The sequence below is a fragment of the Actinoplanes sp. NPDC049599 genome (assembly GCF_044465625.1).
Taxonomy (GTDB): domain Bacteria; phylum Actinomycetota; class Actinomycetes; order Mycobacteriales; family Micromonosporaceae; genus Actinoplanes.
In genome coordinates this window covers 1-57,671 of record NZ_JBITLX010000021.1, presented here as the reverse complement: position 1 = coordinate 57,671, position 57,671 = coordinate 1, and the positions used below count along the sequence as shown (strand labels likewise).

Genomic DNA, 57,671 nt, shown 5'->3' with positions numbered 1-57,671 from the left:
CGCGGCCGGAGTAGCCGCGGGGACGGGCGCCGCCCAACTCGGCCTCGGCTACGGCCTGGGCGTGGTGGAATGGCCGGCCGTGCCGGCCGACGACAGCGTCTGGCTGGGCAGCCTGGGCTGGGCGACCTGGATCGCGGCGAGCTCCACGGTGTTCGGCGCGGTCATCGCGGGCCGGCTCGGCCGCGCGGTGGGCGGACCCTGGCGCTTCGCGCTCGCGGTGTCCGCGGCGGTCGGCGCCCTGCTGACGGTCGCGCTGATCGCGCTCCCGGCCCGAGCAGCGGTACGCACGGAGACGTTCGCGCCCCAGACGATCGCCGGCGGGTATGCGGTGATCGGCGTGCTGGTGGGCCTGCTGATCGCCTACTGGGCGGTGGTCTCCAGACCGGCGGCGGCAAACCTGATCGCGACCGCGGCCTGGCTCTGGTCACTGGCCGTGGCGGCGGTGGTGACCACGATCTTCTGGCACCGCCCCTCCGCGACGTACCTGTCCAGCTGGCAGTTCTTCTCCCCGGACACCGCCGAGGCGCAGTACGGCATCATCGTCTGGCCGAGCGCGCTGCTGACCCTGCTGGCGGCGTTCGCGGTGGGCGTCATCGGCGTCCTGCCCGCAAGCCGCCGCGGCGACCTGGGCGTGGGCGCGGCAGCCTCGGGTGCGGTGGGGCCGCTGCTGGTGGCGGCGGCGTTCTTCGTGCTGGCGCCGCAGCTGACCGGCAACCCGGGACCCTTGCAGTCGGCCTATCTGATCGCGCCGTACGCGGTGCTGGCCGGGCTGGCGGGCTCGGCGTTGGTGGTCGCCCTCGGGCAGCGCCGGTCGGCCCGCCGGTCGGCCGGTGGGCGCTCGGAGGCCGGCGCGGTGAGTGCGGAAGCCGAGAACGGACGGACGGCACGACGCCCCGCCAGGGAACTCGCCGGACCGGACGACGGCGAGCGAGCCGGCACTCCCGGCGACGAGCCCGACGCGACAGGCACCGGCCGCGCAGGAGCGACAAACACCGCAGCGGTGAGCGGCCAGGCCGACCGGCGATCCGCCGGAGCGGTGAGCGGCAAGCGCGCCGGATCGGCGAGCGATGAACGCGACGGCGATCGGCAAACCGGGGCGGCAAGCGGCCGGGCCGCGCGTGGGGCCGGCGGGCGATCTGCCGGAGCGACCGCCGATGAGCGGGCCAAGACGGCGAGCGGCCGGGCCACCGGGTCCGTGAGCAGGGGAAATGCCGGGAAGGCAACCGCGGTGGTCCCGTCGCCGCGGTTGGCACCGGCCGACGAACCGAAGGCCGACACCCGCGCCGACTCGGACTCTCCCGCCGCCGAGCCCCGCCCCCGGAAGTCCTTCATGGACCGTTTCCGCCGCAAGGGCGGGGATCAGGACGACGCTCCGGCGACCGCCAAGGGAAGCGCCAAGGCACAGTCCGCTGCGATCTCGCCGGCACCCACCGGCTCCGACACCGTGCCCGGAAGGTCGCCCTCCGCGCGGCCCCAGTCGACAGGCCCAGACGCGCCCTCGGCCAGTTCCGGCGCACAGACCGCCGGAGCTGGCGCAGCCTCGACCGGGTCCGGCGCAGCAGCCCGCCCCGGCGCACAGGCGGCCGGGCCCAAGTCCGGTGCAGCAACCGGCCGGACCGGCGCGTCCCCGGCCCGGACCGCCGCGTCCCCGGCCCGGACCGCCGCGTCACCGGGCTCGGAGTCCGGTGTGTCCTCGGTTGACGGCGGTGCGCGACCGGCTTCTTCTTCCGCGCCCGGCCGGTCCGACACTCGCTCGACCGTCGCGCCGCCGCCCGACTCTCCCCCGATCGCGAAGATCAACGACGCTCGATCGGGTGAAAAGCCGCCGGCGCCACGGAAGTCCCCCGCCCGGCCGGCCGGCAATTCGACGCCCGGCCCGACAGATGCCGTGGGTTCCGATAAAACGCCCGCCGCGCGGAAGACCCCCGCGAAGGCGACAAAGCCCCCGGCCCGGTCGACCAGCTCCGCCGAGGACGACACCGCCGAGCTCCCGGTGCAGGACCCGAAGCGGCGCGGCGAGACCCGCTAGTCCACCGGCCAGGTGTGCACCGGCTCGTTCGTCTGTTGCAGCGAGTTGTATCGAAGCACCATGTCGCGCAGCGCCTCCTGCCTGTTCAGCCCGCGACGGTGCTCGGCGGCCCACACCGCTTGGGTCTGCCAGGTCGCTCCGTTGCGGCCGGTCCGGCAGCGCTCCTCGATGACGCCCAGCAGCCGGTCCCGGTATGCCGGTTCCACGCCGAACGAGTCCAGCCCCGCGTGGGCCTTGGCCAGCAACGTGTCCCGGACCAGCTCGGTCACCGCGATCTCGCCGTGGCCGGGCCAGTGCATCGTGGCTTCGATGCCGCGCCGGGCGGCCTCGTGGAAGTTGTCCTCGGCTGCGCCGAAGCTGAGCCGGGACCAGATCGGCCGGCCCTCCTCAGCCAGTTGCCGGGTCAGGCCGAAGTAGAACGCGGCGTTCGCCAGCATGTCGACCACCGTCGGGCCGGACGGCAGCACCCTGTTCTCCACCCGCAGGTGGGGGCGGCCGTCCATCACGTCGTAGACCGGGCGGTTCCAGCGGTAGACCGTGCCGTTGTGCAGGCGCAGCTCGCCGAGGTGGGGAATCCCGCCGGCTGCCACGACCGCGATCGGGTCCTCCTCGTCCAAGACCGGCAGCAGCGGCGGGAAGTACCGCACGTTCTCCTCGAACAGGTCGAACACCGAGGCGATCCAGCGCTCGCCGAACCACACCCTGGGGCGTACCCCCTGGGCTTTGAGCTCGTCCGGCCGGGTGTCGGTGGCCTGCTCGAACAGCGCGATCCGGGTCTCCGCCCAGAGCTGCCGGCCATGCAGGTACGGCGAGTTCGCCCCCAACGCCACCTGGACCCCGGCCACCGCCTGCGCCGCGTTCCAGTAGGCGGGGAACTGTTCCGGTGTCACCTGGAGGTGGAACTGCACGCTGGTGCACGCGGCCTCGGGCGCGATCGAGTCGTTCGCCGTCTGGAGCCGTTCGACGCCGCGGATGTCCAGACTGAACTGTTCGCCGCGGGCGCCGGCGAGCTGGTCGTTGAGGGCGCGGTACCGGTCGTTGGCGGACAGGTTCGCCAGCACCAGGTGGCTCGGCCGCAGGGTGGGCAGGCTGCCGATCAGCACGATGGTGCTGTCCGACTTCTTCGCCCGGTCCTCGGCGCGGCCCAGGCTCTCGATGATGTCCTGCTCGTATTCGGCGAAGCCGGCCCCGCTGATCAGTCGGGGTCGCGCGTTCAGCTCGAGGTTGAACTGGCCCAGCTCGGTCTGGAAACAGGGGTCGGCGAGGTTGGCCAGGATCTCGGCGTTGCGCATGGCCGGCTCGCCGTCGCCGTCCATCAGGTTGAGCTCGATCTCGAGCCCGGTCATCGGGCGTTCGGTGTCGAACGCGAAGTCGTCCAGCATCAGCGCCAGGACGTCGAGGCAGCGCCGGACCTTCTGCCGATAGCGGGCCCGGTCCTCTTGCGTGAAGACGACCCCGTAGAGGTCCTTACCCATCGTTCCTCCCGGCGCTTCCGCGTGAAGCTCTCACGTTATGCGGACCCGATAACCAAGGCCAGGGACGAAACGGACCCAGATCAGCTCTGCGTAAGCAGGCGGCAGCGCACCGTCTACCCTCGCACTCGCCGGGCCCGGCCGCTACTCGGGGCGGAAAAGCCGCAGAGCGCCGCCCGTTCGGGACGACGCTCTGCTGCGGTAGCCGGAGGGATCAGGCCTGGCGGATGGCCTCGCCCTCGATCTCGATCTTGACCTTCTTGCCGATCATGACGCCGCCGGACTCGAGCGCCATGTTGTAGGTCAGGCCCCAGTCCTCGCGGTCGATCTCGGTGGTCGCACTGAAACCGAAGACGGCCTGCCCGTACGGGCTGGTGGTCGCGCCCTCGAACTCGACGACCAGCTCAACCGGCTTGGTGACGTCCTTGATGGTGAGCTCACCGTCGAGGACGAACTCGGCGCCGGAGTGCGACTTGATGCCGGTGCTGCGGAAGGTCATCTGCGGGTACTTCTCCGCCTCGAAGAAGTCGCCGGTGCGCAGGTGGTTGTCGCGGTCCGCGGTGCCGGTCTGCACGCTGGCCGTGGTGATCGAGGCGACGACGGACGACTGCAGCGGGTCCTCGGCGATGGTGATGGTCGCGTCGGCCTCGGCGAAGTCGCCGCGGACCTTGCTGACCATCAGGTGGCGCACCACGAAGCCGACCCGCTTGTGAGCGGCGTCCAGCTTGTAGGTGCCGGCGGCCGGGATCTGGAGACCCTCGAACTCGCGGGTGCTGGCAACGGAGTCGGTCATGACAGGTTCCTCTCGATGGCAGAGCCAGGTTGTTGTCTGACGGAGCAACTATATGCCAAGCAATATTCCCCTTGTCAAGAGAACGCGCTAACATGGCTCCCGTGGCTACCGACTTCGATGACCCCCGCTTCACCGCCATCGGCCTGCTCTCCGAGGCGTACACGGGGCTGCACAGCCGATTCGCCGCACAGCTGGAGCAGCACCGGGTCTCGCCGGTCGAGTTCGAGGTGCTGATGCGGCTCGCCCGCTCACCGCAGAACCGGCTGCGGATGACCGACCTCGCCGGCCAGACCTCGCTGTCCACCAGCGGGGTGACCCGGGTCGTCGACCGGATGGACCGGGGCGGCCTGATCCGCCGGGAGGCCTGCCCGAGCGACCGCCGCAGCTCCTACGCGGTGATCACCGAGGCGGGCCTGGCCCGGCTCGACGAGATCCTGCCCGGGCATCTGGAGTTGGTGCAACGGTGGTTCATCGACCAGCTCCGCCCCGACCAGCTCGCGCAGATGCTGGAGGCGCTGCGGACCGTCCGCGACGCGGTCAACCCGTGCGCAACCGCCGGCAGCACGGCGGACGACCTCCCGGCCGCGCAGGCGAGCTGAGCCGAACGGAACGGTAACCGGCAGAAGTACCGGCAGAAGCTCCACGCACCATGGTCGAAACCCGCCTATCTCCACAAATCGCCCGAGAGCCCCGGCTAAAGTGATCTCCGCAGGGGGACGCGGCGTGGCCGAGGCCGAGGCGGGGCTACGGGGGCGTGCCTTCGTCTCGCCGCGTTACCGGGGCGTTGTGACGGCCGGCGTGTGGGGGGCACATCAAGCGCCGGTCGTCCACGCCCCGAGCAGCTCCCGCTCCCGTCGCAGCAAGGTGATCCCACCCGTACGGCATAGCTCGGCGAGCTGGTCCAGCGCCGCCTGCCGGCGCTCCGCGTCGGGAGTGCTCCGCACCACGCCGACCAGGGCCTCCACGGTGTCCCGCGGATCGTGGCCACCCGCGTACGCCTCCACCGCGGCCGTGAACAGCTCCGCCGCCCGCTTCTCCTCGCCCTGGCACAGCGCGATCGTCGCCTCGACGACCGCCGCCGGCCCGTCGGGGGGCACCTGCGGATCCGGCGCGCGCAGCTCGGCCAGCACCGCCGCCGCCTCGGTCACCCGCCCGCTCTCGGCCAGCGCCAGCCCGACCGTGGCGAGCACCCGGCGCCGATGGCCGGGGTCACCGACATCCTCCAGCTCGGCGATCGCGTCCCGGCCCAGCCGGGCGGCCTCGTCGAACCGGCCGTCGAGCCGCTCCACCTCGGCAAGGTTCGCCACCGCCACCGCGCGCAGCCGGTGCTCACCGCAGCGGCTGGCCAGCCGGTCCACCTCGGCCAGCCGGTTCCGTGCCGCGTTCAGGTCGCCCTCGCGGATCTCGTGCCAGGTGAGGTTGTTCTCGGCGACCGCCATGTCGCGGATGCGGGCGCTGCCGCGGGCCAGCTCCAGCGCCGCGGCACCGTGCCCGCGGGCCCGCTCGTAGCCGCCGGCCGTCATCCACAGCGCGGCCAGCTGGGTGTGCGCGGTGAGCTGGCCCGGCACGTCGCCCAGCGCGGCGAACTCGGCCAGCGCCGCCTCGGCCGAGCCGATCTCCTCGCCGCCCGAGCCGTGCTCCAGGGCGAGCTGGGCCAGCCCGACCTTGGCCCAGGCCCGGACCAGCGGGTCGGCGTCGGCGGTACGCGGGTCGGCCAGCAGCCGGCGCAGCCACTGCCGACCGGTGACGTCGCGACCCCGGAACCGCCACCACCTCGGCAGGGCCGCGGCGAGGCGCAGGGCGACGTGCGGATCCTCGCGGGCGGCGAAGGTCAGCGCGGCGCCCAGGTCGCCCGCGACGTCGTCGAGCCGGGCGGCGGCCTCGGCCAGGCGGCCGCCCTTGAGGTCCGGGGCGATGCCCTGGGCCAGGTCGGCCAGCACCTGCGCGTGCCGGTGCCGGGCGGCGGGCAGGTCACCGTCGGCGGCGGCCCGTTCGAGCGCGAAGTCGCCGACCACGTCCAGCAGGCGGAACCGGAAGGCGCGGGCGCCGCGGGCGCTGAGCAGGCCCAGCTCCAGCAGCCGGTCGAGCAGGTGCACCGCGTCGGTGGCGGACCCGTCCTCGAGCACCGCCTCGGCCAGGTCGAGCGACCAGCGGTTGCGGAAGGTGGCGAGCCGGTGCAGGGCGCGTTGCTCGTCGGGCGCCAGCAGGCGGTAGCTGGCGGCGACCGCCTCGCGCACCGAGACGACAGCGCCGGGGGCGGGACGCCCGGACAGGTCGAGCACCCGGTCGCCGTACCGGTCGAGGATCTCCGCGACGGTGAGCACCCGGCCGCGGGCGGCCGCCAGCTCCAGCGCGATCGGCAGCCCGCCGAGCCGCCGGACCAGTGCGGACAGCGGGGCCACCTCGTCGGGCTCGACCGGGCCGCCGCGGACCCGGGCCAGCCGGTCGAGGAAGAGCGCGACCGCCGGATAGCCGGCCACGTCGGCCAGCCCGGGGCCGGCGTGCTCCGGCGGGGCGACCAGCGGTGCGACCGGCCAGACCCGTTCGGTGGGCAGGCCGACCGGGTGCCGGCCGGTGGCCAGGAAGCGCAGGGTCGGGTGCTGGCGCAGCAACCGGCTCAGCGCCTCGGCGACGGCCTCCGACGCGCGCTCGACCGCGTCGACGAGCAGCAGCGCGGAGCGGCCGGCGAACCGGGGCGCGAGGTCGTCGGGCCGGCCCACCCCGAAGACGGCCGCGACGCCACCGAGCACCTCGCCGGCGGTGGACCCGTCGGTGACGACGATCCCGGCGACGCCGCCGGCATAGGCGGGCGCGACCCGGTGGGCCACGGTGAGCGCGAGGCTGGTCTTGCCGACCCCGGCCAGGCCGACCAGCGTGATCCCGCGCGGGCCTTCCTCCCGGGCCGGGGAGAGCCGGGCGACCAGCTCGGCGACGTCACCGTCGCGGCCGATCAGATCACCGGCCGGTGGCAGGCGGACGTAGCGCGGCGGCGCCGCGGCGCCGGCCTGCTGACCCCGGGCGGCGGCGAGAAACGCCAGCCGGTCCGCGCCCGCCAGGCCCAGCGCGGCGGCGAGCAGCTCCACCGTGGTGCGTTGCGGCCGGGACGCGCGACCCCGCTCGAGGTCGCGCACCGTGCGCACCCCGATGCCGGCCCGGGCCGCCAGCTCGTCCTGGGTCAGCTTGGCCCGCAGCCGGTAGGTGCGCAGCACGGCGTCGAATCCCGGACCACCCTGGTCCGCCCCGTGATCGGACGTCATTCCTCGAACCTAGGCACCCATGTCGATGAATGCCGAGTTCAGCAGGCTTTTTGTCGAGTAACCGACGCTGGCGCCGTCGGATTTGCCGCAGAAACCGCCCGCGCGTCCAAGATCTACAAACCGAGGCCGCGCGCGATGATCATTCGCTGCACTTCGGACGTACCCTCGCCGATCTCCAGGATCTTCGCGTCCCGGTAGAAGCGGCCCACCGCGGACTCGTTCATGAAGCCGTAGCCGCCGTGCACCTGGGTCGCGTACCGGGCGTTGTCCATCGCGGCCTCGCTCGCGTAGAGCTTGGCCAGCGCCGCCTGGTGCTTGAAGTCCTCGCCAGCGAGCATCCGGGAGGCCGCCTCGTAGTAGGCGAGCCGCGCCGTGTGCGCGCGCATCTCCATGTCCGCGATCATGAACTGGACGGCCTGGTAGTTGCCGATCGGCCGGCCGAACGCCTGGCGTTCCTTGGCGTACTTGACCGACTCGTCCACGCAGCCCTGGGCCAGGCCGACCGCGAGCGCGGCGATGGCGATCCGGCCCTCGTCGAGGATGCGCAGGAACTGCGCGAAGCCGCGGCCCCGCTCGCCGAGCAGGTTCGCCGCCGGCACCCGGACGTCGTCGAAGGCCAGCTCGTGGGTATCGGAGGCGCACCAGCCGACCTTCGAGTAGCCGGGCGCGACGGTGAAGCCCGGGGTGCCCGACGGCACGATGATCGTCGAGAGCTCCTTGGGGCCGGTCACCGCCATCACGGTGACCAGACAGGTGATGTCGGTGCCCGAGTTGGTGATGAACGCCTTGGAGCCGTTGATCACCCACTCGTTGGTCTGCTCGTCGAGCACCGCGCGGGTGGTGGTGGCGGCGGCGTCGGAACCCGTACCCGGCTCGGTGAGACCGAACGCCGCGAGCGCCTCGCCGCTGGTCAGCCGGGGCAGCCACGCGGCCTTCTGGGCGTCCGTACCGAAGCGGTAGATCGGCATGGCACCCAGCGAGACACCCGCCTCCAGGGTGATGGCCACGCTGCTGTCCACCCGGGCCAGTTCCTCCAGGGCCAGGCAGAGCGCGAAGTAGTCACCGCCCATGCCGCCGTGCTCCTCGGCGAAGGGCAGGCCGAACAGGCCCATCTTGCCCATCTGCCGCACCACGTCGTACGGGAAGGTCTTCTTCTCGTAGTGCTCGGCGATCACCGGCGCGACCTGCTCGCGGGCGAACTCCCGCACGCTGGCGACGAGCGCCTCCTGCTCCTCACTGAGCCGGAAGTCGACCATGACGGTTCCTTTCTAGACCGGAGTGACGCCGTGCCGGCGCCGGGAGAACGCACGGTCCTTGCCGCGTGCGGCGGCGAACCGGCGGATGAGCTCGCCGCGCAGGTCGGCGGGCTCCACGATGGTGTCGATGACCAGCTCGCCGGCCAGCCGGAGGATGTCGATGTCGCGCTCGTACTCGGCCCGGCGCTCGGCCACGAAGGCCGGGCGCTCGTCCGCCGGCAGCGCGGCGATCTTGTTGGCGTAGACGGCGTTCACGGCTGCCTCCGCGCCCATCACCGCGATCTTGGCGGTGGGCAGGGCGATGGTCGCCTCGGGGTCGAAGCCGGGGCCGGCCATCGCGTACAGCCCGGCGCCGTACGCCTTGCGGACGACCACGCAGATCTTGGGCACCGTGGCCTCGGAGATCGCGCTGATCATCTTGGCGCCGTGCCGGATGATGCCCTGCTTCTCCACCACGCTGCCGACCATGAACCCGGGCACGTCGGAGAGGAAGATCAGCGGCACGTTGAAGGCGTCGCAGAGCTGCACGAAGCGGCTCGCCTTGTCGGCCGAGTCGACGAACAGCACGCCGCCCTTGAACATCGAGTTGTTGCCGACCACCCCGACGGCCTGGCCGTCGAGCCGGGCGAAGCCGACCGTGAGCTCCCGGGCCCAGAGCGCGTGGATCTCGAAGAACGAACCCTTGTCGACGATGCCCTTGACGTACCGCCGCATGTCGAAGGCCTGGCGCTCGCTGACCGGGACCAGCGCGGCGAGGTCAACCGCGGCGGGCTCCTGCGGCTCGGCCACCGGCGGCTGCTGGGTCCAGTTGGCCGGCAGATAGGACAGGTACGAGCGGACCACGTCGAGCGCGTCCTGCTCGGTCTTGCAGAGGAAGTGCCCGACGCCGGACTCGGCGCAGTGCACCCGCGCGCCGCCCATCGCCTCGAGCGTCGTCTTCTCCCCGGTGACCATCTCGACCATCCGGTCGGAGCCCAGGTACATGCTGGCGTTGCCCTCGACCATCGCGACCACGTCGCAGAAGGCGGGAATGTAGGCGCCGCCCGCGGCGGACGGCCCGAACAGCGCGCAGACCTGCGGGATCGAGCCGGAGGCGCGGACCTGGGTGTGGAAGATCTTGCCGGCCCCGCGCGGGCCGGGGAACAGGTCGACCTGGTCGGTGATCCGCGCACCCGCGGAATCCACCAGGTAGACCATCGGTACGCCGGTCGCGTACGCCCGCTCGATGATCCTGATGATCTTCTCGACCGTACGCGCGCCCCAGGAGCCGGCCTTGACGGTCGAGTCGTTCGCCATCACGCACACCTCGCGCCCGTCGATCCGGGCGTTTCCGGTGATCACGCCGTCCGCGGGCAGTCCTTCGGCCAGGCTGTTGGCATAGAGCCCGTCCTCGACGAACGAGCCGTCGTCGACCAGCAGCGCGATCCGCTCGCGGGCGAAGAGCTTGCCCTTCGCGGCGTTGGCAGCGTGATAGCGCTCCGCACCGCCGGCCAGTGCCCGCTTGCGCGCCTGCGCGAGCGCCTCTGCGTCGAATGCCACCTGGTCCCCTTCGCTCGTCCCTGAACGATCGTTAGGGTAGCCCATTCGTCAGGCGGAGACCAGAGACGCCGAACGGGAGCCCTCGCTGGCAGCGAGGACTCCCGTCCGGGTGGTGCGACCGGCGCTGTGGAGGAGCGCCGGCTTACTGCTCGACGCCCAGGGGCGTCGCTCGGGTCACACCCGGGACCGGTGTGACCCGGGCATCAGCGGACTAGCTCACTTGCCGAGCTTGTCCAGGACGTTCAGGCCGCCGACGTTCAGGCCACCCGCGTTGCTCAGGTTCTGGGTGAGGCCGTCGACGCCGCCCGCCTCGGTGGCGGACTTGGCGTGACCCTTGCGAGCCGGCTTGCCGTAGGGGGCGTCGTCGTCGCCGGCCACATCGCCGTCGCCGGCCACGTCGTCGTCGTTGCCGTAGCCCTGGTCGCCGTGGTCGCCGCCGACGTAGTCGTCATCGTCGTCGTTGGTGCCGTTGTCGCCACCGTTGCCGTCGTGGCCGTGACCGTTGTCGCCACCGTTGCCGTTGCCGCCGTGGCCGTGGCCCCGGTCACCGTCGACGTCGTTGGCGCACGCCGCCGCCGAGTTCGCCAGGCCGAGCACCGCGAGCGAGTTGCCGCACACGTTGATCGGGATGCTGATCGGCGCCGCGAGCTGGGTGCCGTTCAGGATGCCGACGTTGCCCGAGGAGTCCTGCGAGACCTTGTGGCCACGGGCCGACTCGTTCTTGGCGGCGGCGGCCGAGTTGGCCTCGCCGGCGACACCGATCGAGTTGCCGGCGATGTTCAGCGGCGCCGAGATCGGAGCGTAGACCTGGGTGCCGTTGGCGATCCCGTAGTTGCCCGAGGTGTCCTGCGTGGCGGACTCGCGCCGGCCGCTGCCGCCGTTGACGCAGGCGGCCTGCGACTGGGCCAGGCCCAGGATGCTGAGCGCGTTGCCGCACAGGTTGATCGGCACGTCGATCGGCGCGTAGACCTGGGTGCCGTTCAGGACCCCGAAGTTGCCGGAGGTGTCCTGGTCGCCACCGCGGCGACGCTCGTTCTTGGCGCTCTCGACGTGGTTGACGCCGGCACCGGACGCGTTCGCCAGGCCGAGCACGGCGGCGGAGTTGCCGACCACGTTCACCGGCACGGAGATCGGCAGGTACGCCTGGGTCCCGTTGGCGATGCCGAAGTTGCCCGAGGAGTTCTGCGACACGTTGCGGCCACGGCCCCGCTTCCAGTCGCGGTCGCCCTTCTTGCCGCTCTCGACGAAGTTGATGCCGGAGCCGGCCGAGTTGGCCTCGCCCGCCACGCCGATCGAGTTGCCGACCACGTTCAGCGGCACGGCGATCGGCGCGAACACCTGTGTGCCGTTCAGGATCCCGACGTTGCCGGAGCTGTCCTGGGAGACGTCGGCCTGGGCAGCGCCCGGGGCGAACAGCAGGGCGCCGGCGGCCAGAACGCCGACGCTGAGAGTCTTACGAACCCAAGTCCTCATGAAAAGAAGATGCCTTTCGGAATTGTCTGCAAATGGTGAGACGCGTATTCGATTGCTCGGTGCTTTCGGGCGCAGCGGTGCCCTGGCGCTGTTTCGAATGCCCTGACCCCGCCTGTCGACGTGCGCCCATTGCAGGTGACGCGCAGTGCGGTGACGTACCGACCGTGGGCTTGCGGTGATTCGCCGCCTGTTCGCAAGCGGGTGGGGAATCAGGCCCGTGGTGCGGGCACAGCCGATCCCTTCAGGACAGCGGATCGTGCGTGCCGGCCGGTGCCGGTACTAGTCAGGTGAGACGGTCGGCGCCTCGGCGTCATGGCGCCGGACTCCGACATCGGTCGCGATCGGCAGCCGGTGGCAGGCCACCGTGCTGTCCGTGACCTTGGCGGGCAGGAAGGCGGCAGCGCCACCCTCCGTCGCGGTTCCCGGCCCAGAAGCCGGAACGCCGCTCGCTGGCCCGAGGTGTACCCGCTCAGGCGCGGGTCCGTCACCGCCGGGTGTGTCGCTGACCGTTTCCGGCTTGGCTGCCGTAGCGGCGGCCGGGTGCCGGTCGGCAGCGATCGAGTGCTGCCGTGCGACGGTCTTTCCCACCGGGTGCCACCGGTCGCGCTCAGGCGCGGCTGCCGACACCCTCTCGTCCTCGTCCTCGTCCACGACGACGGCATCGGCCTGGTCCACATCGGACTTCGGGTCGGCCGGTTCGTGGGCGATCGGCCGCTCCGGCGCCGCCGGAGCTGTCGCCGGAACTTTCGCCGCCTGCGGCGGCTCGGGTTCCCGCACGTCGGTGACCGGGACGAGCTTCCGGGTGTCCACCGCGTCACCGGAAAGGTGAAGTGGGGCGGTCAACCCCCGGACGACGCCGACAACCCCGCCCAGGGCGGAATCCGCGTCGCTGCTGCTGTGTGCGGCCTTGTCCGGTGCCGCTACCGCGGACCCGGAACCTCGGTGGCGCTCGGGTGCCAGCGGCTTGACGGCCGCCTTGAGGACCCGGCCCACCACCGGGGCGCTGTGGTCGTCACCGTGCACCACGGCACCGATCAGCGACGAGCCGAGGGAGAGTCCCCCACCCGCCGGGTCACGGTCCGCGGCTTGCGCGGCAGCGCCGGTGAGCAGCCAGGCCGCGCCGGCCAGACCGCCGATGACCAGTACCCGCAGGCTCCACCGCGATCCGGTGCGGCCTGCGCGGTGCTCCTGGCGCCGCTCCGCCCCCTGGCTGTGGGGCGGCATGAGCGGGGAGACACCGATGGGCAGGACCGGCGCGGAGCGGTACGCCGTAGGCGCAGTGCGCTCGACCATCCGTCCCGTCATTGTCCTGCCCCTGTTCGTCGGCTCGTGTCCGGCGACCGACTGCCCGCCGAAGGAACCAGGCGATATCGGCCACTCGGTATTGGTAACGAAGCGACACAGCCGGGGTCACGCGGGCATTCCGGAAAAATGATCGCGTCGCACTTTGCGGTAAACGACCACAGGAGAATGCGATTCAGACCAATCTGGTGCGCGGTCCGGCCCGAAGAACACCCGACGGGAGTGTGCGCCCGAGCAGAGTCTCGGCGAGTTGCGCGGCTGCGATGAGCCGTTCCAGGTTGATGCCCGTCCGCAGTCCCATGTCCTCGAGCATGTGCACGAGTTCCTCGGTGGCGATGTTGCCCGAGGCGCCCGGCGCGTACGGGCACCCGCCGACCCCGCCCACGCTCGCGTCGAACTCGGTGATGCCCAGTTCCAGCGCGGTCAGCACGTTCGCCAGCCCCGTACCCCTGGTGTTGTGGAAGTGCAGCAGGTCCGGGCGTACCGCGGAGAGCAGGTCACGGACCCGGCGCGGGGTCGCCATGCCGGTGGTGTCGCCGAAGGCGATGCGGTCCGCGCCGTCCGCGCGGACCCGCTCCACGATGGACGCCACCCGCTCGGGGGCGATGTCACCCTCGAACGGGCAGCCGAAGCTCGTCGCGACGATGACCTCGACCTTCGCGCCGGCCTCGTGGATCAGCGGGATCAGGCCGGCGATGTCGTCGAGCGACTCGTCGGTGGACCGGTTGAGGTTGCGCCGGTTGTGGGTGTCGCTGGCCGACAGCACCACCTCGATCTCCCGGAAGCCGGCGGCCAGCGCCCGCTGCGCGCCGCGGGTGTTCGGGATCAGCGCCGAATACCGGACCTCGGGGTTGTGCCAGGCCCGGGCCCACACCTCGTCGGCGTCGGCCATCTGCGGGATCGCCTTCGGGTGCACGAACGACACCGCCTCGATCCGGCGGACCCCGGTGCCGGAGAGCGCGTCGATCAACCGGACCTTGTCGTCGGTCGGCAGCGGCTCCTCGTTCTGCAGGCCGTCGCGCGGTGCGACCTCGCGGATCGAGACGGTGTCCATGGCGCTAGCCCTTCTTGACCTTGGCCGGGCGCATCCGGGCGACGATGCCGGTGTCGTAGTCGCCGGAGAGGAACTCGTCGTTCTCCAGCAGCTCGGCGAAGAACGGCAGGTTGTGCTTGGGCCCGGCGATCTCGAAGCCGGCCACCGCGGCGCGGGCCTTGGCCAGCGCGTCCGCGCGGTCCGCGCCGAGCAGGATCAGCTTGGCCATCAGCGAGTCGTAGAACGGCGTGACGGTCGTGTCCGGACCGTAGCCGGAGTCGACGCGCACCCCGTCGCCGGTCGGCTCCACCCAGGTCTCGACCTTGCCGGGGCCGGGCAGGAAGCGCTTCGGGTCCTCGGCGTTGATCCGCAGCTCGATCGCGTGCCCGGCGGTGGCGTGGACGGTCGCCGGGTCGAAGGTCGGCGCCAGCCCCGACGCGATCCGCAGCTGCTCCTCGACCAGGTCGATGCCGTGGATCAGCTCGGTGATCGGGTGCTCGACCTGCAGCCGGGTGTTCATCTCCAGGAAGAAGAACTCGCCGGTGGCCGGGTCGAGCAGGCACTCGACCGTGCCGGCGTTGCGATAGCCGACCGCCTCGCCCGCCTGCACCGCGGCCGCCAGCAGGCGTTCCCGCAGCTGCGGCGTCACGGCCGGGGAGGGCGCCTCCTCGGCCAGCTTCTGGTTGCGGCGCTGCACCGAGCACTCGCGCTCGCTCAGGGCCACCACCCGGCCGTCGGCGAGGCCGAGGATCTGCACCTCGACGTGGCGTACCCGGGGGAAGTAGCGCTCGATCAGCACCGAGCCGTCGCCGAACATCCGCTCGGCGAACGCGCGGACCTTGTCGTACTCGGTCCGCAGGGCGTCCTCGTCTGCGGCGACCGCCATGCCCATGCCGCCGCCGCCCGCGGCGGCCTTGACCATCACCGGGTAACCGATGCCCTCGGCGGCCTCGATCGCGGCCGCCACGGTCGCGGCCGGATCGGCCGTGCCGGGCGCGACCGGCACGCCGGCCGCCGCCATCAGGTTCCGAGCATTGATCTTGTCGCCCATCGCGGTGATCGCGTCGGCCGGCGGGCCGACCCACACCAGGCCGTTGGCTTCGACGGTACGGGCGAACTCGGCGTTCTCGCTCAGGAAGCCGTAGCCGGGGTGGACGGCCTGCGCACCCGTCGCCTTGGCCGCCTTCAGGATCGCCTCGGTGTTGCGGTAGCTCTGGGCCGGGTTGGCCGGTCCCACGCACACCGCCTCGTCCGCCTCGGTGACGAACGGCATGCCCACGTCCGCCTCGGAGTGGATCGCGATCGACCGGATCCCCAGCCGCCTGGCGGTTCGGATGATCCGGCGGGCGATCTCGCCCCGGTTGGCGATGAGCAGCGACTCGATCATTTCGCTCTTTCCCCTCGTGCTTCCCGGCGCGGGGTGTCCGCCGCGGGTGGGCTCAGTGACCGATGAGGGCGTGCAGCGTCGCCGTGCGCAGCAGCGCGGCGCGGCGCCGGCGGTCCACCTCGCCGCCGAGGAACGGCGTCGAGTTCATCAGGCCGAACGCGGAGTGGGCGAGCACCCGGGCCTCGCCCGGTTCCAGCTCGGGGCGCAGCGTGGCCAGCACGCCGACCCACTCCTCGACGTAGAGCCGCTGCAGCCGGCGGATCTGCCGGCGCGGCTCGTCGGGCAGCCGGTCCAGCTCGTGCAGGTGCAGCGCGATCACGGCCGGGTTCGCCAGCGCGAACTCCACGTGGAAATCGATCAGGTCGATGAGCGCCGCCTGGGCGTCCTCCGGGTGCCGGGCGACACGTTCCTTGCCGCCGTGCAGCAGGCCGTCGCTGACCGGGATGAGGGCGGCCACCAGCATGGCTTCCTTGCCGGCGAAGTGGTGATAGAGCGCCGGGCCGGTCACGCCCGCGGCCGAGCCGATGTCATCCATCGAGACACCGTGATATCCACGCGCGGCGAAGAGGCCGACCGCGATCTCGAGGATCTCGTCCCGGCGCGAGCGGCGGCGGGGGGCCGGCGGTCCGGGACGCTGCTGCTGATCTACCGTCACCCGGCAACTCTAACCTGCTGTCAAGCCGATGCCTTAACGGCCGTTCAGCCGATTAGTCCTCCTCCACACCTTCGGTCCGGCGCAGCCGGGCCGCCTGCTCGAGGTGACCGCCCGCCTCCAGCGCCTCGGCCAGCACCCGGGCCGTTACCTCGCGTTGCGGCGCGTCCTGGGCCATCTCCCCGAGCACCGGCCAGAGCAGATCCTCGGCCTCCTGCGGCCGGCCAGCGCGCAGCAGCGCCTCGCCGAGCAGCGTCACAACCTGATCCGCCTCGCCGCCGGCGCCGATCTCGCGCAGCCGCTCGGGCATTCCGGTGACGTACGGCACAGCTTCCTCGGCCCGGCCCCGGGCCAGCAGCAGCCGGCCCATCTCGAAGCCGCGCATCGCCTGCTCCCAGACCACGCCCGGATCGTCGGCCACCTCGCCGGACAGGCCGGCGTGCTTGCGCTCGGCGAGCCGGAAGGTCTCCTCGGCGGCCGGCACGTCGTCGGCCCAGTGCAGCGCCATCACCCGGCGGCGCAGCAACCGCAGCTCACCGAGCGGATCGCCGGCCACCCGCAGATCCTCGGCGCCGGCCCCGAACCACTCCGCCGCCTCGGCGTCGCGGTCCAGCCGGAACAGCAGGTCACCGGCGTTCTCCCGGATCTGGCCCCGGCCCGCCGGGTTGTCCGCCAGCCGCGCGACCAGCTCCTCGTAGAGCGCCAGCGAGCCGGTGTTGTCGCCGAGCTGCCGGTAGAGGCCGGCCAGCAGGAAGCGGGTGTTGTCGGCCGCCTCGTCGTGGCCCAGCCGTTCCAGGCCGGACAACGCCTCCTCGGCCACCTCGGCGGCCTCCACGATCCGCCCGCTCTGCCGGTATGCCTCCGCCAGCTCCTGCCGGATGAAGGCGCCGCCCTCGTCCAGCTCCTGCTCGGCGCAGAGCGCCACGGCCTCGACCAGATCCTCGATCGCCTCGCCGTGCCGCTCGAGGTGGACAAGGGCCCGGCCCCGGCCGAGCCGGGCGGTGAGCGCGGCGGCCGGCTCGCCCGCGGCGAGCACCTCGCCGAACGCCTCGGCGGCGGCCTCCGGATCCGAGGTGAGCTGGCCGAACAGGGCGGCGGCGTCGGCCAGCCGCAGCGCGGGACCGTGCTGCTGGAAGTACGCGCGGGCCTCGGCCGCCGCGGCCAGCGCCTCCTCGTGCCGGCCCGCCGCGGCCCGGTTCGACGCGCGGCGCGCCAGGTAGAAGGCCCGCAGCCGGGGGTCGTCGGTCTCGGCGGCGGCCAGCTCCGACCGGTCGTGCGCCTCGTTGGCCTCCTCCGGGCGATCCTGGACGAGGTTGATGAGCGCCAGCCGCGACCAGGCAGCCGCCCGCTGCCGGGCGTCGCCGTGCTCCTGCTGGTATGCGGTGTCCGGCTCGATCAGCGCCCGGCCCTCGTCGGCCCGACCGGCCAGCGCCACCGAGACCCCGAGCCGGCCCCGGGCCACCGACGCCTCGCCGGGGCAGCCGGCCGCGGCGAACAGGTCGATCGCCCGGCGCCAGACGACCGCCGTGCCGTCCTGGTCGTCGGCGCGCCAGAGCTGGCTGCCGTACAACATCGCCCGGCGGGCGGCCCGCCGCATCAGCACGGGGTCGCCCTCCGGCGTCGCCGCCACGTCGGTGCCCGGGCCGAAGCGGTCGTCGTAGACCACCAGGACCGCGTCGGCGGCGTCGTCCCGGTCCTGCAGCTCGTGCTCCTCGGCCAGGCCGAGCAGGGTGTCGGCGTCCGCATCGGCCGGGATCTCGATCGGCTCGGCGGGCTCCGGCGCGGGCGGCGGCTGCGGCGCCGGGCGGCGCCGGGCCGACGCCGACAGCGGCAGGACCACGTCGTACGGCTCCGCGGTGAGCTCCGCCGCGATCTGCCGGCTCTGCTCAGTCGTGCCGTTGCGCGCGTCGAAGCGCAGCGACAGCGCGGTCGCGTAGGCCGCCAGCTCGTCGGCGAGCTCCGCGGCCGTGACGTCCGCCTTGTCCCGCCGGCGCACGATCGTCTTGCCGTGACCCAGCGCGACCAGCCGGCGCAGCAGCAGCGCGGCGGACGCGGCGAAGTTCATGCCCGCGGCCGGCGACGGCGCCCGGTCCAGCCAGTCGATGTGCCGCTGGAGGATCTCCAGCCCGCGGTTCTCGTTGCCGGTCCGCGCGCAGAACGCCACGTGATCGCCGATCTCCCAGAGGTCGGCGAGGTTGCCGCGCATCAACCGGTAGGACCGCCGGTGCGCGTCCGCGGCCTCCTCCAGCCGGCCGGTGCGCAGGTACGGGACCATCAGGCCGCTCAGGATCGTCTGCGGCTGCTCGGTGCAGCTCAGCCGGCCGGCCAGCACCGGCTCGGCGAGGGCCACCGCCTCCTCGTCGCGGCCCCGGCTGGACAGGTACGTGACCTGGGCCGACGGGTCGCAGCCCGCGCAGTCGGAGAGATCGTCGCGGGGGGTGGTGTTCCACCGCTCGTAGAGCCGGTCGGCCTCGTCGGTCAGGCCCACGTGCCGGGCCACCACGTACCGGTGCTTGTGCACGGCCTGCAGGCTGCGACCGGCCCGCAGGTATCGGCGTTCCATGTCGTCCAGCACCGCGTACGTGCGCGCGAGCGGCACCTCGGGGAACTTCGTCAGCGCCGACACCATGTACTTGAAGTGCCAGAGCAGGTCCCGCTCGGTGCGGGCGTGGAACGGCGCCGGGTCACGGTCGAAGTCGCTCAGGCACCAGGAGAACGTGACGAAGGACTTGGCGACCTCGCCGCCGTACGTGTACGCCGTCGTGGCCAGGATGCGCGCCTGGTAGCCCAGCTCGCGGTCGCCGAGCGCGTCCGCGTGCCGGATGACCTGCTCGATGACGGCGATCTGCGCGGCGCCGTACGGCATCCGGTGTGCCTCCTGGAGCAGCCCCCACAGCTCCTCGGCGGACCGGCTCACGACGCCTCCCCCGGTACCGCCCGACCCAGCAGGCCGAGGAACGACGTGTTGAGCAGCGCCGCGTCCGCGGGCCGGATCGGGTGGTAACCGAGCAGCAGCGCCTGGCCGTACAGGGCCTCGACGGCCAGCGCGGTCAGGTCCGGGTCGCCGATCGCGGTGACCCGGCGGACCAGCGGGTTGCGGTGGTTGAGGACCAGTTGCGGGCGGTCCGGCGGGTCGCTGTCGGCGAGCGCGTCCAGCACCCCGCCCCACAGCTCGTCGGCCTTCTCCCGGGTGGCGGTGAACTCCTCGTGGAAGTGCGCGGCGCGGCTGACCAGGTAGAGCGCCGGCAGGCTGGCCGGCTCGAAGGTGCGGACGACCACCTCGCAGCCGAGCCGGTCCAGCCGGCGCTGCGCCGCCGACAGGAACGGGCGCAGCCGCAGCTCCACCGCCGCCTCCACGGCGTCGAAGCGGGTCGCCAGGTCGGTCGGCTCCAGCCGTTCGACCTTGATGGCCCGGTCGAGCTGCGGCAACCGCTCGATGATCTCGGTGTCGTAGGTGTAGCCGCCGTTGATCAGCCCCACGTCCTGGGCGGCGGCGACGGCCGCGAGCTGGCGGAACTCGTCGGTGGTGGCCGCATACCGGATCAGGCCGTGCCGGGTGCGGAACTCGGCGAGGGTCATCTGGCCGGTGTTGGTCTCCATCGGCCACCACTGCTCGACCAGGCGCAGCATCTCGTCGTCGTGCAGCGCGAGCGCCTTGACCCCGAGGTGGTGGATGCGCAGGAACTCGGCCAGCCGGCGCGGGTCGGTCGAGGCGAGCCGGACCAGCCAGCCGCGCAGCTGGTCGGCGACGGCCTCGCGGGTGGCGACCAGCAGGCTGTCGTCGTAGAGGGCCTCGCGGCTCGCGGTGGGCCGCAGCTCGGTGCTGTCGACCACGCACCGCGCGAAGAAGGCCCACTCGGGCAGCAGCCCCTCGACGGCCTCGGCCAGCAGCATCCGCTTGAGGTAGACCCGGTGCCCGCCGCGGGTGGCCGGGTTGACCGGGGTGGGCAGCACGAACGCGGCCCCGGTGAGCCCCGCCTCGGGCACGTCCAGCTCGATCACGTCGAACGGGGTGAACCCGAGGGTGCGCTCGGCGTAGCTGATCGCGGCCCGGCGGCCGGCCTCCCAGGGCACCTCGCCGACCGTGACCGTGCTGCCGTCGACCTCGACGTCGACCGGGAGCAGCGAGCCGTAGAGGGTGGCGAGCTGGGTGACCGTCGGCCCGACCAGGAACATCTCCGAGCCGCGGCGCGGGATCAGGGTCACCGACGTGCCGGGCTCGCGCTCCGGGCCGGGGCTGACCTCGTAGCGCCCGTCCGCATACCCGGTCCAGAGCACCGGGGCGGCGCCGGCCCGGCGGGTGTGCACCCGGATCTCGTCGGCGACCAGGAAACAGGAGAGCAGGCCGATGCCGAACTGGCCGAGGAACTCGTGCCGGGCGAAGCCGAGCTCGTCACGCTTGGAGCTGCGGCCGATGGTGGCCAGCAGCTCGTGCACCTGCGGCTCGGTCAGGCCGATGCCGTTGTCGGCGATGCGCAGGCTGCCGTCACCGGTGGTGGTGGACGACTGGATGCTGATCCGTCCGGTGCTGCCGGGCTCGTCCTGGCCGACCGCGGTGATCGCGTCGACGGCGTTCTGCAGCAGCTCGCGCACGTAGACCCGCGGGCTCGCGTAGAGATGATGGCTGAGCAGGTCCACGATGCCACGCAGGTCGACCTGGAAGGTGTTGCTCACGTCGGTTCGTCGCCCTCCCCCGTCGGCGGTGAGGCGCTCAGGGTACCGGCACGATCTGACCTTCGTTGTCCGCCTTTTCCGTGACCCACCACGGGCGTGAGCAGGCGGCCGCCAGGATCGCACCGACGGTGTTGACGAGCACGTCGTCGACGCTGGAGACCCGGCCGATCGCGAGCACCCACTGGAGCACCTCGATGGCGACCGCGCTCGCCGCGGCGAGCGCCAGCATTCGCGGCAGCGAGCCGGCCCAGCGGAACCGGATCGGCAGGAAGAAGCCGACCCCGGCCAGCACCGCCAGGTTGCCCACGAGCTGCGCCAGCGCGGTGCCCGGGTCGCCGGAGAACCAGGAGGGCAGGTCGTGCAGGGGCACCAGATCGATCGACCGCGGGGTGCGCTGCGGGGTGAAGAGCATGCCGAGGAACGGCACCGTCCAGCAGAGCAGCCCGACCTCGGCGAGGGCCTCCCGCACGGACCGGGTCCGGCGCCGCCGGCGGTACGCGGCGACGCCGGCGAGCGGCAGGACCAGCAGCGCGACGATGATCGTGGTGCTGTGGTCCCGCCAGGCCGCCCCCATGCCCGCCGAAGCTAGTCGGTGCCGCCAAGGGACAGGTCAGGAGAGGCCGCCGGGCTCGGCGCCCTTGGCGATCGGCGCGCGGACCAGGTTGCCCCACTCCGTCCAGGAGCCGTCGTAGTTGCGGACCTGCGGATAGCCGAGCAGGTGGTGCAGCACGAACCAGGTGTGGCTGGACCGCTCGCCGATCCGGCAGTACGCGATCACGTCATCGCCTGTCTCCAGCCCCAGCTCGTCCCGGTAGATCTTGAGGAGCTCGTCGGCCGGCTTGAAGGTGCCGTCCTCGTTGGCCGCGGACTTCCACGGCTTGCTGAGCGCGCCGGGGATGTGCCCGCCGCGCAGCGCCCCCTCCTGCGGGTACGCCGCCATGTGCGTCAGCTCGCCCGTGTACTCCTGTGGGGAGCGCACGTCGACCAGGGGACGACCGGTCGCGATGTGCGCCATGACCTGATCGCGGAACGCACGCAGCGGGCCGTCCTCGCGGGCCGGCACCGGATACGCGGCCGGCGGGCGCTCGGTGCGCGCCCGGGTCAGCTCGCGGCCCTCCGCCACCCACTTCTGCCGGCCGCCGTCGAGCAGCCGGATGTCGCGGTGCCCGAAGAGGCTGAACACCCAGAGGGCGTACGCGGCCCACCAGTTGAAGTTGTCGCCGTAGAACACGATCGTGTCCTCCCGGCCGATGCCCTTGGCCGCGCACATCGCGGCGAACGCCTCCGGGTCGAGGTAGTCGCGGGTGAGCTGGTCGTTCAGCTCCAGGTGCCAGTCGACCTTCACCGCGCCCGGGATGTGGCCGCTCTCGTACAGCAGCACGTCCTCGTCCGACTCGACGACCACCAGGCCGGGAGTGTCGAGGCGGGCGGCGAGCCACTCGGTGGTGACCAGCTTGTCGGGATGGGCGTACGCCTGCAGGGCCGGCGCCGGATCGTTCTCTACTGACATGTCACTCACGCTATCGCTTCGATCGGTCCCAGCTCGGGACGCTTGGCCTGCACAAGATCGCCGGAGGAGGCGCCGGCGAGGCGCCGCTTGAGCCAGGGCGCGAAGTGTTGCCCGGCCCAGCGCAGATCGGCGCCCCGGGCCAGCAGCCAGGGACTCGGCGCCGGCATCGGCGGCACGAGCAGCCAGTCCTCCGCCACCCCGACGCCGAGGGCGTTCAGCACGTGCGCCGCGACCCGGCGGTGCCCGGCCTCGGACAGGTGCAGCCGGTCGACGCTCCACAGCAACGGGTTGCGGAAGGCGTCGTCGGCGAAGAGGTCGATCAGGATGGCGCCGTGCCGCTGGGCCAGCTCACGGGCGCCGTCGTTGAGCGCGGCGGCCCGGGGCCCGACGATGCGCTGGCCCGGCAGGTGTGCGGTGACGTCGGCGAACCGGAACAGGATCACGTCGGCCCCGGCGGCACGGAACTGCTCGACCGCCGGATCGATCTTGTGCACCAGCCCGTACGGGTCGACCTTGCGACGCAGGATGTCGTTGCCGCCGGCGGCGAAGCTCACCAGGCTGGGCCGCATGCCGAGCGCCGGGCCGACCTGCTCGGTGAGGACCTCGTTGAGCACCTTGCCGCGGACCGCCAGGTTGGCGTAGCCGAACTCGGGCCCCGCGTCGAGGGCGAGCCGGGCGGCCACCAGATCGGCCCACCCGCGGTAACTTCCGTCGGGATAGGAATCGTCCATCCCTTCGGTGAAGCTGTCCCCCATTGCCACGAAATTGTTCCAGGTCATGGCCACCTCCCCGTGAATCCATTCGTGCCCGTCAGTTTCGCACCGGCCTGCGCCGGAGGGCAGCGTGACGCTGGCGACATTCGGCGCGGGTAGCGACCGGTTCACCCGGGTACGGCTGGGACCACGGGGTCGTCGGGGAGCGGGAGGTCACCACTCATGGCCAGGACAGCGGTGGCCGACGTCATGACGAGGCGGGTGGTCTGCCTGCCCGGCGCCACCATGCTCGACGAGGCGGCGCAGGCGATGCGCGACCAGTCCATCGGCGACATGGTGGTCACCGACGGCCCGACCATGTCCGGGCTGGTCACCGATCGCGACATCGCGGTCCGGGCGATGCGCGAGCGCGACGTCCGCCGGCTGCTCGTCTGCGACGCCGACCGCAAGCTGGTCGGCATCATCAGCCTGAGTGACCTGGCGCTGCTGCCGGGCTCGACCGCGGCCTGAGGCGGGGACGTAAGGTCGGACCCGTGAGCGACATGCCTGCCAAGCTGGCCGAGATCGTCGACGACTTCGCCTCGGCGCCGCGCGAGGTCGTGCTCGAGATGCTGCTGGAGTTCTCCGACGCCGTACCGCCACTGCCCGAGGCCCTGCGGGGCCACGACGGCATGGAACAGGTGCCGGAGTGCCAGACCCAGTTCTTCCTGCGCGCCGAGGTGCAGCCCGACGACACGGTCGTCAGCTACTTCGACTGCCCGCCCGAGGCGCCGACGACACGGGCGTTCGCGGGCATCCTCGCCGAGGGTCTGGACGGTGCCTCGACCGGCGAGATCCTGGCCGTGCCCGACGACCTCTACACCCGGATGGGCCTGGCGACGGCGATCAGCCCGCTGCGCATCCGCGGCGGCACGGCGATCCTGGGCCGGCTCAAGCGGCAGATCCGCGAGCAGTCATGAACATCGAGATCTGGCACGACCTGGTCTGCCCGTGGTGCTACCTGGGCAAGCGCCGGCTGGAGGCGGTGCTGCTGGGCTACCCGGGCGACGTGACGATGACCTTCCGGGCGTACCAGCTGGACCCCGCGCCGGTCCCGGCGCCGCTGCCGATCAAGCAGGCGATGACCGCGAAGATCGGCGACCCGCGCCGGGTGGAGCAGATGTTCCAGCACGTCACGGGGATCGCCCGCCGCGAGGGACTGGCCCTGGACTACGACCGGGCGCTCGCGGCCAACACGTTCGACGCGCACCGGCTGGTCGCCTGGGCCGCGGCTCAGGAGCTCCAGCTCAACATGATCGAGACGCTGCAGCGCGCGCATTTCATCGACGGCGTGGACCTCGGGGCGCACCGGGAGCTGGCCCGGCTCGCCGGGGAGATCGGGCTGGACGGGCGGGCGGCGCTGGCCCATCTGGCTTCCCCGGCGGGGACGGACGCGGTCAACGCCGATCTGGCGGAGGCGCGTGAGCTAGGCATCACTAGCGTGCCGACGTTCGTGGTGGACCGGCGGTATGTGATCCAGGGGGCGCAGGAGCCGGCGGCGCTGCGGTCGGCCCTTTCGGAGATCGCCCGGCGCGAGGCCGTCGACGCCACTCGGTGAGGGGTCACGTGTCCCTCTTCAGGGTTTCACGTGGAACGCTATCGAGGGTGATGGATGGGTCGGCGCATGGCGATCCGATGAGCGGGGTCCAGGCCGTGGGCGGCCTCGTCGGCCATGAGCGAGGCCAGTTCGGGTCCGTGGTCGGCCGGCGCGAGGACGGTGAAACCGAGGCGCTCGTAGTAGGGGCCGTTCCATTGCACGTCGCGGAAGGTCGTCAGGGTGAGGGCACGGCGGAGATCCTGGGCGGCGGCCCAGTCCTCGACGTGGTCGATGAGGTCACGACCGATCCGCCGGTGGGCATGGGCGGGATCAACACTGACCTGCTCGATGTGGGCGGCGCCGTCAACGACCTTGACCAGAATGAAACCCACGGGCCGACCGTCGTCGGGCCGACCGTCGTCGGGCCGACCGTCGTCGGGCCGACCGTCGTCGGGCCGACCGTCGTCGGGCCGACCGTCGTCGGGCCGGCCGGCGTCGACAGCGACCCAGGAGTGGCCGGCGCGCTGATAGTCGGTCAGGGACTCGATCGTGGGGACAGGGTGGTCGGCGATGTCGGCCATGCCGATGGTCCGGAAGAGCTCGCCGGCAGCCAGTTCGATCTGCTGGATGATCGGAAGGTCCGAGGGCCGGGCCGGCCTGATGGAGATCATCCGGTCGACCGAACCAGTCCCACTCCCGGCCGTCCAGCCAATTACCCGGAACGCCCACCGGTGACCGGAAACGGCTAGATCTCGCGGGCCAGCCCGTCGATGACCTCGGCGCCCGGCAGCGCACCCAGCGCCGGCCCCGCAATCGCGATCTTGCTGTGCCGCACCCCCGACCCGATGATCACGTGCGGCGTCGCGGCCACCCGGGCGTCGACCAGCACCGGCCAGGACTTCGGCAGCCCGATCGGCGTGATGCCGCCGTACTCCATGCCGGTGAGCCGGACCGCATCGTCCATCGGCGCGAAGCTCGCCTTGCGCACGTCCAGGTGCCGGCGGACGACCCCGTTCACGTCGGCTCGGGTGGTCGCCAGGATCACGCAGGCCGCGTACCGGGTCACCTCACCGCGGCGGCCCGCCACGATCACGCAGTTGGCCGACTCCCCCAGCGTCACGCCGTACGCCTCGCAGAAGGCCGCCGTGTCGGCCAGGTCCGCGTCGATGGGCGCGACCAGGATCTGGTCCCCGTCGATGGGCGCCTCCGCCGGCCACACCTCCAGCGCGGCCGCGACGGGCGGCGCGAGCAGGTCGAGCCGGGACACCGCGGGTTCGAGCTTCAGGGATCCGATCACGCCGACATCTTCTCCCGAACCGGGCCCCACTAACCAGAAAAGTCCCGCGCCTCAGGCCGGGCGAGATCTTGCCGACTGTCAGTTGATGTGGAGGAGAGACGCGGCGCACGGGTCGGGACCGTCAGCGGTCTCGCCCTGCTCGCGGGCGGCACCGCCGTCGCGGCGGTGGCCGGCGGCGCCCAATCGGTCTTCGCCACCGTCCTGCTGGGGATGCTCGCGCTCGGCATGGGCCACGCACTGCTGACCGAGATCCAGCGGCAGGCGCGCCGCCGCACGGTCGGCGGCTGGGCCGCCCAGGACACCGTCAACACCGTGCTGCTGGCCAGCTGGGCGGGCGGCGCGCTGACCGCGACAGTCCTGGCCGGCGCGCCGGTCAGGATCCGGGCCGTGGGCCTCCTGCTGACCCTCGGGTACGCCCTGAGCTGCGCGTACTTCGTCCGCGAACGCCGTCACGCGATCACCTCGACGGCCACGGAAGCAGCCGCCACGACGGTCGAATCCGGCTGACCCGGTCAGTCCACGGGCAACGCGACGATCATCGGCGGAATCGGCAGCCCCGGCCCGTCCGGCCGCACGTCAGGCAGCGGCACCCAGTCAAGCCCGACCGGCAGCGGCCCGCCGACATGCGCACCGAGCTCCGGCTCACCGTCCGCGACGGTCACCGCGAACACCGACGTCATCCCCGACGGGTACGGCGTGTCCAACAGGTACCGGGCCTCCTTGACGACCAGGCCGACCTCTTCGAGCACCTCACGCCGAACCGCATCCTCGGCCGTCTCCCCGGGGTCGATGCCACCGCCCGGCAGGGTCCACCACTCCCGGTTACCGTCCCGCAGGCTGCGCTCGTGCACCATCAATACCCGGCCGTCCCGCACGATGATGGCTGCAGCTCGTTTCCGTCCACTCACGAGTGAAGGCTAACTGTCAGACCGTGGCCGTAAGGTCACGGGGAACCGACGACGACATCGACGAGAGGTGCACTCATCCCCGGACACGCCACGACACCACGCTGACCACGCCACGCCCGCGCACCCATCGACCGGCGTCGGCCCGCCCGGCGTCGCCACCCGGGCGCGCCACCGGCCCGAACACGCCAGGCCAGCCGCGCCTGCACCTGTTGCTGCCCGCCGGCCTTGACTCGTCAGGCCGTCGGCATCCGGGTGCCTCCTCATCCCTGCCATGCCTGGCGGGTCGCCGACATGCCGCTGGTGCCGTCGCGCCGGGCCTTCACGCACAACACCTGGTTGATCCCGATCCGCGCCTGCTCGAACGCCATCGCCGAGGCCGCCATGTACAACCGCCACACCCGCGCCCGTCCCGCGCCGGCCAGCCGCACCGCGGTCGGCCAGTCCGCTTCCAGGTTCGTGACCCAGGCCCGCAGCGTCCGCGCGTAGTGCTCGCGCAGCGCGTGCACGTCCCGCACCTCGAAGCCCGCCTCCTCCAGCACCGAGACCGTCGACCCCAGCGACGCCAGTTCGCCGTCCGGGAACACGTACGCGTCGATGAACGAGCGCCGCTTCTTCGCGCCCGCCGTTCCCGGATGGATCGCCGCGATCTGGTGGTTGAGCAGCCGCCCGCCCGGCTTCAGCTGCCGGAACAGGGCTGCCGCGTACTCGGCGTACCGACCGGAGCCCACGTGCTCGGCCATGCCCACGCTGGAGATCGCGTCGTAGGGGCCGTCGTCCGCGTCGTGGTAGTGCTGGATCCGGATCTCCATGTGTGCGGTCAGCCCCGCCTCGGCCACCTGCTTGCGGGCGTAGTCGGCCTGTTCCGCCGAGAGCGTGATGCCGACGACGTCGACGCCGTACTCGCGGGCCGCGTGCAGCGCGAGCGCGCCCCAGCCGCAGCCCACGTCGAGCAGCCGCATGCCGGGCTTCAGCGCGAGCTTGCGGCAGATCAGGTCCAGTTTGTCGCGCTGCGCGGCGGCCAGGTCGTAGCCGGCGTCCGTACTGGTCCAGTACGCGCAGGAGTAGACCATGCTCTCGCCGAGCACGATCCGGTAGAAGTTGTTGCCCACGTCGTAGTGATGGCTGATCGCCTGGCCGTCACGGTGCCGGGTGTGCCGTGACCCGCGCATCGCGATCTCCTCCGGCGGCGGCTTGGGCTCCGGGCCGAGGACGCCCAGCCGCAGCAACTGTGCGGCCACGGCCCGTTTCGGCAGGCCGCGGGCGTCGGCGCCACGGAAGATCAGCGGGGCCAGCCGGCCGAGCGCGTCGTAGAGGTCACCCGTCACGTCCAGGTCGCCGGAGACGTACGCCCGGGCCAGGCCCAGCTCGTCCGGTCGCCACATGAGCCGACGGAGTGCCCGTCTGGTGCGGACGATGAGAAGCGGCGTACCGGTGGGCCCGGTTTCGGAACCGTCCCAGGCCCGCAGCCGGACCGGCATGGGTGATTGCAGCAGGGTTTCCAGCAGTTCTCGCAGCTGGACGGCGGTGGAAGAAGGCATCGACCCTCCCTGGGATGCCCGCAGGAACTTAGGTGAGCTAAATATCCTCCCGGCAACCTTCTACCGGTAGCACGGTGTGACGTACGAGTCAGCTAAACGCTGCGCAGGACCCGCTCGAACTTCTCCGGCGGCATCGACCGCGCCCGCTCCCGCCAGCTGTCGGCGAACGCCGTCACCACCGCCCGCCGCTCACCGTCCGGCAGAATTCCGGCGAACGGCGAGGACACCCGCAGCTCCACGGCGTAGGCGGCCGAGGAGGTCAGCGCCTCCAGCACCGCCTCGACCCCCTGCTCGAGCACGGCATCCCAGCGGTCCAGCCACTCCCAGGCCCGCCCCTCGGGGTGCATACGCCGCAGCCGCCGCAGGTTGATCGCGGCCGCGGCCAGCACGGCCCGCGGATCACGAACCAGCCGGCCGGCGACGGCACGATGCAGCCAGAGCGTCTCCAGCTGCTCGCGATCCATCCGCGGCTCGATCAACGCCTCGACATCACACCGGCGCATCCGCCGCTGCGAGCCGATCAAGGCGTACGGCAGCAGCCCCCGCAGGCAGAGGTCAACCACATGCGCCCGCGACGACCGCAACAACACAGCCGCCTCGCCGGTCGTCAACCACTCTCGTGCACGCATCGTCACACGTGGATATTGGCGGCACCGCCCCACCCCACGCAACAACCGAACGGCTGATGGTTCTTACCGCCCACAAAATCCATATCGGACTCCGGGCGGCTACGACCCGAGCATGGTCCACTGCCCCTCGGAGACCACCTCGACGGCGCCGTCAACGACCTTGATGGCCGTCTGTTCGTCGATGGCGTAGGCCGGCACGCCGATCCCGGCAGCCCAGCGCTCCGCGTCGGCCAGGGTGTTCGTCGGGAAGGCGTTCAGGTGCGGGAAGATCGAGAAGTCGACGACCCCCAGGGCACGGTCGTCCGGCGCGGACGGCCACTCGACGAAGTACGCACCGATCCGGGGCGTCATCACCATGCTTCCGGCGCTCACTCCCACCCAGACCAGGTCGGGCAGCGAGGGCAGCAGATCAGCCAGCCCGGACTCCCGCATCCAGTGACACAGATACGTCGCGTCGCCGCCGTCGACCAGGAGCACGTCGGCCTCCCTGACCCAGGGAACCCATCGCTCCGCGCCGATGGTGGGCAGCGCGGTGAGCTCAAGAACACCGAGCGAAGCCCAGCCCAGGCCGGACAGGTGCCGGAAATCGGGCCCAGCGCTCAAGAAGCCCCGCACCGACGTCGGACCACACATCGGGTGACCCCACTGCGCCGTCGGGATGCAGAGGGCGCGGCACTCGGCGACCGGCTTGCCGAGAAGCTCCACAAGAGCCGAATGGATGCTCGGATTCGTGACGCCGCCCGAGGTGAGCAAGAGCTTCAAGATGCCTCCGATGTTTCGGGCACTCTCACCGTGGAAGTTCCGGCAGCCACAGAACTGCCCGCTGGCTGCCCACACCGCCGAAGAACTCGGCTCGACGTATCCGACGGGCCCCACGGTCGACCAGGGCGCCAACATCCGATCAAACCCACCGGGCAACTTCCAGAACCCGAACGGCCGCACGCTCGTGCGATCGGTGACGGCATCAAACAACTCGTCCTTCATCGGTACGAGCGACACGTCGTCCCGCAGAGACACCACCACCGCGTCCGGGTATCGGGCAGCCCCGGCGGCCACAGCGTCCGAGGCTCCGAGGACGGCCTCCAGCGTGTATCCCACGTCCAGAACCTAGGCCATGAGATCCGCGGCGGGCCGGGCCATCCCCTCCCCGCTTCCAGCACGAAGACCGGCCTGGCGGACCAAGCGGTGTCATCCCAGTCGGGGGCCGGGGGCCTGCAACGTCACACCGAGCGACGCATGACCGCGTCCATCGTGCCGGGCATCGATGGTGAGTTCTCGCTCCAACGACTGCCACGTGCGGACGCCATCCCAGCCCTGCCAGTCATTCGCGAGGCTTGCCACGAAGCCGGACAGCGTCGTCGCGAGATCGTCATCGATCCCGTCAACCTTGGCAATCGTCGCCGCCGTAATGCCGTCCTCATGCAACTCGGTAGCGACCGTGTAGACACAGCCGTCCCCCTACGGATCCCGCGGCGGATGGACGACCCACCGCGCCGCATCGGCGTCGCCCAGGACGAACGGCTCAGTCATGGTGAGGGAGTATGCCCGGCATCAAATTGGTCGCTCTGCCTGCCTGGACACCGCGTTGCGCCGATGATCGCCGTATGGCCCCAGCCGCAGAACGCTCCAGGCACACGGTCGTCGTGGGCATCGCCGACTGGATCTTCATCGACGGGACGATGGACAACGCGATACAGAGCTACCGGGACGAGTGCTGGGATCCCGACTCCGGCGCCGAGGCACGCGCCGCGGATGCCCGCGCCAGCGCCCTCGCCGACCTTGGCGAAAGCGTCAGCCAGGCTGGCCGGGACCAGATCACGGAATGGCCGTCCGGCATCGGGTCCGCCTGGGAGTTGCCGGAGCCCGGTGAGCCGCACAAGGTGACCCTGAACGTGGCCCAATGGGCTCTCGTCGTGTCCGAACTCGAAGACAGCGCGGTCGTGGACGACCAGATCGGCGAGCCGGCGGACGCGGCACGGGTACGCAGAATCGCTGCGCGCATCAGGCAACAACTGGCGAAACAAGGACTGGTGTCCGTGCCGTCCGTACGCCCAAATGATCAGGGTCGGTGAACCCCAAAACTCTCGCCATTCGTGCCGTCGCAGCCTCAGCGCCAGCCTTCCCGCAGATCTTGATGAGCTAAAACGTTCCACCCACACCACACCGCTACAAGGTCCACCACTCGAATCCCTTTCCTCCTGAGATGACCCTTCGATGGGCAATCTCTGCATATCGGATGAACCCGACAGCGGGCTGGATCACGGGGGCCGTGATCCATAAATGGCGAAAGTCGAGTGGCAGCTCTTCACGGGCACAGTGTCCCCGATGAACTTCGTCGCTTGTCGATCGCGACAAGCTCAGGAGACGGCCGTGCGAAGGCGAAGCACGGATCGTCAACCCGGAGGTTCACAGTCGATCGCCGACCTGCTCCGTGCAGCGAACTCAAGCGTCTCCGACCGAGAACACGCTGCTGAAGCACGGCCCCAGCCAATCCGGGATGGCCAACGGATCGACGATCGCGGCGTCCATTGGCACATCCGCGGCCGGGGCATCGAACCTGAAGGTCCGGCGCTGCGCCGGCTCCCTGAAGCGCACCGACCTGCGAGTCCTGCATGCGTACGGCGCCCATCCATGCGAGGTGTCCGGCCACGAGCGCGAGACGCTGCTGGAGCGAGTGGGCGATTCGCCACCGGCGACGCTCCGGCTCACAGCGCTTTCTGGCTGGCGGAGTTCCGCAATGGCGATCGACAGGTCATGCTCGTCATCGAGGAAGCGTGCTGATGGCGACTGCCCTGGTCGGCGAGCGTCCAGCAAGAAGTGGGATCACAGTGAAGTGATCCCAACGGTCTTGCGATGGCGTTCACCCTGATCAGGGGCGGGATGTGTGGAGCCCAGGGGACTTGAACCCCTAACCCCCGCCTTGCAAAGGCGGTGCTCTGCCAGTTGAGCTAGGGCCCCCGGTGCGCGGGACTCAGCGCAGGTCAGGCGCAGTCGTAGCCTCGTGCCACAACGCGCGCTCGTCGCTGGATGCCTTGACCCTCTTGACGATCAGGGCCGTCGCGCCGACGACGCCGACAACGATCAGGAGCTTCTTCAGCATGGCTGGGTCCCCTTACATCCGCGGCGGGAGGAGGTGCGTGGTGGGGCTAGCTGGAATCGAACCAGCGACCTCAGAGTTATCAGCTCTGCGCTCTAACCGACTGAGCTATAGCCCCGTGACAGCGACACGAAGATTACCGTACCGCCTCGCGGTCCCCCAAATTGGGGGCGGCCGCCGTGTCGGACACGGCGGCCGCGACCACGTCTTGCCTGTGCTCAGTCGCGCTCGGCGAGCGTCAGCTCGACGCCGCCGACCAGGTCGGCGCAGACGTTGTAGATGAAGGCGCCCAGCGTGGCCAGTGCGGTGAACAGCACCACGTTGACCGCGCCGATCAGCATCGACGTGCCGATGACGCCCCAGGCGGTGATCCGGAAGCCGCCGCCGGTGCTCGCACCCTCGGTGCCGCCGCTGGCGCTCACCAGGCTCTGCAGGCTCTTGTTGACCTCCTGCCAGACGCCCATGGCGTCGAGCGAGAGGTACAGCACCGAGGTGGCCACGACCACCACGATGAACAGGACCACCGAGACCGCGAAGGCGAACTTCATCACGGACCAGGGGTCGATCCGCTTGAGGTTCAGCCGGGCCCGGCGGGGGCCGCGTGCCGCTGCCGACGTCACCGTCGAGCGCGCGGAGCGGACCGCCTCGGAGACCCGGGCGGCGCCCACGGCCGCGGAGCCGCTGGCGGCGGTGGTGCCCGCCGGCCGTTTGGGGGCCTCAGCGGGTCGCTGCGGGGCCGTGCCGGGCTTGACCGGGGGCTGAACCCCGGTGCGCCCGGGCTGCGTGCCCTGACCCGCCGCGGCGGATCCGCCGCTCTTGCCCTTGGTGACGATCGGCACCGTGGCAGAGCCCTTGGCGACCGACGGACCCGTGGGGCCCGCGGGGCCGGTGGGGGCTGCTGGTCGCTTCTGCTCGGCCTGACCATCACCGTCGGCGGCGGGCTCACCCGGCGGCGGGGTCATGCCCGGCGCACGGGTGAACTTCGGCTGGGACGGGGCCTCGGCGGGGACCGCCGCGCGGCCGGCAGCCTCGCGTCCGGTCGGTGTGGCGCCGTCCTTGTTCGGCTCCGCATCGACCGGAGATGCCGAGGATCCCGGGCCCCCCGACTTCGCCTGTGTCTCCGGCATCAACTAGTCCTGTTCGTCAGGCTCGTCGGCATTGCGAGCAAGCGCCACGATGGTTACACCTTCTGGGAGGTCCATCAGCTTGACCCCCATTGTGTTCCGATCCCGCGTGCGCCGTACAGGCTTCACGGGAGTCCGGATCACACCACCATTGCTGGTGATGGCAAATAGTTCATCCTCCGGGTCGATCACGAGCGCTCCGACGAGCCCGCCACGACGCTCCGTGATCTTGGCTGTCAGCACGCCCTTGCCGCCCCGGCCCTGCACCGGATACTCCTCGATCGGCGTCCGCTTGGCATACCCGCCGTTGGTTGCCACCAAAACGTCCATGCCCTCACGAACCACCTCCATCGCGAGGAGTTCGTCGGCCTCGCTGAAGCGCATGCCGATCACGCCGGAGGTCGCCCGCCCCATCGGCCGCAGCGCCTCGTCGGTCGCGTTGAACCGGATGGCCTGAGCCTTCTTCGAGACCAGGAGCAGGTCGTTCTCCGGCGCGGCCAGCGTGGCGCCCACCAACTCGTCATCCTCCCGCAGGTTGATGGCGATGATGCCACCGCTGCGGTTGGAGTCAAATTCCTCGAGCCGGGTCTTCTTCACGAGGCCATTCTTGGTGGCGAGCACAAGGTACGGCTCGACCTGGTAATCCGGGATCTGGATGACCTGCGCGATGTGCTCGTCCGGCAGGAAGGCCAGCAGGTTGGCGACGTGCTGACCCTTCGCCACCCGGTTCGCCTCGGGCAGCTCGTACGCCTTGGCGCGGTAGACCCGGCCCTTGTTGGTGAAGAACAGGATCCACGAGTGCGTGGAGATCACGAAGAAGTGGCTGACGATGTCGTCCTGCCGCAAGGATGCGCCGCTCACGCCCTTGCCGCCGCGCTTCTGGGAGCGGTACAGGTCGACCTTCGTGCGCTTGGCATAACCAGTTCGTGTGATGGTCACCACAACGTCCTCGCGGGCGATGAGGTCCTCCATCGAGACCTCGCCGTCGAACGGGATGATCACGGTCTTCCGGTCGTCGCCGAAGCGGGCCACGATCTCGGCCAGTTCCTCCGAGACGATCGCCCGCTGCCGCTCCGGCTTGGCGAGGATGTCCTTGAGGTCGGCGATCTCGATCTCGATCCGCGCGAGCTCGTCGATGATCTTCTGTCGCTCCAGCGCCGCCAGGCGCCGCAGCTGCATGTCCAGGATCGCGGTGGCCTGGATCTCGTCGACGTCGAGCAGCTGCATCAGGCCCTGGCGGGAGTCCTCGACCGTGGGCGAGCGCCGGATCAGGGCGATCACCTCGTCGAGCATGTCCAGCGCCTTGACCAGGCCGCGCAGGATGTGCGCGCGCTCCTCCGCCTTGCGCAGCCGGTAGGCCGTGCGCCGGCGGATGACCTCGATCTGGTGGTCGACGTAGTGCCGGATGAACTGCGCCAGGTTGAGCGTGCGCGGCACCCCGTCGACCAGCGCCAGCATGTTCGCGCCGAAGGTCTCCTGCAGCTGGGTGTGCTTGTAGAGGTTGTTCAGCACGACCTTCGCGACCGCGTCGCGCTTCAGGACCAGGATCAACCGCATTCCGGTACGCCCGGACGACTCGTCCCGGATGTCCGCGATGCCGGTGAGCTTGCCTTCCTTGACCAGCTCGGCGACCCGCTCGGCGAGGTTGTCCGGGTTCACCTGGTACGGCAGTTCGGTGACCACCAGGCACGGCCGGCCCCGGGCGTCCTCCTCGACCTCGACCACCGCGCGCATCCGGATCGAACCACGACCGGTGCGGTAGGCGTCCTGGATCGCCTGCTGGCCGACGATCAGGCCGCGGGTGGGGAAGTCGGGTCCCTTGACGATCCCCATGGCGGCTTCGAGCGTCGTGGCCTCGTCCGCCTCCGGGTTGTCCAGATACCACTGCACGGCACCCGCGACCTCGCGCAGGTTGTGCGGCGGGATCTTGGTGGCCATCCCGACCGCGATGCCCTCGGAGCCGTTGACGAGCAGGTTGGGGAACCGCGCCGGCAGGATCGTCGGCTCCTTGGCCCGGCCGTCGTAGTTGTCCTGCATGTCGACGGTGTCCTCGTCGATGTCGCGCAGCATCTCCATGGCGAGCTGGGAGAGCTTCGACTCGGTGTATCGCATGGCGGCCGGCGGGTCGTTGCCCGGCGAGCCGAAGTTGCCGTTGCCGTCGATCAGCGGGTAGCGCAGCGACCACGGCTGGCCCATCCGGACCAGGGCGTCGTAGATCGACGAGTCGCCGTGCGGGTGGTAGTTGCCCATGACGTCGCCGACGACCCGGGCGCACTTGACGTAGCCGCGGTCGGGGCGGAAGCCGGCGTCGTACATCGCGTAGAGGATCTTGCGGTGCACCGGTTTGAGGCCGTCCCGCACGTCGGGCAGCGCGCGCCCGACGATGACGCTCATCGCGTAGTCGAGGTACGAGCGCTGCATCTCGACCTCGAGGCCGACCGGCTCGACACGCTGGCTCACTCCGCCGCCGGCGGGCAGGTCCTGCGGTTCCTCGGCGGGGGTCTCGGGAGTATCCGTCACAGTCAACCCTTACTAACAGTCAAACCCGACAAACAGCGTCGAGCTACGCATTTCGCTGTGGATAACGTTGTGGAAAGCGGTGATTCGCTGTGCATAACCCGAGGTGAGCGGCGCCGAGTGGCGTCGCTCACCCCCACGTCAGATGTCGAGGAACCGGACGTCCTTGGCGTTGCGCTGGATGAACGAGCGCCGTGCCTCGACGTCCTCACCCATCAGGACGCTGAACAGCTCGTCGGCGGTGGCAGCGTCGTCGAGGGTGACCTGCTTCAGGGTGCGCGAGCCCGGATCCATCGTCGTGTCCCACAGCTCGCGGAAGTTCATCTCGCCGAGGCCCTTGAACCGCTGGATGTCGTCCGGCTTGGCGTTCGGCTTCTTCTGCTGGCGCAGCTCGATCAGGCCGTCGCGCTCCCGGTCGGAGTAGGCGTACTGGGCGTCGTCGCCGCGCTTGTTCCACTTGATCTTGTAGAGCGGCGGTGCGGCCAGGTAGACGTGGCCCAGCTCGACCAGCGGCCGCATGAAGCGGAACAGCAGGGTGAGCAGCAGCGTCTGGATGTGCTGGCCGTCCACGTCGGCGTCGGCCATCAGCACCACCTTGTGGTAGCGCAGCTTGGCGACGTCGAACTCCTCGTGGATGCCGGTGCCCAGGGCCGTGATCAGCGACTGGACCTCGTTGTTCTTCAGCACCCGGTCGATCCGGGCCTTCTCCACGTTGAGGATCTTGCCGCGGATCGGCAGGATCGCCTGGATCTGGCTGTCGCGGCCCTGCTTGGCCGAGCCGCCGGCCGAGTCGCCCTCGACGATGAACAGCTCCGAGACCCGCGGGTCGGTCGACTGGCAGTCGGCCAGCTTGCCCGGCATCGACCCGGACTCCAGCAGCGACTTGCGCCGGGCCAGCTTGCGGGCCTGCTGCGCGGCGATCCGGGCGCGGGCCGCCTGCGAGGCCTTGGTGATGATCTGCTTGGCGTCGGCGGGGTTGCGGTCGAACCAGTCCGCGATCTTGTCGTTGGCGATCTTCTGGACGAAGCTCTTCATGTTCGTGTTGCCGAGCTTGGTCTTGGTCTGGCCCTCGAACTGCGGGTTGGTCAGCTTCACCGAGATGATCGCGGCCAGGCCCTCGCGGATGTCCTCGCCGGAGAGCTTCTCGTCGCCCTTGAGGAACTTCTTCTCCGCGCCGTACCGGTTGACGATGCTCGTCAGCGCGGCCCGGAAGCCCTCCTCGTGGGTGCCGCCCTCGTGGGTGTTGATCGTGTTGGCGAAGGTGTAGACCGACTCGCCGTACGACTCGTTCCACTGCATGGCGATCTCGAGGGCCATGCCCTCGTCGTTCGCCTCGGCCTCGAACTCGATCACGGACTTGTGGATCGGGGTCTTGGTCTGGTTGAGGTGGCGCACGAAGTCGGCGATGCCGTTCTCGTACATGAAGGTGACCTCGCGGGCCTTGCCCTCCTCATCCACGTACTCGGGACGCCGGTCGACCAGGTTGATCGTCAGGGCCTTGTTGAGGAAGGCGTACTCCTGGATCCGCCGGTAGATCGTCTGCCAGTCGAACTCGACGGTCTCGAAGATCGTCGGGTCCGGCCAGAACTGCACCATCGAACCGGTGCGCGAGGTGGCCTCGCCCTTCTCCAGCGGGCCGGGCTTGGAGGCGTTGTAGTGCTGCCGGTAGACGTTGCCGGACTTGTGGATCTCCACGAACATCCTGGTGGACAGGGCGTTGACCACGGAGACGCCGACGCCGTGCAGACCGCCGGAGACCGCGTACGCCTTGCCGTCGAACTTGCCGCCCGCGTGCAGGACGGTCAGCGCGACCTCGACGCCGGGCTTCTTCAGCTTCGGGTGCAGGTCGACCGGGAAGCCACGGCCGTTGTCGGTGACCGAGACACCGCCGTCCGGCAGCAGGACCACGTCGATGGTGTCGCAGTAGCCCGCGAGCGCCTCGTCGACGGCGTTGTCCACGACCTCCCAGACCAGGTGGTGCAGGCCCCGCTCGCCCGTGGAACCGATGTACATACCGGGGCGCTTGCGGACCGCCTCGAGACCCTCGAGCACGGTGATGGAACCGGCACCGTATTCCTGCGTGTTCTCTGCCACCCTCGGCCACTTTCTCGCGCCGGCCCGCGCGAGGCGGGCAGGTCACGGGGTTGGCGAGCGGCCGGCGGCCAACGACGCGCAGGGCAGTCACCGGCGACGAGCCGCGGAGAAGAGGCGGACCACCGGTGGAGCCGAGCGCGCCGGTCGCCGCGGTCACCCGCGGATCGTGATCGGCTGGAAAAATCGCGTAGCGTGACGGAGTGCCATCACGGCGCGGACTTTCCCGGTCTTCATCGATTCTACTCCGTCGGAGCGAGTCGGCGGGGGTCCGGCACCCTCGTCCGGGTACCTCAGATTGCCGTAGCGCGATTGAGGGCCACTCCCGCGAGTCCCCCTACACGGAATGCGCGCCTCCCGCAACGGCGAACCTTTCGACGGCCCGACCCCGAGGCGCGCCTCCCGGCGGGTGAGGCCACGCGCTGCGACACTGCCTCACGACAGCAGGCGACGGTGTCGTAACCTCGCCCGCGCGGGCCGGAACACCGCCGGACAGGTCCGCAGCCCGGCAGTTCGAGGAGAGGTGGGCCCCCATGGCGCTGGACAAGGGGCTGGACAACGTCGCGGTGCACTGGCCGCGGACGAACCGGTTCTACGACCCGGTCGCCCCGGCCGAGTTCGTCGATTTCGGCGCCGTCGCGGACGCGCCGGACATCGCCGCGCCCACCGGTGCGCTCGCGCTGCACATCGCCAAGACCGGCACGGTACGGGCGACTGCCTACACCGAGCTCGTCGACCTGCTGCTGGGGCTGGAGGGCGTCCTGTACGCCACCGACGCGGCCGCGGAGGACGAGGACCCGGTCATCGACCCGGACGGCTGCGCGTGGATCGCCGGCGGGCTGGAGCGCTTCGTGGAGGGCCACCAGCCGTACGGCGACCTGGTCACCTTCGACACCGTCGCGAACGTGATGCGGTCCGCGGTGGCCGGCGGGCGGCTCGTGGAGCAGCAGCTGCGCTGGCTGGACCAGCGGCTGGCGGCGTTGCGCGACGACGCGGGCAACGCACCGCACTGGAGCTTCGCCCGTACCGAATTGGCGGTTCTGTCGGGCTTCTACCGCCGCTGCGCCGAGCGCGGCTTCGCGGTCTTCGCCGACTACTGAGCCCGCCCGCGCCGCCGGAGCAGGAGCAGCGTGGCCACCACGACGGCGCCCGCGCCGAGGGACCACCACAGTGCACCCGGTGGTCCCTCGCCCGGGTGATCGACGAGGCCGAGGTTCTCGTTGCCGTCACACGTCGTGGTGGTTCCCTCGGTCGAGTAGACCAGGTAGCGGTGCCCCTCGTGGAACGTGTATCCACAGGCCGGGCCATCGGCGGCCGTGCGCAGCTCGACCTCGGCGCCGGCGTCGCCGCGTTGCACCGACTCGACCCGCAGCCGCACCCGCACCTCGTCGTCCGACCAGGGCTTGTGGACCGACTCGGCCACCCCCACGACCACCAGGTCACCGGTGTACTCCGGGCCGCCGCACGAGCAGGCCCACGCGGGTCCCGTCGGTGCGACGACCAGACCGGCGAGGGCCAGGACCACGATCACGAGCAGACGGCGCAACATCGGGTTGGGACGCAGGCGGAGCGGCCGGGGTTCCTCAGCCGTACGTGTCACGTGGGCCGCGGCCCTGCACCCGGCGCGGGCCCTTGTTCCAGGACGGCGCGGCCGGGCCGTGGATGTTGAGCTTGGTGACCACGTTGTGGCCGACCTCGGCGGCGATGCGCTTGAGCAGGTTGCCCGCGAGCATGCGCAGCTGGGTCGCCCACGCGGTCGACTCGGCCTCCACGGTCAGCACGCCGGCGTCGAGCTTCACCGGGCGGCTGTGCTGGGCGACGTCCGCGCCGACGACCTTCTCCCAGGCGCCGAAGACCTTGGCCTCGGCGGCCGGCTTCTGCCAGCCACGCTGCTTCATGATCCGTTCGAGCATGACGCCGAAGAGCTGCGGATCCCGCGGATCCGGCCCCGGGCCGGAATAGCCGCGCAGCCGGCGACCGGTGCCTTCGGCGCTTTCGGTACGGCGGCGCGGCGCCTGCTGCGACGCCCGACGCTTGGCGAGAGCGGCATCCAGCACCGCGCGGGCCAGCTCGGGCCCGACCGTGGTGCCCGGGACACCTGACGGTTCCGGGGCGCTGTCGGCCGGGGCAGCCGCCGGACCCGGGCTGTCCGCGGTGGCAGCCTTGCGACCGGGGGCCTTGCGGGCGGCGGCCTTCCTCGGCGCCGCCGCGCCCGTGCCGGCGACGTCCCTGGCAGCCGCTGGCGGCTTTTCCGGGGTTGCCTCAGACACGGGTCACCGTTCCTGCTCCGACGTCGTAGCGGGCGCCCTGCAGGGCGGCGGGCACATCCTCCGGCACCGCGCAGGTCACGAGCAACTGCGTCGCATCGGACACCAGGGCGGCCAGCCGTTCCCGGCGGCCCGAGTCCAGCTCGGCGAAGACGTCGTCGAGCACCAGCACCGGTTCGATCCCGTCGGCGCGCAACAGGTCGTAGGCGGCCAGCCGCAGCGCCAGCGCGAACGACCAGCACTCGCCGTGGCTCGCGTACCCCTTGGCCGGCAGCTCTCCCAGGGTGAGGGTGAGGTCGTCGCGGTGCGGGCCGACCAGGGTGACGCCGCGCTCGATCTCGTTCTGCCGCCGCTCGGCCAGCGACGCCAGCAGGGCCTGCTCCAGCCGCGGCCGGTCCGGCACGAGCGACTCACCCAGCCGCGACGCGTACGCGATCGAGGCCGACGTGCGGCCGGCCGCCACCGCGTCGTACGCCTTGGTCAGATGCGGCCCGAGGGCCGCGGCCAGCTCCAGGCGGCCGGCCAGCAGCTCGGCGCCGTGCTGCGCGAGGTGCTGATCCCAGACCGCGAGCGTCGAAAGGTCCTGCCCGCGCGTCCCGCCGACCTTGCGGGTCAGGTACGCCGTACGCAGCAGGGCGTTGCGCTGCTTGACCACCCGGTCGTAGTCGGCGCGCACCCCGGCGAACCGGGGCAGCCGGGCCACCAGCAGGTCATCGAGGTAACGGCGGCGCTCGGCCGGGTCACCCCGGACCAGCTCCAGATCCTCCGGCGCGAACAGCACCATCCGCAACGCTCCGAGCACCTCACGGGAGCGGCGTACCGGTGATCTGTTCAGCCGGGCCCGGTTCGCCCGGCCGGGCACGATCTCCAGCTCGACCAGCAGCTCGCGACCATCGTGGACGATCTCGCAGCGGATCACCGCCGAGCTCGCGCCGGCCCGGACCAGCGGCGCGTCGGTGGCCACCCGGTGACTGTCCAGAGTGGCCACATAACCCAGGGCCTCGATCAGGTTGGTCTTGCCCATGCCGTTCTGGCCGACCAGCACCGCGACGCCGGGATCGAAGTCGACCGCCACCCGCTCATAGGAACGAAAGTCGGTCAACTCGACCCGGCGCACGTACATGTCAGCCGACGACGGCGTGGCCACCGAACTGCTGGCGCAGCGCGGCGACGGCCTTCATGGCGGGCGAGTCGATCTGCCGCGATTCGAAGCGGGTGAACAGGGAAGCGGCGATGACGTGCAGCGGGACGGCCAGCCGGACCGCCTCGTCGACCGTCCACCGGCCCTCGCCGGTGTCCTCGGCGTAGCCCTTGAGCTTGCCCAGCTCCGGGTCGCCGTCCAGCGCCCGGTCCAGCAGGTCGAGCAGCCAGGACTTGACGACGCTGCCCTCGCGCCAGCTCTTGATCGCGCCGGGCACGTTGTCCACGTACTCCGAGGCCTCCAGCAGCTCCCAGCCCTCGGCCAGCGCCTGCATCATGCCGTACTCGATGCCGTTGTGGACCATCTTGGTGTAGTGGCCGGCGCCGACCGGGCCGGCGTGCACGAAGCCGTACGGGCCGGCCGGCTTGAGCGCCTCGAAGATCGGCATGCAGGTGGCGACGTTCTCCGCGGAACCACCGACCATCAGGGCGTAGCCGTTCGCGTTGCCCCAGATGCCGCCGGAGACACCGCAGTCCAGGTAGCCGATGCCCTGCGGCGCGAGCCGGTCGGCCCGCGGCTTGTCGTCGGTGAACTTGGAGTTTCCGCCGTCGATGACGATGTCACCGGCGGACAGCAGCCCGCCCAGCTCGTCGATCGTGCTCTCGGTGATCTGGCCGGCCGGCACCATCGTCCAGACCACCCGCGGCGCGGCGAGCTTCTCGACCAGTTCGGCGACGCTGGCGACGTCGGAGACGTCCGGGTTGCGGTCGTAGCCGACGACATCGTGCCCCGCGGAGCGAATCCGCTCGCGCATGTTGCCGCCCATCCGGCCGAGACCGATAAGGCCGAGCTGCATGGTGTTCCCCCTAGATGAGTGGCTCTTCAGCCCAGTATCAGCGTGTTACCCGGATAGGCATGATCAGATAGCGGTATCCGGGAACGATTTCGCCGTCGTCGGCTGCGGGGGAGATCACAGCCGGCTTGAAGGCGTCGACGAACGAGAGTACGGCGGTCTGGGCGCCGAGGTTCTGCATTCCGTCGATCAGGTACTGCGGGTTGAAGCCGATCGTCAGGGGCTCGCCGGTGAAGGTGGCCTCCATGGCCTCGCTGGCCCGGGCCTCCTCGGTGCCGCCGGCCTCGACCACCAGGCCGTCCTCGCCGAAGCTGAGCAGCACCGGGGTGGTGCGCTCGGCGACCAGCGCGACCCGGCGGACCACCTCGACGAGCGCGGAGACGCTCACCCGGGCCTCGGCGTTGTGCGCGGCCGGGAAGAGCGAGCGCACCGGCGGGTAGTTGGCGCCGTCGAGCAGCCGGCTGGTCGTACGCCGGGTGCCGCCGGCAAAGCCGATCATGCCCTCGCCGGCGTTGCCCTGCGCCAGGGCGAGGGTGACGTCGCCGCCGAGCGGGCCCATCGTCTTGGCGGTGTCGTTCAGCGTCTTCGCCGGCACCAGCGCGTTCAGGCTGATGTCCGGGTCGTCGGGGTTCCACTGCAGCTCGCGCATCGCCAGCCGGTAGCGGTCGGTGGCCAGCATCGCCATCGACGTGCCGTTCAGCTCGATCCGCACGCCGGTCATCATCGGCAGCGTCTCGTCCCGGCCGGCCGCGATGGCGACCTGCTGGACGGCGGCGGCGAACGTCTGCGCGTCGACCGTGCCGGCGCTGGACGGCATCTCCGGCAGGGTCGGATAGTCCTCGACCGGCATCGTCGGCAGCGTGAAGCGCGCGCTGCCGCAGACCAGCTCGAGATGCGCACCGACAGCGGCGATGTCCACCGGCTTGTTCGGCAGCGCCTTGGTGATCTCGGCGAGCAGGCGGCCGGAGACCAGCGCGGCGCCGTCGGCGTCGGCCTGCACCTCCACACTCACCTGGCTGGAGACCTCGTAGTCGAAGCCGGAGACGTGCAGCCTGCCGTCGGTCACCCGCAACATGACGCCGGCGAGCACCGGCACCGACGGGCGGCTCGGCAGGCTCTTCGCCGTCCATGCCACGGCGTCGGCGAGTGCGTCTCGCTCCACCCGGAACTTCATGCCATGCCCTCCGCGTCACTCTGCTTCGGCGAATCAGCATCGGATGTGCTGATGGCGCCTACTGAACTCTATGGCGCGGGTCGACGCAGCATGCGTCCGACCCCGGTGCCGTGAACTAGGTCAGGAGTGGTTCGGGCCGGCAAGCGGCTCATCCACACCTTCCCCAACGCTGATGATTGCTTTTTGGATTTCCCTGGAGAAGACATAGTCGTCTTCATCGGTCCTGTGCAAAGTGTGGAGAACTCCCGTTTCCGCAGGTCACAGGGTTATCCACCGGTGATTCACATGTGGGAAACCAGGGTACAAACCCCGGTCTGCGTCCACAGTCGCCGACCCGACTGAGGTTGTCCACCGTTGTCCACCGTCTGTCCACCGGTTATCCACCGGGTTTGTGCCCAGGGTTGGGGATAACGCTGGGACGCTACCGGCTCGTCGTCCCCAGAACCTTCAACAGGTAATCCACACGCGTCCACAGGCTGTGGGTAGCTCGGTGACGCTTCGTGTCTGTCCACATCGATTTCCCCAGGCCTCATCCACATCTGTGGGGAACGACGCCGAGGGTTGTCCACCGCTGGGGATAACTACCTGTGAACGCCTGTGAATTGCTGTGGATAACGTTGGCACGATCCGGTGCCGTCCCGACGTTGACACGAGCGAGGTGGGGACAACCCGGCCCGTACGGACTTCGGCCGGATGCTCCAAGCCGCGGCCCGAGGCCTCCCCGGGAAGTTGTGGACAACCGGTGGACGGCCTCTGCAGAGAAGAGCGAGCCCTCGGACGACCCGCCCAACAGGCGTCACGTCACGTCGTGTCGCGCCGGTCCCGGCCAGGCTGCCGCCGATGATGGGCACGGCGGCGTCGGCTCTGCCGGGCCCGACAGGCATGTCGCGCAGGCCAAGGTCTCCGGGCCTGGGTTAAGCGGCGCCGAACGGTGGGTTGGGCTACGTGCGGACTTTGGTTGGTGGGTTGGGCTGCGTGCGGACTCTGATTGGTCGGCTTGAGCGGGTCGGCCTCGCCGGGTCGGTCTCGCGGGTCGGTCTCGCGGGTCGGGTTGAGCTTGGCCTCGCCGGGTCGGGTTGAGTTCGGCCTCGCCGGGTCGGGTTGAGCTCGGCCTCGCCGGGTCGGGTTGAGCTCGGCCTCGCCGGGTCGGGTTGAGCGGGTCGGCCTCGGTGGGTTGGCTTCAGCGGGTCGGCCTGAACGGGTCGGGTGAGATGTGGGCTTTTGCCGGCTTCGGCCGTCCGTGGCCTGGGTTGCTGCCCGCGTCGGTGATGGCGCGACCGGTCGCACAGCGCAACCGAGACGGCTAGCTGCGTCGCCAGGCACGATCCGCAAATGGTCTCTCTCCACCGTGGGCCACGACACGAGCCACCGATATGGCGAAGTCCGCGCGGGCTGGCGGAGCCAGCTGCGCGGTGAGTGACCGACGGATCGGTGCGGCCGGCAGGACCCTCCCGACGAGCGTCGCCGGAACGAGCAGGTGGTCGGGTTGAGTAGTCGCTGCATGCGGGCCGGCCGCCAGCCACGTGATCATCTACTTGAGGCGGCCGGTCCTGGTGAGTTGAGGTGCGCTCGATTTTCGCCATTGATGGTGGGAAGGCTGTGATGAGGTTTTGGTGGTTCCTGCACCCTCGCTTTCCAAGATCGCAGCGGTCGAGGCCTTGGTGGGTGCGGTAAGGGATTTTGTGGGCGGTTTGTCGTCTGTGGTGGGTGGATGTTGTCGATTGCTGGTTAGCTCCGCACCCGCGCTCTTCAAGATTCAACTTTCGAGCCGGGTGTTGTGGGTTGTTCGTCACCCGCTGATGACCGGTTGCACGACGGCGACGCCGCTGCAGGGGGTGTGTGGCAGGGCGGGGCGGCTCGGCTGCCGGTGACAACAGTGCGGTGGCGGAGGATCTTGCGTGTGCTTGGTCGGCGCTTCGTCACAGAGTTCCGAGCGGTGCCTGCGAGGCGGCATGACCTGGGTGGACGTCAGACGTGCGGCGAGTGCTGTGGGAGATCCGCCGCGACCAGATCGCCCGGGACCCGGCCAGCGGCGGCTGACGTACGGGTGGCCGGGGCTGGGGGCCGCGGCTTCGCGGATCTCGTCCGCCAGCGCCAGCGCCGCCCGGCGGAACGCGGCCTCCGGGTCGAGACCCTGCGAGCGCGCGTCGGCGGCGCCGGGCTGGAGGCCGGATCGGTGCGCGAGCCGCGACGGCTGGGGAATGAGGCTGGATGCCGTCGGTGACGGCCGGCCCGAGGCTCTTGTGGATCTGTTCGGTTTCCCGACGGGTCAGCCCGGCGGGGGTCGCCGGGCTGGTGCTGGTCGGAGGCCTTCTGCTGTGATCGCTTCGGCCGGTGGTGCGGTTGGGTACCGGGTGCCCCGTACCGGATGGGGTTGGGTCTCAGGTGTTTTGTTTGATGCGGTTGGTGAGTTCCGCGATCTGGTTGTAGAGCGACCTGCGCTCCGCCATGTGCTGGCGGATTTTGCGGTCCGCGTGCATCACCGTGGTGTGGTCGCGGCCGCCGAAGGCCTGGCCGATTCTCGGCAGTGAGAGTTCGGTCAGTTCGCGGCACAGGTACATCGCTACCTGGCGGGCGTTGACCAGGACGCGGGAGCGGGAGTGGCCGCGGAGGTCTTCCAGGCTCACGCCGAAGTAGTCCGCCGTGGACACCATGATCTGGTCGGCCGTGATTTCCGGGCCGGCGCCGTCCGGCATGAAGTCGCGCAGGACTTCTTCGGCCAGGGAGAGTTGCACCGATGACCTGGTCAGGCTCGCGAATGCGGTCACCCGGATGAGGGCGCCCTCGAGTTCTCGGATGGAGTTCGAGACGCGGGAGGCGATGAATTCCAGGACGTCGTCGGGGGCGTACATGCGTTCCTGCGCGGCCTTCTTTTGCAGGATCGCGATGCGGGTTTCCAGGTCCGGCGGCTGGATGTCGGCCAGCAGGCCCCATTCGAACCGGGTGCGCATCCGGTCCTCGAGCGTGGCCAGCTGGCGCGGGGAACGGTCCGAGCTGATCACGATCTGCTTGTTCGCGTTGTGCAGCGTGTTGAAGGTGTGGAAGAACTCCTCCTGGGTGCGCTCGCGGTTCTCCAGGAACTGGATGTCGTCGATCAGCAGGATGTCGACGTCGCGGTAGCGCCGCTGGAACGCCTGCGTCTTGTCGTCGCGCAGGGAGTTGATGAAGTCGTTGGTGAATTCCTCGGTGGAGACGTAGCGCACCGAACGGGCGTGGCCCAGCGTCGTCGCGTAATGGCCGATCGCGTGCAGCAGGTGGGTTTTGCCCAGCCCGGAACTGCCGTAGATGAACAGCGGGTTGTAGGCCTTCGCCGGCGATTCGGCGACCGCGACCGACGCCGCGTGCGCGAACCGGTTCGACGAGCCGATGACGAACGTCTCGAACATGTATTTCGGGTTGAGCCGGTTGCCGTCGTTGCCGCCCGGCCGGCGGTCGCGGTCCTGGCCGCGCATGTCCATCGGCGCCCGGCCCGGGCCGTTGTCGCCGCCGTGCTGCCGCATCTGCAGCGTGTCGTCGCGGCGGTCCTGGGCCATCGGCGCCGGTCGGTCGTCCGGGCGGCGCTGGTTGTCGCGCAGCTGGGACGAGTCGGTGGCGATCCGGCGGCCGGTCGACTCGTTCGGTTGCTCCGCGAAGTGCGGCATCTGCCGCGGGGCCTCGCGGCGCTGCGGCTCCGCGTCCGTCCGGGTCTGCGCCTCTCTCTTCTGCTCCTGCTGTGCCTCGGCGGCGGTCTTCGGCCCTTCAACCTGACGCGGTGGCATCGGCAGAGGCGCCGCGAACAGGGCGTCCTGACCGTCACGTGCCGCCGGGACGGGGCGCGGGAACGGCGCCTGCGCGGAACCGGTCGGGCCGTCGGCCGACTCGTAGTTCTGCTCGTACGACTTCTCGTAGCCGTGGTCGTAGTTGTCCTGGTGGCCGAAGGACGGCGGCTGGGGATAACGGTCCGGGTAGGCCGGCGGCTGCTGCTGGTCGGCGTAGCGCTGCTGCTGGTCGGCGTAGTGCGCGGGGGCCTGGCTCGGCGGCTCGGGTGGCGGCGTGCCGTAGACCGTGCCCGGGTGGCCCGAGCCGTCCTCCGGCGGGCGCACGGTGACGGCGACCTGGATCGGCCGGCCGAGCCGGCGCGACAACGCCTCGGTGATCGCCAGCCGCAGCCGGGACTCGATCACGTCCCGGGTGTACGTGTCGGGCACGGACAGCAGCGCGGTGTCCTCGACTATGGCGCGCAGCCGGGTGAGCCGCAGGTACGCACGCTGCTGGGCGGACGCGATCTCGTCCGCCAGCTCGTCCGTCGCAGCGGTCCACACCCCGCCAAGGTCGACCGTATCGGCCACCGCCGCGCCACCCCCATCGCCACCGGTCCCCCGGTGGCCTTGTCCGGCTTCCGCCGCTCTTGCCGTCGTCACCCGTACGGGCCACGGACCGGCTACCCCCAACCCAGCACATCCAACGTGCTGAACCCGTACGGCGCCACCGGCTGTCCACAGGTTATCCACAACCTGTGCACTCGTCGGCGGTCGCTACCCGGCCGGTTGGTCGGCGGACTCCCCCGGAGCCTGTGATGGCGCGGGAAAACAGGCTCACCTGGCGAACGATTTACCGCCTCGTCCGGTTTTGGCCAGCTCGGCGCGGTCAGCGGTGCAGACCGGCAAACGGGCACGCTAACAGCGCGGACGCTCCCGCATCAACCGCCGGTACCCACCCCGGGTCAGTCCTGGCACGAAAAGATTCACTCTGTGCGCAGACAGACCAGCGTGCGTGACGAAGATCCGGTTGGGAAGGCCTCTGTCGGCGTGCCGACCCGGGGATGGTTGACCGCCGCGGGGGTGCTGCGTAGGGTCGGGCGGTTGCTCCGCCGCGCTCTGCTAAAGTGGCGTCTTGCAGCTTTGATGCCCCCTGGGCGCCCGCGGGTTCGTGGGTGGTTCTACGAAAACGGAGTTTGACGTGAGCAAGCGCACCTACCAGCCGAACAACCGCCGGCGCGCGAAGACCCACGGTTTCCGGCTGCGCATGCGCACCCGTGCCGGCCGCGCCATCCTCTCCACCCGCCGCGCCAAGGGTCGCGACAAGCTGTCGGCCTGAGCCGACGCCTGTCCGGCCGGATGCCCAGGTAGTCGTGCTGTCCGCAGCGCAACGACTGAGGCGTGGCACTGACTTCGCCGCGGCGGTTCGCGGTGGGCGCAGGGCCGGGCGCAACACGGTGGTCGTCCACCTTCTTATCGATGAGCCGGCGCCAGCCTCCACGGCCCGCGCCGGCTTTGTCGTGTCCAAGGCCGTGGGCAACGCGGTGACCCGGAACAAGGTCCGCCGGCGGCTGCGGCACCTGGTCCGGCCGCGGCTCACCGATCTGCCGGACGGCACCCTGCTGGTGGTGCGGGCGCTGCCGTCGTCGGCCACAGCGTCCTTCGAGTCGCTGGGCACCGACCTCGACGCGGCCCTGACCGCCGCCCGGTCCCCTCGGCGGCGGAAATGAGCACGCCACGCGGGCCGGTTGCCCGGGTGCTGACGTGGGGCATCGTCGCGTACCGTCGTTACCTGAGCCCGGCACTGCCGGCCCGCTGTCGGTTCTACCCCTCGTGCAGCGCGTACGCCCAGGAGGCGCTCGCGGTGCACGGCGCTCTCCGAGGGACCGCCCTGGCGATCTGGCGGCTGTTGCGGTGTCACCCCTTCCACCCTGGCGGGTTCGATCCGGTGCCTGACCCGATCCGTCACCGTCCTGCTGATGTGACTGGAGCATGAATTGAGTCTCGACTGGATCTACTACGCCATTTCGTGGATCCTCCTCCGCTGGCACGCGCTGTGGGACGCGATCGGCATCCCCGAGGGCCGGGTGCTGGGCACCAACTGGTCCTGGATTCTCGCGATCGTCTTCCTGGTCGTGACGCTGCGGGTCATCCTGTTCCCGGTCTTCGTCAAGCAGATCAAGTCCCAGCGCGCCATGCAGGCCCTGCAGCCCAAGGTCAAGCTGCTGCAGGAGAAGCACAAGGGTGACCGGGAGACGCTCCAGAAAGAAATGATGGAGCTGTACAAGGTCGAGAAGGCCAACCCGCTGATGGGCTGCCTCCCGATGTTCCTGCAGATCCCGGTCTTCCTGGGCCTGTTCCACGTGCTGCGCCGGCTGTCGCCGGACAAGACCGCAACCACCCTGTACGGCTGGACCGCCGAGCAGTTCAAGAGCGCGACCGAGGCGTCCCTGTTCACCGCGCCCCTGCCGTCGCAGTTCGGCTCCTCGGCGTCCGATCTGGCCTCCCTCGGCGCGAACGGGCTGCACGTCAAGATCATTGCTGGCACCCTGGTGCTGATCATGATGGCGACCACGTACCTCACCAGCCGCCAGATGATCCTCAAGACCGGCTGGGCCGAGGACCCGCAACAGAAGATGATCCAGCGCCTGATGCTGTACGGCATCCCGCTGTCGCTGCTGGTCTCCGGTGCGCTGTTCCCGATCGGCGTGGTCATCTACTGGGTCACGAACAACCTCTTCAGCCTGGCCCAGCAGCAGTGGGTGCTCCGCAAGTTCCCGCCGCTGGTGATGAACAAGGGTGCCGCGGGCTCCAGCTCGGCTGGCTCGTCCGGCGCCAAGGCCGGTGCCAAGCCCGGCGCGAAGGGCCCGCAGAGCCCGGTGCAGAACGGCCGTACCGGTGGTCTGTTCGGCCGCAAGCCGGCCGCCCAGCCGGAGCCGACGAGCCCGGTCGTGGACACCAAGGCCCTGGCGCCCAAGCCCGGCGCGAAGCCGGTGAACCCCAAGAAGGGCGCGAGACCCGCCAACAAACCGCAGGGATGACGCAGCTGCGGCCCGGGCCAAGCCGGGTCGCGCGCGGCCCTGCCGGGGCGGCGACAAAGACCTCCTCGCGCCGGCGCCGACCTGAACGCTCCAAGGCGGCACCGATGCGGGAAACAGCGGACCGAGCAGGTCCGGCCCGAGTGAGTACGGAGATGAGACCGTGACCGACACCAGCACTCCCAGCGCAGAGCAGTCGACCGAGGAGACCGCTTCCGCCCCTGCCGCGGAGTCCGCCGGTACCGAGGAGACCAAGAAGTCGGAGACCGTCACCACCGACTCCGACCTGTTCCGGCAGAGCGAGATCGCCGCTGACTACGTGGAGGGCCTGCTCGACATCCTCGACTACGACGGCGACATCGACGAGCTCGTCTCGGCGGGCCGGCCGATGGTCGAGGTCGTGGGCGGCCGGCTGCAGCCGCTCGTCGGCCAGCGCGGCGCCACGCTGGAGGCGCTCCAGGAACTCACCCGCCTGGCGATCTTCCGCGCCACCGGCTCGCCGAGCCGGCTGCTGCTGGACATCGGCGGCTACCGCGCAACCCGGCGCAAGGAACTGACGGCGGTCGCCCGCAACGCGGTGGAGAAGGTCAAAGAGCACGGCGACGCGGTACGCCTCGAGCCGATGTCGGCGTTCGAGCGTAAGTGCGTGCACGACGTGGTCAACGCGATCTCCGGCGTGCAGAGCGAGTCGGAGGGCGTGGAGCCCAGCCGTCGCATCGTGGTCCGGCCGGCCGACTGAGATGACCGACCCACGCTCCGGCGCGGGTGACAACGGCCCGGGCGCTGTCGTGCCCGGGCCGTCGTCGTCCTCCGCCGCATCTCCCCCTGCTCCGTCGTCCTCCTCGGCCGGTTCTCCCCGGAGGTCTTCGCCTGCTGCTGCATCTCCCTCGGGATCGGCCGCTGACGTACCGCCGGCCTTTGCCGAGGCGGCCGAGCAAGCTTTCGGCGCGCGGCTGCCAGTGGCCACCCACTACGCGGAACTGCTGATCACCGAGGGCGTCGTCCGGGGCCTGATCGGCCCGCGCGAGGCCCCCCGGATCTGGGAACGGCATCTGATCAACTGCGCCGTTATGTCCGAGATGATCCCGTTAGGTGCTTCGGTGGTAGACGTGGGGTCAGGTGCCGGTTTGCCCGGTATCGTCCTTGCTGTGGCACGGCCGGATCTCACCATCACCCTGGTCGAGCCGCTGGCACGACGAACCGCTTTCCTGTCCGAAGCGGTGGCCGTACTCGGCCTCGACACGACCGTCACGGTCGTCCGGGGCCGGGCGGAAGACCTCGCCGGTGGGCCCCCCGCCGCCGCCGACGTCGTCACCGCCCGCGCGGTCGCGCCCCTGGACCGGCTCGCCGGTTGGTGCCTGCCCCTGGCCGCCGTCGGCGGCCGGCTGCTGGCGCTCAAGGGAGCGTCGGCCGCCGACGAGGTGGCAGAGCACCACGAGGCGATCACCCGGCTCGGAGGTGGCGACCCGGTCGTCCAGCTCTGCGGAGCAGGACTGATCGATCCGCCGACCACGGTCGTCGAGATCGTGCGGGAACGGGCCGTCGTGACACCAAGGCCGAGGCCGTCCGGAAGGGCGGCCGACCCGGGCCGCCCCGCCGGCAACGGCGGACGCGGCTCCGGGAAAAGGAGATCGCGGAGGGGATAGATGGCCAGGCGGGGCGTGCGGAAACGGGCGGGAAAAATCCCACGACCCCAGCGAGGTGCTGACGTCTCCGAGGTGGATGCCGGATCTTCGGGGGCGGGCGGGGACCGGTCCGGCGGGCCTGCTGGGGTGGGTGATCTGCCGGAGTTTCGGTCCGGGTCCTCGGGTGGGGCGAGGCGGGTTGCTGCTTCTGGTTCGGGCGTCGATTCTGGGGCTGAGTCGGGGGTCGGTTCTGGTTCTCGGGGTGGCGTCGGCTTTGGTTCTGTCGCTGGCGCTGGGCTTGATCGTGGCGATGGTCCTGGTTTTGGCGATGGTTCGCGCCATGGGCAGAACGATGGTCCGGGTTCTGGCGGTAGTCGCAGTGCTGGCTCTAGTTCCAGCTTTGGGCCCGATCCTGGGGTTCGTGCGCATCCCGGTCATGGTCCGGGCCCCAATCATGGTCCGGGCTCCAACCACGGTACGGGCCCGAATTTCGGTCCGGGCCTCTATCGCGGTCCTAGGCCGAACTCCGGCCCGGTCCCTGAGTCGGGCTCGGGTCCCGGCCTGAGTCATGGTTCCGGTTCCGGTTCGGATTCTGGCTCTGGCACAGGTCCGAACTTCTATCGTGCTCCAGGGCCGAACTCCAGCCCCGTCGGTAGTTCTGGTTCCGTTCCCGGCCTTGACCTTGGCTCCGACCTTGGTTCCGGTCCCGGTTCCGGTCCCGGCCTTGGCTCCGGTTGCGGTCCCGAACCTGGCTCTGGCACCGGACTGAATCTCCACCGTGGCCCCAGGCCGAACCCCAGCCTGGTACCTGGCTCTGGTCCTGGTCCTGGTTCCGGCTCCGGCTCCGGTCTCGGCCCGGGCTCCGGTCTTGGCTCTGGTCCCGGCTCTGGTCCCGGCTCTGGTCCTGGTTCCGGCTCTGGCTCCGGTCTTGGCTCTGGCTCCGGTCTTGGCTCGGGCCCCGATGCTGGCTCGGGCTCTGGTCGCGGCCCCGGTGTCGGCAATGGTCTCGATCCCGGCTCCGATTCCGATTCCGGCTCCGACCGCGGTCCTAGCTCCGGTCCCGGCTCCGGACCTCGCTCTGGCCCTCGTCCTGGGTCCGGTTTGGGTTTCGGTTCTGGTACCGGCCTGAGTCCCGACCCCCGCTTCGACCTCGACCTCGACATTGACATCGACCTTGGCCCTGCTCCTGCTTCCAGTCCAACCCCTGCTTCCAGCTCTGATCCCGGATCCGGTGCGCTTGCCGGCCCCGGCCTCCGCGCTGGCCTCGACCTGGATTCCGGTCGCGCGCCCCAAGCCGCTCCCCTCCCGAACAACGTCAGCACTCCCTGCCACGACCCCACCTCTTGCGCGGACGAAACGGACGCTGAGGGTGCATTGCCGCGTCCCTGCACCGGGCCGGCGACGGAGTATCTGAGGTCGCTCTCGAAACCCTCGGTTGAGGGCGTTCGCGGTGTGACAGGTGGGCCAGGACTAGGTCAAACTAGTGAGGAGCCGGGCGGCGAAGGCGTGAGGATGCGGTTGGTGCCCGGATTCATGGTCTTCGAGGCGTCGGACGGGTTGTTGACATCAACTCATCAGGCGGACAACCGTGGCGACGCTCGCCCGGCGGCCGTAGGCTGGCCGCGCGTCGATAGTGTGGACCGGACGGTGGGAGTGCCAGGCGCCCCGCCGCTTCCTGCCGGACCGCACGCTCGCGGTGCCGACCCAATCCAAGCAGGCAGGGACAAAACGGTGCATGAGTATGGCAGGGGCCCCGACGGCGCCCCAGGCTGGGACCGTGTTTCACGTGAAACCGATCCACACGTCGGCTCGGATCGAAGCGGGAGCTTGAGTGTGAGCTTCGACAGTGGGGAGCAAGGCGTGCCGCAACCACGCGTCGCGAACGGCGGTCAGGTCTATGGCACCCCGGTGACGGAACCCGATGTCAGCACACCCGAGCCACGGCGGTCCGCCCCGGCACCACGGTCGGGGCCGTCGTCGGCGCCGGTTTCCGGTTCTGCGACCGTACCGTCGTCGGCTCCTGTCTCTGTAGCGCCCGCTGCAGCAAGCGCGCAGCCGACCGCCGACGGCGCGTCGGCAGACGAGCATGTTTCACGTGAAACGCCGGACCGGGATGAGGACGATCCGCCCCTCGCCATGGAAGCGTTGCGTGCTGTGCAGATCCTCAACCCGAGCGGCGAGATCCACATGCCGCGCCCTGACCATCCCCGGGTGATGTGCGTCGCAAACCAGAAAGGCGGCGTCGGCAAGACCACGACGACGGTGAACCTTGCGGTGGCGCTGGCCCTGCACGGGAACCGCGTGCTGGTGGTCGACCTGGACCCTCAGGGCAACGCCTCCACGGGTCTGAACGTCCCCCACCACGCCGGCGTGCCCGACGTCTACGACTGCCTGATCGACAACGTCCCGCTCTCGGATGTGGCGCAGCCGGTCGAGGGCATTCCCAACCTGTACTGCGTGCCGGCCACGATCGACCTGGCCGGCGCCGAGATCGAGCTCGTCTCGGTGGTGGCGCGCGAATCACGGCTGCAGCGCGCGATTGCTGCGCACCCGGAGAAGTTCGACTACGTCTTCATCGACTGCCCGCCGTCGCTCGGCCTCCTGACGGTCAACGCGCTCTGCGCGGCGCAGGAGGTGCTGATCCCGATCCAGTGCGAGTACTACGCGCTGGAGGGCCTGAACCAGCTCATCAACAACATCAACCTGGTGCGTCAGCACCTCAACCCGACGCTGGACGTCTCCACGATCCTGCTCACCATGTACGACCGCCGCACCCGCCTGGCGGACGCGGTCGAGCAGGACGTGCGGAACCACTTCGGCTCCAAGGTGCTCGAGGCCGTGATTCCGCGCAACGTGCGCGTGTCGGAGGCTCCGAGCTACGGCCAGTCTGTGATGACCTACGATCCGGGTTCGCGGGGCGCCACGAGCTACTTCGAGGCCGCTCTGGAGATCGCGATGCGCGGGGTCAACACGGGAGGCACGGCATGAAGAACCGTCCACGGGGCGGCCTCGGCCGTGGCCTCGGCGCGCTGATCCCCACCGCGCCGCCGGCCGCCGGCGGCACGACCACGACGGAGGAGCCGCCTGCGCCGTCCTCCCCCGCGGTGATTGTGGAGGCGAGTGAGCCGACGCATTTCACTGCGCCTGCGGAGGTTCCTCCGCAGGCTCCGGCTCCGGCTCCCGAGCCGGTGGCGGAGTTCGAGGACAACGGTGGCTTGGCTCCGGTGCCCGGTGCCCGCTTTGCGGAACTCCCGGTGGACTCGATCGAGCCGAACGCGAAGCAGCCGCGGCAGGTCTTCGACGAGGAAGCGCTGGAGGAGTTGAAAACCTCCATCCAGGAGGTCGGTTTCCTGCAGCCGATCGTCGTGCGAGATCTCGGCGGCGGACGGTACGAACTGGTCATGGGCGAGCGGCGCTGGCGTGCCGCACAGGCGGTGGGCAAGGAGACGATCCCCGCGATCGTCCGCGACACCCGTGATGACGCGATGCTCCGCGACGCCCTGCTGGAGAACATCCACCGGGCCAACCTGAACCCGCTCGAAGAGGCGGCCGCGTACCAGCAGCTGCTCGAGGAGTTCGGCGCGACGCACGAGGAGCTGGCTCGGCGCATCGGTCGAAGCCGGCCGCAGATATCGAACACCATAAGGCTGCTGAACCTGCCGGCGCCGGTGCAGCGTCGGGTCGCGGCGGGCGTACTGTCCGCGGGCCATGCTCGGGCGCTGCTCGGGCTGGAGGACAGCGAAGCCCAGGAGCAGCTGGCACTTCGGATCGTGGCGGAAGGGCTGTCGGTCCGCGCCACCGAGGAGCTGGTGTCGTTGGCAATCGCCGACGGCCCGGCAAAGAAGTCGGCGCCGACGCGGCGGGCGAAGGTGCACGCGCCGGCGCTGAACGATCTGGCCGACCGGCTCTCGGACCGGTTCGACACCCGAGTCAAGGTCGACATCGGCCGAAACAAAGGCAAGATCACGATCGAGTTCGCGACGGTCGACGACCTTGAGCGGATCGTCGGGATGATCGGCGTGGAAGAGGAAGGCGCCGAGCCGGGAGAAGGCTGATTGTCGACACCGTTCGCCGCTGAGGCCGGAACCTGGCGGCGAGATAGGAGTGCGAGGCACGTGATTCTGGCGGATCACGTGCCTTCTTCATGTCCAGGGTTTGGGGTTGTGTTGGCTGCCCAGGGGCAGTCAGGCATGAGTTTGAGTCCTGTTTGGACGGTCGGCGGTTCTGTCAGAGCCATTCTCCTGGGATTTCTGGAAGCTCTGGATCTTCCGTGTTGGGGAACTCAGACATCCCATTCGCCCTGATTTGCCGCTACGAAGCGTTTCAGGTCCGGAAGCGTGAGCAGTTCTCGCGTTTTTTGTGCTGGACCGTGTGGTGTGCTCTTCCGGAAGGGCGAGAACTGAGCTCGTCATGGTGGCGGGCGCAGTCTTGATGATGGCTTCCGCTAGTCCTGCGCGTGTGTCCTCTTGCCTGGCATGAGCGCCTGGGCAGTCACGGTCAGACGGTAGGTGGGTTCACAGGACGGTTCTGATCTTGGCGAATGGTTGCAGAGGCTGAGTGTGGCAGTGGGGGTGCGAGGCCCAGCCGGCTCGTGTTCGGTCATCGGGACGGGTCCGGTTGCCGCCGACTGTCTCCTACGAAGGACGCTGATTGAGGCGCGCGGTGGCTCGGCTTTGCCGCAGCGGCCTAGGCACAGTTCCCCTGCACGATGGGAGCTCCGGCCGACTGGCGGCAGCACAGCCCCACCTCGCTCCACCTCCCCTGAGGCTCGATCGGCCTTGATGATCCATGTCGGCTGGGTGTGGATACCAGCTCCACCGCTGTCGCTGTCGGACGCGCCGATGGTCATCGGCGCACACCTCGCCTCGTAGGGGCCACCATGTATCCGGTGCCGCACTCGTCATGCAGGAAGGGGTTAGCTGCTGGTCTGGACCGCCTCCTACCCCGAGCGTTGGATCGTGGGCACCAGCAGCTCATCACGGCGTCTTCGTCGTGGCGGATCGGTAGGCAGCGGACCCTCCTGTTATCGAGGGGCGCATTCCTCGAAGGGTTCAACGCACCACGGAGCCGGACTCGCCGTGGACCCCGGCTTGAGCTCGCCTTGGCTCTCCCCCACTGCCTTTTCTGCTTTGAGGCTGCTGCCAGCTTCCATTGGTGGCCCAACTGAGGGGCCGTGATCGGTGGTGCTTGGTGGTGCCCTAGATGGCGTGGTGCTGACCGAGTGCTGAAGGTAGCCAGCGAGTCTGAGCTCTGAAGTGTTCGTGATGACCATGATGTGGCCTGTCATCTGTGCCTCCCATCAGTCCGGTTTCACGTGAAACCGGGGATCTCTGCGTCTGGGTCGATCTCTAGCAGCTGGAGGACTCAGACGACGCCTGCACTCGACCCCCGGGGCGGCTGCGATCTTGCCTTTGCGGAAGCCCGCGCAGCTCGGCGGGGAACGCGTCGGCGGCCAGCACAAAACCGGGGTGGTACCGCAGCGGGGCGATCGCCGCCAGCTGCGCGGCGGTGGGCGTACCGGCGAAGCAGGGGTCGGCGACCACGGCCTCGACGTCGGCGGCCAGGTCGAGCCCGCCGTGCAGCTGCGCCTCGACGTAGTCGTCCAGCTCTACTGCTCCACCCGACGGACTCGGTTCGGTCAGCCAGGGGGCTCGCCGTTCTGGTGCTCCCGCTCGTTGGGTCTTGATAGCGGGCCGCGTCTGATGGCCTTCGTGGCCTCCGGACACCTGCTGCCCGTCGGAACGCCGTCGCTTCCGTTTCACGTGAAACGGTCTGGATCAGCGCTGCGGCCCTCCGATCCTCAGGTGCTAGTTCGGACGCCTAGCCGTGGTGAGTCTGCACGCCAGGTGTTGTGGATACCTGGCGTGTGAGTCAGGGCTAGTCCCTGTCGCCTCTGGCGAGGTGGCCCGTTCCGGGCTGAAAATCGTGTTGGTCGCCCGCTGACGTCGTGTCTCCTTGATTCGTACGAG

The 57,671-nt window shown here is 70.4% G+C and carries 48 protein-coding genes, 2 tRNA genes and 1 pseudogene (1 of these 51 running past the window's edge); 16 read left to right on the top strand and 35 right to left on the bottom strand.

Annotated features, from left to right (window positions below):
• A protein-coding gene (locus ACIBQZ_RS30240) for a Hansenula MRAKII killer toxin-resistant protein 1 (RefSeq protein WP_396092210.1) crosses the window boundary here: on the top strand, positions 1-2,029 show its 3' portion. 35 nt of this gene lie to the left of the window's left edge; only the last 2,029 of its 2,064 coding nucleotides appear in the window; the start codon falls outside the window, past its left edge; it ends in the stop codon at positions 2,027-2,029.
• Here the strand turns inward: ACIBQZ_RS30240 and ACIBQZ_RS30235 are convergent.
• Together ACIBQZ_RS30235 and ACIBQZ_RS30230 are read right to left on the bottom strand one after the other, a co-directional pair.
• Positions 2,026-3,504 (bottom strand): glutamate--cysteine ligase, encoded by a 1,479-nt coding sequence (locus tag ACIBQZ_RS30235; RefSeq protein ID WP_396092209.1) that lies wholly within the window; start codon positions 3,502-3,504, stop codon positions 2,026-2,028. The genes ACIBQZ_RS30240 and ACIBQZ_RS30235 overlap by 4 nt on opposite strands.
• Before the next feature lie 211 nt (positions 3,505-3,715).
• A complete protein-coding gene (locus tag ACIBQZ_RS30230; protein ID WP_396092208.1) occupies positions 3,716-4,294 on the bottom strand; it encodes a YceI family protein in 579 nt (192 codons plus the stop codon).
• Between the two features lie 92 nt (positions 4,295-4,386).
• Between ACIBQZ_RS30230 and ACIBQZ_RS30225 the strand changes: the two genes are divergently transcribed.
• Positions 4,387-4,893 (top strand): MarR family winged helix-turn-helix transcriptional regulator, encoded by a 507-nt coding sequence (locus ACIBQZ_RS30225; protein ID WP_396092207.1) that lies wholly within the window; start codon positions 4,387-4,389, stop codon positions 4,891-4,893.
• Positions 4,894-5,106: 213 nt separating this feature from the next.
• Here the strand turns inward: ACIBQZ_RS30225 and ACIBQZ_RS30220 are convergent, their stop codons facing one another.
• The 13 genes from ACIBQZ_RS30220 to ACIBQZ_RS30160 form a co-directional block, all read right to left on the bottom strand.
• Positions 5,107-7,551, bottom strand: a complete 2,445-nt coding sequence (locus tag ACIBQZ_RS30220) for an ATP-binding protein (protein ID WP_396092206.1) — start codon at positions 7,549-7,551, stop codon at positions 5,107-5,109.
• Positions 7,552-7,664: 113 nt separating this feature from the next.
• Complete coding sequence (locus tag ACIBQZ_RS30215) at positions 7,665-8,807, bottom strand: acyl-CoA dehydrogenase family protein (RefSeq protein WP_396092205.1); 1,143 nt, start codon at positions 8,805-8,807, stop codon at positions 7,665-7,667.
• Positions 8,808-8,819: 12 nt separating this feature from the next.
• Positions 8,820-10,346, bottom strand: a complete 1,527-nt coding sequence (locus tag ACIBQZ_RS30210; RefSeq protein ID WP_396092204.1) for an acyl-CoA carboxylase subunit beta — start codon at positions 10,344-10,346, stop codon at positions 8,820-8,822.
• Between the two features lie 216 nt (positions 10,347-10,562).
• Positions 10,563-11,819, bottom strand: a complete 1,257-nt coding sequence (locus ACIBQZ_RS30205) for a chaplin family protein (RefSeq protein WP_396092203.1) — start codon at positions 11,817-11,819, stop codon at positions 10,563-10,565.
• Positions 11,820-12,098: 279 nt separating this feature from the next.
• Positions 12,099-13,112: a hypothetical protein gene (locus ACIBQZ_RS30200; protein ID WP_396092202.1), complete on the bottom strand. Its 1,014-nt coding sequence runs from the start codon at positions 13,110-13,112 to the stop codon at positions 12,099-12,101.
• A 184-nt stretch (positions 13,113-13,296) separates the two neighbouring features.
• Entirely contained in the window at positions 13,297-14,175 is an 879-nt protein-coding gene (locus tag ACIBQZ_RS30195) for a hydroxymethylglutaryl-CoA lyase (RefSeq protein WP_396092201.1), read from the bottom strand.
• A gap of 4 nt (positions 14,176-14,179) precedes the next feature.
• Positions 14,180-15,541: an acetyl/propionyl/methylcrotonyl-CoA carboxylase subunit alpha gene (locus ACIBQZ_RS30190; RefSeq protein WP_396092200.1), complete on the bottom strand. Its 1,362-nt coding sequence runs from the start codon at positions 15,539-15,541 to the stop codon at positions 14,180-14,182.
• Positions 15,542-15,593: 52 nt separating this feature from the next.
• The gene (locus ACIBQZ_RS30185; RefSeq protein WP_396092199.1) at positions 15,594-16,196 is read right to left on the bottom strand and encodes a TetR/AcrR family transcriptional regulator; all 603 of its coding nucleotides are present in this window, start codon (positions 16,194-16,196) and stop codon (positions 15,594-15,596) included.
• 52 nt (positions 16,197-16,248) lie between these two features.
• Positions 16,249-19,110, bottom strand: coding sequence for a tetratricopeptide repeat protein (locus ACIBQZ_RS30180; RefSeq protein ID WP_396092198.1), 2,862 nt, complete (start codon positions 19,108-19,110; stop codon positions 16,249-16,251).
• Entirely contained in the window at positions 19,107-20,867 is a 1,761-nt protein-coding gene (locus tag ACIBQZ_RS30175; protein ID WP_396092197.1) for an HSP90 family protein, read from the bottom strand. Before ACIBQZ_RS30175 ends, ACIBQZ_RS30180 begins: the two co-directional genes overlap by 4 nt.
• A gap of 37 nt (positions 20,868-20,904) precedes the next feature.
• A complete protein-coding gene (locus ACIBQZ_RS30170; protein WP_396092196.1) occupies positions 20,905-21,441 on the bottom strand; it encodes a VanZ family protein in 537 nt (178 codons plus the stop codon).
• Positions 21,442-21,477: 36 nt separating this feature from the next.
• On the bottom strand, positions 21,478-22,377 hold the full coding sequence (locus ACIBQZ_RS30165; protein WP_396092195.1) for a sulfurtransferase: 900 nt from the start codon (positions 22,375-22,377) through the stop codon (positions 21,478-21,480).
• Between the two features lie 5 nt (positions 22,378-22,382).
• Positions 22,383-23,156 carry an SGNH/GDSL hydrolase family protein gene (locus ACIBQZ_RS30160; protein WP_396092194.1) on the bottom strand — a complete coding sequence of 258 codons (774 nt, stop codon included), beginning with the start codon at positions 23,154-23,156 and terminating at the stop codon, positions 22,383-22,385.
• Between the two features lie 156 nt (positions 23,157-23,312).
• Here ACIBQZ_RS30160 and ACIBQZ_RS30155 point away from each other — a divergent pair, with 156 nt between their 5' ends.
• Genes ACIBQZ_RS30155 through ACIBQZ_RS30145 form a run of 3 tightly spaced genes read left to right on the top strand, consistent with a single transcriptional unit; the run spans position 23,313 to position 24,687 of the window.
• Entirely contained in the window at positions 23,313-23,600 is a 288-nt protein-coding gene (locus ACIBQZ_RS30155) for a CBS domain-containing protein (RefSeq protein ID WP_396092193.1), read from the top strand.
• A 23-nt stretch (positions 23,601-23,623) separates the two neighbouring features.
• On the top strand, positions 23,624-24,049 hold the full coding sequence (locus ACIBQZ_RS30150) for a SufE family protein (RefSeq protein WP_396092192.1): 426 nt from the start codon (positions 23,624-23,626) through the stop codon (positions 24,047-24,049).
• Positions 24,046-24,687, top strand: a complete 642-nt coding sequence (locus ACIBQZ_RS30145) for a DsbA family protein (RefSeq protein ID WP_396092191.1) — start codon at positions 24,046-24,048, stop codon at positions 24,685-24,687. The genes ACIBQZ_RS30150 and ACIBQZ_RS30145 overlap by 4 nt, the downstream gene beginning before the upstream one ends.
• 38 nt (positions 24,688-24,725) lie before the next feature.
• Here the strand turns inward: ACIBQZ_RS30145 and ACIBQZ_RS30140 are convergent, their stop codons facing one another.
• Positions 24,726-25,247 carry a GNAT family N-acetyltransferase gene (locus ACIBQZ_RS30140; protein ID WP_396092190.1) on the bottom strand — a complete coding sequence of 174 codons (522 nt, stop codon included), beginning with the start codon at positions 25,245-25,247 and terminating at the stop codon, positions 24,726-24,728.
• Positions 25,248-25,411: 164 nt separating this feature from the next.
• Positions 25,412-25,960: a YbaK/EbsC family protein gene (locus ACIBQZ_RS30135; protein ID WP_396092307.1), complete on the bottom strand. Its 549-nt coding sequence runs from the start codon at positions 25,958-25,960 to the stop codon at positions 25,412-25,414.
• Between the two features lie 90 nt (positions 25,961-26,050).
• On the opposite strand from ACIBQZ_RS30135, the gene ACIBQZ_RS30130 reads away from it, so the two are divergent.
• Complete coding sequence (locus ACIBQZ_RS30130; RefSeq protein WP_396092189.1) at positions 26,051-26,470, top strand: hypothetical protein; 420 nt, start codon at positions 26,051-26,053, stop codon at positions 26,468-26,470.
• Positions 26,471-26,475: 5 nt separating this feature from the next.
• Here ACIBQZ_RS30130 and ACIBQZ_RS30125 read toward each other — a convergent pair whose 3' ends face one another.
• The 5 genes and pseudogenes from ACIBQZ_RS30125 to ACIBQZ_RS30105 form a co-directional block, all read right to left on the bottom strand.
• Entirely contained in the window at positions 26,476-26,871 is a 396-nt protein-coding gene (locus ACIBQZ_RS30125) for an NUDIX domain-containing protein (RefSeq protein WP_396092188.1), read from the bottom strand.
• 260 nt (positions 26,872-27,131) lie between these two features.
• Positions 27,132-28,409: a class I SAM-dependent methyltransferase gene (locus tag ACIBQZ_RS30120; protein WP_396092187.1), complete on the bottom strand. Its 1,278-nt coding sequence runs from the start codon at positions 28,407-28,409 to the stop codon at positions 27,132-27,134.
• A 92-nt stretch (positions 28,410-28,501) separates the two neighbouring features.
• Positions 28,502-29,038 (bottom strand): helix-turn-helix domain-containing protein, encoded by a 537-nt coding sequence (locus tag ACIBQZ_RS30115; RefSeq protein WP_396092186.1) that lies wholly within the window; start codon positions 29,036-29,038, stop codon positions 28,502-28,504.
• 99 nt (positions 29,039-29,137) lie between these two features.
• A complete protein-coding gene (locus tag ACIBQZ_RS30110) occupies positions 29,138-29,800 on the bottom strand; it encodes a Type 1 glutamine amidotransferase-like domain-containing protein (protein ID WP_396092306.1) in 663 nt (220 codons plus the stop codon).
• A gap of 426 nt (positions 29,801-30,226) precedes the next feature.
• A pseudogene (locus tag ACIBQZ_RS30105) lies at positions 30,227-30,466 on the bottom strand (DUF6228 family protein); the annotation flags it as partial.
• 215 nt (positions 30,467-30,681) lie between these two features.
• On the opposite strand from ACIBQZ_RS30105, the gene ACIBQZ_RS30100 reads away from it, so the two are divergent.
• Positions 30,682-31,110 (top strand): hypothetical protein, encoded by a 429-nt coding sequence (locus ACIBQZ_RS30100; RefSeq protein WP_396092185.1) that lies wholly within the window; start codon positions 30,682-30,684, stop codon positions 31,108-31,110.
• An 813-nt stretch (positions 31,111-31,923) separates the two neighbouring features.
• On the opposite strand, the gene ACIBQZ_RS30095 is transcribed toward ACIBQZ_RS30100, so the two are convergent.
• From ACIBQZ_RS30095 to gyrB, 6 genes are all read right to left on the bottom strand, one after another.
• Positions 31,924-31,996 (bottom strand) — tRNA-Ala (locus tag ACIBQZ_RS30095).
• Between the two features lie 13 nt (positions 31,997-32,009).
• Positions 32,010-32,138 carry a DLW-39 family protein gene (locus tag ACIBQZ_RS30090; protein WP_396092184.1) on the bottom strand — a complete coding sequence of 43 codons (129 nt, stop codon included), beginning with the start codon at positions 32,136-32,138 and terminating at the stop codon, positions 32,010-32,012.
• Between the two features lie 38 nt (positions 32,139-32,176).
• A tRNA-Ile gene (locus ACIBQZ_RS30085) sits at positions 32,177-32,253 on the bottom strand.
• A gap of 100 nt (positions 32,254-32,353) precedes the next feature.
• The gene (locus ACIBQZ_RS30080; RefSeq protein ID WP_396092183.1) at positions 32,354-33,262 is read right to left on the bottom strand and encodes a DUF3566 domain-containing protein; all 909 of its coding nucleotides are present in this window, start codon (positions 33,260-33,262) and stop codon (positions 32,354-32,356) included.
• 3 nt (positions 33,263-33,265) lie between these two features.
• The gene (gene gyrA / locus ACIBQZ_RS30075) at positions 33,266-35,779 is read right to left on the bottom strand and encodes a DNA gyrase subunit A (RefSeq protein WP_396092182.1); all 2,514 of its coding nucleotides are present in this window, start codon (positions 35,777-35,779) and stop codon (positions 33,266-33,268) included.
• Positions 35,780-35,917: 138 nt separating this feature from the next.
• Positions 35,918-37,870 (bottom strand): DNA topoisomerase (ATP-hydrolyzing) subunit B, encoded by a 1,953-nt coding sequence (gene gyrB / locus ACIBQZ_RS30070; protein ID WP_396092181.1) that lies wholly within the window; start codon positions 37,868-37,870, stop codon positions 35,918-35,920.
• Positions 37,871-38,400: 530 nt separating this feature from the next.
• On the opposite strand from gyrB, the gene ACIBQZ_RS30065 reads away from it, so the two are divergent.
• Positions 38,401-38,967, top strand: coding sequence for a hypothetical protein (locus tag ACIBQZ_RS30065; RefSeq protein ID WP_396092180.1), 567 nt, complete (start codon positions 38,401-38,403; stop codon positions 38,965-38,967).
• Here the strand turns inward: ACIBQZ_RS30065 and ACIBQZ_RS30060 are convergent.
• The 6 genes from ACIBQZ_RS30060 to dnaA all read right to left on the bottom strand — a co-directional run bounded on the left by ACIBQZ_RS30060 (position 38,961) and on the right by dnaA (position 47,630).
• Complete coding sequence (locus tag ACIBQZ_RS30060; RefSeq protein ID WP_396092179.1) at positions 38,961-39,416, bottom strand: hypothetical protein; 456 nt, start codon at positions 39,414-39,416, stop codon at positions 38,961-38,963. The two genes, ACIBQZ_RS30065 and ACIBQZ_RS30060, sit on opposite strands and share 7 nt — an antisense overlap.
• Positions 39,417-39,450: 34 nt before the next feature.
• Complete coding sequence (locus ACIBQZ_RS30055; protein ID WP_396092178.1) at positions 39,451-40,137, bottom strand: DUF721 domain-containing protein; 687 nt, start codon at positions 40,135-40,137, stop codon at positions 39,451-39,453.
• Positions 40,130-41,257 (bottom strand): DNA replication/repair protein RecF, encoded by a 1,128-nt coding sequence (gene recF / locus ACIBQZ_RS30050; protein ID WP_396092305.1) that lies wholly within the window; start codon positions 41,255-41,257, stop codon positions 40,130-40,132. Before recF ends, ACIBQZ_RS30055 begins: the two co-directional genes overlap by 8 nt.
• A 1-nt stretch (position 41,258) precedes the next feature.
• Positions 41,259-42,131 carry a phosphogluconate dehydrogenase (NAD(+)-dependent, decarboxylating) gene (gene gnd / locus ACIBQZ_RS30045; RefSeq protein WP_396092177.1) on the bottom strand — a complete coding sequence of 291 codons (873 nt, stop codon included), beginning with the start codon at positions 42,129-42,131 and terminating at the stop codon, positions 41,259-41,261.
• A 37-nt stretch (positions 42,132-42,168) separates the two neighbouring features.
• On the bottom strand, positions 42,169-43,302 hold the full coding sequence (dnaN, locus tag ACIBQZ_RS30040) for a DNA polymerase III subunit beta (RefSeq protein WP_396092176.1): 1,134 nt from the start codon (positions 43,300-43,302) through the stop codon (positions 42,169-42,171).
• A gap of 2,381 nt (positions 43,303-45,683) precedes the next feature.
• Positions 45,684-47,630, bottom strand: coding sequence for a chromosomal replication initiator protein DnaA (gene dnaA / locus ACIBQZ_RS30035; protein ID WP_396092175.1), 1,947 nt, complete (start codon positions 47,628-47,630; stop codon positions 45,684-45,686).
• A gap of 610 nt (positions 47,631-48,240) precedes the next feature.
• On the opposite strand from dnaA, the gene rpmH reads away from it, so the two are divergent.
• The 8 genes from rpmH (at position 48,241) to ACIBQZ_RS29995 (ending at position 55,757) form a co-directional block, all read left to right on the top strand.
• On the top strand, positions 48,241-48,378 hold the full coding sequence (rpmH, locus tag ACIBQZ_RS30030; protein ID WP_125812322.1) for a 50S ribosomal protein L34: 138 nt from the start codon (positions 48,241-48,243) through the stop codon (positions 48,376-48,378).
• Between the two features lie 34 nt (positions 48,379-48,412).
• The gene (rnpA, locus tag ACIBQZ_RS30025; protein ID WP_396092174.1) at positions 48,413-48,769 is read left to right on the top strand and encodes a ribonuclease P protein component; all 357 of its coding nucleotides are present in this window, start codon (positions 48,413-48,415) and stop codon (positions 48,767-48,769) included.
• Positions 48,766-49,035 (top strand): membrane protein insertion efficiency factor YidD, encoded by a 270-nt coding sequence (yidD, locus tag ACIBQZ_RS30020; RefSeq protein ID WP_125812324.1) that lies wholly within the window; start codon positions 48,766-48,768, stop codon positions 49,033-49,035. Before rnpA ends, yidD begins: the two co-directional genes overlap by 4 nt.
• Position 49,036: 1 nt before the next feature.
• Positions 49,037-50,080 carry a membrane protein insertase YidC gene (gene yidC, locus ACIBQZ_RS30015; protein ID WP_396092173.1) on the top strand — a complete coding sequence of 348 codons (1,044 nt, stop codon included), beginning with the start codon at positions 49,037-49,039 and terminating at the stop codon, positions 50,078-50,080.
• Between the two features lie 160 nt (positions 50,081-50,240).
• Positions 50,241-50,816: a protein jag gene (locus tag ACIBQZ_RS30010; RefSeq protein ID WP_396092172.1), complete on the top strand. Its 576-nt coding sequence runs from the start codon at positions 50,241-50,243 to the stop codon at positions 50,814-50,816.
• A 1-nt stretch (position 50,817) separates the two neighbouring features.
• Positions 50,818-51,723: a 16S rRNA (guanine(527)-N(7))-methyltransferase RsmG gene (rsmG, locus tag ACIBQZ_RS30005; RefSeq protein WP_396092171.1), complete on the top strand. Its 906-nt coding sequence runs from the start codon at positions 50,818-50,820 to the stop codon at positions 51,721-51,723.
• Positions 51,724-53,433: 1,710 nt separating this feature from the next.
• Positions 53,434-54,690 carry a ParA family protein gene (locus ACIBQZ_RS30000; RefSeq protein WP_396092170.1) on the top strand — a complete coding sequence of 419 codons (1,257 nt, stop codon included), beginning with the start codon at positions 53,434-53,436 and terminating at the stop codon, positions 54,688-54,690.
• Positions 54,687-55,757: a ParB/RepB/Spo0J family partition protein gene (locus ACIBQZ_RS29995; RefSeq protein ID WP_396092169.1), complete on the top strand. Its 1,071-nt coding sequence runs from the start codon at positions 54,687-54,689 to the stop codon at positions 55,755-55,757. Before ACIBQZ_RS30000 ends, ACIBQZ_RS29995 begins: the two co-directional genes overlap by 4 nt.
• Before the next feature lie 1,293 nt (positions 55,758-57,050).
• On the opposite strand, the gene ACIBQZ_RS29990 is transcribed toward ACIBQZ_RS29995, so the two are convergent.
• A complete protein-coding gene (locus ACIBQZ_RS29990; RefSeq protein WP_396092168.1) occupies positions 57,051-57,464 on the bottom strand; it encodes a DUF3626 domain-containing protein in 414 nt (137 codons plus the stop codon).
• Positions 57,465-57,671 lie beyond the last annotated feature (207 nt).

Bases quoted from the DNA above. Each gene is read 5' to 3' on its own strand.
- ACIBQZ_RS30060 (WP_396092179.1), bottom strand. From the start codon at position 39,416: ATGTTGCGCCGTCTGCTCGTGATCGTGGTCCTGGCCCTCGCCGGTCTG.
- ACIBQZ_RS30225 (WP_396092207.1), top strand. From the start codon at position 4,387: ATGGCTCCCGTGGCTACCGACTTCGATGACCCCCGCTTCACCGCCATC.
- ACIBQZ_RS30220 (WP_396092206.1), bottom strand. From the start codon at position 7,551: ATGACGTCCGATCACGGGGCGGACCAGGGTGGTCCGGGATTCGACGCC.
- ACIBQZ_RS30165 (WP_396092195.1), bottom strand. From the start codon at position 22,377: ATGTCAGTAGAGAACGATCCGGCGCCGGCCCTGCAGGCGTACGCCCAT.
- ACIBQZ_RS30160 (WP_396092194.1), bottom strand. From the start codon at position 23,156: ATGACCTGGAACAATTTCGTGGCAATGGGGGACAGCTTCACCGAAGGG.
- recF (WP_396092305.1), bottom strand. From the start codon at position 41,257: ATGTACGTGCGCCGGGTCGAGTTGACCGACTTTCGTTCCTATGAGCGG.
- ACIBQZ_RS30170 (WP_396092196.1), bottom strand. From the start codon at position 21,441: ATGGGGGCGGCCTGGCGGGACCACAGCACCACGATCATCGTCGCGCTG.
- ACIBQZ_RS30140 (WP_396092190.1), bottom strand. From the start codon at position 25,247: ATGGCCGACATCGCCGACCACCCTGTCCCCACGATCGAGTCCCTGACC.
- ACIBQZ_RS30195 (WP_396092201.1), bottom strand. From the start codon at position 14,175: ATGGACACCGTCTCGATCCGCGAGGTCGCACCGCGCGACGGCCTGCAG.
- ACIBQZ_RS30215 (WP_396092205.1), bottom strand. From the start codon at position 8,807: ATGGTCGACTTCCGGCTCAGTGAGGAGCAGGAGGCGCTCGTCGCCAGC.
- ACIBQZ_RS30155 (WP_396092193.1), top strand. From the start codon at position 23,313: ATGGCCAGGACAGCGGTGGCCGACGTCATGACGAGGCGGGTGGTCTGC.
- ACIBQZ_RS30230 (WP_396092208.1), bottom strand. From the start codon at position 4,294: ATGACCGACTCCGTTGCCAGCACCCGCGAGTTCGAGGGTCTCCAGATC.
- rsmG (WP_396092171.1), top strand. From the start codon at position 50,818: ATGACCGACCCACGCTCCGGCGCGGGTGACAACGGCCCGGGCGCTGTC.
- ACIBQZ_RS30205 (WP_396092203.1), bottom strand. From the start codon at position 11,819: ATGAGGACTTGGGTTCGTAAGACTCTCAGCGTCGGCGTTCTGGCCGCC.
- yidD (WP_125812324.1), top strand. From the start codon at position 48,766: ATGAGCACGCCACGCGGGCCGGTTGCCCGGGTGCTGACGTGGGGCATC.
- dnaN (WP_396092176.1), bottom strand. From the start codon at position 43,302: ATGAAGTTCCGGGTGGAGCGAGACGCACTCGCCGACGCCGTGGCATGG.
- ACIBQZ_RS30115 (WP_396092186.1), bottom strand. From the start codon at position 29,038: ATGCGTGCACGAGAGTGGTTGACGACCGGCGAGGCGGCTGTGTTGTTG.
- ACIBQZ_RS30190 (WP_396092200.1), bottom strand. From the start codon at position 15,541: ATGATCGAGTCGCTGCTCATCGCCAACCGGGGCGAGATCGCCCGCCGG.
- ACIBQZ_RS30065 (WP_396092180.1), top strand. From the start codon at position 38,401: ATGGCGCTGGACAAGGGGCTGGACAACGTCGCGGTGCACTGGCCGCGG.
- ACIBQZ_RS30120 (WP_396092187.1), bottom strand. From the start codon at position 28,409: ATGCCTTCTTCCACCGCCGTCCAGCTGCGAGAACTGCTGGAAACCCTG.
- ACIBQZ_RS30200 (WP_396092202.1), bottom strand. From the start codon at position 13,112: ATGGTCGAGCGCACTGCGCCTACGGCGTACCGCTCCGCGCCGGTCCTG.
- ACIBQZ_RS30235 (WP_396092209.1), bottom strand. From the start codon at position 3,504: ATGGGTAAGGACCTCTACGGGGTCGTCTTCACGCAAGAGGACCGGGCC.
- ACIBQZ_RS29995 (WP_396092169.1), top strand. From the start codon at position 54,687: ATGAAGAACCGTCCACGGGGCGGCCTCGGCCGTGGCCTCGGCGCGCTG.
- ACIBQZ_RS30080 (WP_396092183.1), bottom strand. From the start codon at position 33,262: ATGCCGGAGACACAGGCGAAGTCGGGGGGCCCGGGATCCTCGGCATCT.
- ACIBQZ_RS30090 (WP_396092184.1), bottom strand. From the start codon at position 32,138: ATGCTGAAGAAGCTCCTGATCGTTGTCGGCGTCGTCGGCGCGACGGCC.
- gnd (WP_396092177.1), bottom strand. From the start codon at position 42,131: ATGCAGCTCGGCCTTATCGGTCTCGGCCGGATGGGCGGCAACATGCGC.
- ACIBQZ_RS30145 (WP_396092191.1), top strand. From the start codon at position 24,046: ATGAACATCGAGATCTGGCACGACCTGGTCTGCCCGTGGTGCTACCTG.